The 52,318-nt window shown below is 38.4% G+C and carries 31 protein-coding genes; 11 read left to right on the top strand and 20 right to left on the bottom strand.

All coding sequences use genetic code 11. The features are described from left to right. Positions 1-1,278 precede the first annotated feature (1,278 nt). From ASG21_RS04605 to ruvA, 4 genes are all read right to left on the bottom strand, one after another. On the bottom strand, positions 1,279-1,572 hold the full coding sequence (locus tag ASG21_RS04605) for a VanZ family protein (protein ID WP_082482349.1): 294 nt from the start codon (positions 1,570-1,572) through the stop codon (positions 1,279-1,281). A 55-nt stretch (positions 1,573-1,627) separates the two neighbouring features. Beyond that, the gene (gene gcvH, locus ASG21_RS04600; RefSeq protein WP_056076528.1) at positions 1,628-2,005 is read right to left on the bottom strand and encodes a glycine cleavage system protein GcvH; all 378 of its coding nucleotides are present in this window, start codon (positions 2,003-2,005) and stop codon (positions 1,628-1,630) included. A 322-nt stretch (positions 2,006-2,327) separates the two neighbouring features. Continuing rightward, positions 2,328-9,278: a cell surface protein SprA gene (sprA, locus tag ASG21_RS04595; RefSeq protein ID WP_241773454.1), complete on the bottom strand. Its 6,951-nt coding sequence runs from the start codon at positions 9,276-9,278 to the stop codon at positions 2,328-2,330. A gap of 102 nt (positions 9,279-9,380) precedes the next feature. Next, the gene (ruvA, locus tag ASG21_RS04590; protein ID WP_056076524.1) at positions 9,381-9,965 is read right to left on the bottom strand and encodes a Holliday junction branch migration protein RuvA; all 585 of its coding nucleotides are present in this window, start codon (positions 9,963-9,965) and stop codon (positions 9,381-9,383) included. Positions 9,966-10,155: 190 nt separating this feature from the next. Here ruvA and ASG21_RS04585 point away from each other — a divergent pair, with 190 nt between their 5' ends. After that, entirely contained in the window at positions 10,156-10,677 is a 522-nt protein-coding gene (locus ASG21_RS04585; protein ID WP_056076562.1) for a 3'-5' exoribonuclease, read from the top strand. A gap of 85 nt (positions 10,678-10,762) precedes the next feature. On the opposite strand, the gene ASG21_RS04580 is transcribed toward ASG21_RS04585, so the two are convergent. From ASG21_RS04580 to ASG21_RS04570, 3 genes are all read right to left on the bottom strand, one after another. Further along, positions 10,763-13,051 (bottom strand): NADP-dependent malic enzyme, encoded by a 2,289-nt coding sequence (locus ASG21_RS04580; RefSeq protein WP_056076521.1) that lies wholly within the window; start codon positions 13,049-13,051, stop codon positions 10,763-10,765. A gap of 15 nt (positions 13,052-13,066) precedes the next feature. Further along, positions 13,067-13,918, bottom strand: a complete 852-nt coding sequence (locus ASG21_RS04575) for a BadF/BadG/BcrA/BcrD ATPase family protein (protein WP_056076519.1) — start codon at positions 13,916-13,918, stop codon at positions 13,067-13,069. A gap of 84 nt (positions 13,919-14,002) precedes the next feature. Further along, the gene (locus ASG21_RS04570; protein ID WP_056076517.1) at positions 14,003-14,266 is read right to left on the bottom strand and encodes a hypothetical protein; all 264 of its coding nucleotides are present in this window, start codon (positions 14,264-14,266) and stop codon (positions 14,003-14,005) included. Between the two features lie 233 nt (positions 14,267-14,499). Here ASG21_RS04570 and ASG21_RS04565 point away from each other — a divergent pair, with 233 nt between their 5' ends. From ASG21_RS04565 to ASG21_RS04520, 10 genes are all read left to right on the top strand, one after another. After that, positions 14,500-14,958: a GtrA family protein gene (locus tag ASG21_RS04565; RefSeq protein ID WP_056076516.1), complete on the top strand. Its 459-nt coding sequence runs from the start codon at positions 14,500-14,502 to the stop codon at positions 14,956-14,958. Between the two features lies 1 nt (position 14,959). Further along, positions 14,960-15,685, top strand: coding sequence for a lysophospholipid acyltransferase family protein (locus tag ASG21_RS04560; RefSeq protein ID WP_241773453.1), 726 nt, complete (start codon positions 14,960-14,962; stop codon positions 15,683-15,685). A gap of 40 nt (positions 15,686-15,725) precedes the next feature. Then, entirely contained in the window at positions 15,726-17,489 is a 1,764-nt protein-coding gene (locus ASG21_RS20555; RefSeq protein WP_056076514.1) for an MFS transporter, read from the top strand. Continuing rightward, a complete protein-coding gene (locus ASG21_RS04550) occupies positions 17,479-18,537 on the top strand; it encodes a DUF3810 domain-containing protein (protein WP_056076512.1) in 1,059 nt (352 codons plus the stop codon). Before ASG21_RS20555 ends, ASG21_RS04550 begins: the two co-directional genes overlap by 11 nt. A gap of 750 nt (positions 18,538-19,287) precedes the next feature. Next, positions 19,288-20,691 carry a glycoside hydrolase family 28 protein gene (locus ASG21_RS04545; protein WP_056076558.1) on the top strand — a complete coding sequence of 468 codons (1,404 nt, stop codon included), beginning with the start codon at positions 19,288-19,290 and terminating at the stop codon, positions 20,689-20,691. 1 nt (position 20,692) lies between these two features. Continuing rightward, the gene (locus ASG21_RS04540) at positions 20,693-24,301 is read left to right on the top strand and encodes a DUF4450 domain-containing protein (RefSeq protein WP_056076510.1); all 3,609 of its coding nucleotides are present in this window, start codon (positions 20,693-20,695) and stop codon (positions 24,299-24,301) included. Between the two features lie 269 nt (positions 24,302-24,570). Then, the gene (locus ASG21_RS04535) at positions 24,571-26,706 is read left to right on the top strand and encodes a hypothetical protein (protein ID WP_056076508.1); all 2,136 of its coding nucleotides are present in this window, start codon (positions 24,571-24,573) and stop codon (positions 26,704-26,706) included. A 344-nt stretch (positions 26,707-27,050) separates the two neighbouring features. After that, positions 27,051-28,097 (top strand): GntR family transcriptional regulator, encoded by a 1,047-nt coding sequence (locus tag ASG21_RS04530; protein ID WP_056076505.1) that lies wholly within the window; start codon positions 27,051-27,053, stop codon positions 28,095-28,097. A gap of 253 nt (positions 28,098-28,350) precedes the next feature. Then, positions 28,351-28,794: a nuclear transport factor 2 family protein gene (locus ASG21_RS04525; RefSeq protein ID WP_056076503.1), complete on the top strand. Its 444-nt coding sequence runs from the start codon at positions 28,351-28,353 to the stop codon at positions 28,792-28,794. Positions 28,795-28,825: 31 nt separating this feature from the next. Beyond that, positions 28,826-29,383, top strand: coding sequence for a hypothetical protein (locus ASG21_RS04520; protein WP_056076500.1), 558 nt, complete (start codon positions 28,826-28,828; stop codon positions 29,381-29,383). A gap of 14 nt (positions 29,384-29,397) precedes the next feature. Here ASG21_RS04520 and ASG21_RS04515 read toward each other — a convergent pair whose 3' ends face one another. From ASG21_RS04515 to ASG21_RS04455, 13 genes are all read right to left on the bottom strand, one after another. After that, complete coding sequence (locus tag ASG21_RS04515) at positions 29,398-30,801, bottom strand: glycoside hydrolase family 140 protein (RefSeq protein ID WP_056076497.1); 1,404 nt, start codon at positions 30,799-30,801, stop codon at positions 29,398-29,400. A gap of 585 nt (positions 30,802-31,386) precedes the next feature. After that, entirely contained in the window at positions 31,387-32,538 is a 1,152-nt protein-coding gene (locus tag ASG21_RS04510; RefSeq protein ID WP_056076494.1) for an alpha-hydroxy acid oxidase, read from the bottom strand. Positions 32,539-32,646: 108 nt separating this feature from the next. Further along, positions 32,647-34,032 carry an FGGY family carbohydrate kinase gene (locus tag ASG21_RS04505; RefSeq protein ID WP_056076491.1) on the bottom strand — a complete coding sequence of 462 codons (1,386 nt, stop codon included), beginning with the start codon at positions 34,030-34,032 and terminating at the stop codon, positions 32,647-32,649. 308 nt (positions 34,033-34,340) lie between these two features. Continuing rightward, positions 34,341-35,618, bottom strand: a complete 1,278-nt coding sequence (locus tag ASG21_RS04500) for a TIM barrel protein (protein WP_056076488.1) — start codon at positions 35,616-35,618, stop codon at positions 34,341-34,343. A gap of 185 nt (positions 35,619-35,803) precedes the next feature. Further along, the gene (locus tag ASG21_RS04495) at positions 35,804-37,906 is read right to left on the bottom strand and encodes a bifunctional rhamnulose-1-phosphate aldolase/short-chain dehydrogenase (protein ID WP_056076485.1); all 2,103 of its coding nucleotides are present in this window, start codon (positions 37,904-37,906) and stop codon (positions 35,804-35,806) included. A 487-nt stretch (positions 37,907-38,393) separates the two neighbouring features. Continuing rightward, complete coding sequence (locus ASG21_RS04490) at positions 38,394-40,460, bottom strand: RagB/SusD family nutrient uptake outer membrane protein (protein WP_056076484.1); 2,067 nt, start codon at positions 40,458-40,460, stop codon at positions 38,394-38,396. A gap of 19 nt (positions 40,461-40,479) precedes the next feature. Continuing rightward, positions 40,480-43,530, bottom strand: coding sequence for a SusC/RagA family TonB-linked outer membrane protein (locus ASG21_RS04485; RefSeq protein ID WP_056076481.1), 3,051 nt, complete (start codon positions 43,528-43,530; stop codon positions 40,480-40,482). Between the two features lie 358 nt (positions 43,531-43,888). Further along, on the bottom strand, positions 43,889-46,900 hold the full coding sequence (locus ASG21_RS04480) for a DUF4982 domain-containing protein (protein WP_056076479.1): 3,012 nt from the start codon (positions 46,898-46,900) through the stop codon (positions 43,889-43,891). A gap of 110 nt (positions 46,901-47,010) precedes the next feature. Next, positions 47,011-48,198: a mannonate dehydratase gene (gene uxuA, locus ASG21_RS04475; RefSeq protein ID WP_185113707.1), complete on the bottom strand. Its 1,188-nt coding sequence runs from the start codon at positions 48,196-48,198 to the stop codon at positions 47,011-47,013. 88 nt (positions 48,199-48,286) lie between these two features. After that, positions 48,287-48,601 carry an L-rhamnose mutarotase gene (gene rhaM / locus ASG21_RS04470; RefSeq protein ID WP_056076476.1) on the bottom strand — a complete coding sequence of 105 codons (315 nt, stop codon included), beginning with the start codon at positions 48,599-48,601 and terminating at the stop codon, positions 48,287-48,289. Continuing rightward, positions 48,601-49,689: an L-rhamnose/proton symporter RhaT gene (gene rhaT / locus ASG21_RS04465; protein WP_056076475.1), complete on the bottom strand. Its 1,089-nt coding sequence runs from the start codon at positions 49,687-49,689 to the stop codon at positions 48,601-48,603. Before rhaT ends, rhaM begins: the two co-directional genes overlap by 1 nt. A 675-nt stretch (positions 49,690-50,364) precedes the next feature. After that, the gene (locus tag ASG21_RS04460; RefSeq protein ID WP_056076471.1) at positions 50,365-51,525 is read right to left on the bottom strand and encodes a glycoside hydrolase family 88 protein; all 1,161 of its coding nucleotides are present in this window, start codon (positions 51,523-51,525) and stop codon (positions 50,365-50,367) included. A 16-nt stretch (positions 51,526-51,541) separates the two neighbouring features. After that, the gene (locus ASG21_RS04455) at positions 51,542-52,309 is read right to left on the bottom strand and encodes a rhamnogalacturonan acetylesterase (protein WP_056076468.1); all 768 of its coding nucleotides are present in this window, start codon (positions 52,307-52,309) and stop codon (positions 51,542-51,544) included. Between the last annotated feature and the right edge of the window lie 9 nt (positions 52,310-52,318).

Here is a 52,318-nt window from a genome sequence, read left to right as displayed (position 1 = left end):
AACTTTTATTCATATTTATTTAACATAATTAAGCAACAGACTGATTGTGTGGAGAGAAAATGTGTTGGAGGGTTGGAGGGTGCGGGGTGAGATTTGAAATTTGATGTTTGAGATTCGGGATGCGGGGTACCGGGTGAGGGGGTGCGGTATAGAAGGATTGCGAGTTGGGGAATGCGCGGCGCAAGTAAGGGATGCGAGGTGCGGGATATATGGGGTTGAATGCCGGATGGTGTGTTTTATGTATTATTTTTCCACAGCCTGGTTAGTGAATTGGGCTGGTTGAATATGTANTGGGAATTTTTGAGCATCATTGTTTATTTTGTAAGGCTTTTCGGTGAAAATGACTGCGCATTGTATGATCTGAAAAAATACAGAATGAGTTTTCACGTCGCTTTTGTGGATGTTTTTAAGATGGCACTCCTACGGAGTGCAAAGATTTGAAGAATGTGTTTTTGCTACACAGATTTTACTCCTCCGGAGTAAGGTGGAGTTTTTATTTTGAAAGGTGTGGCCAATTGCTGACATTACTTGAGTGGATTCTGATTGGATGAAAAGTGTTTTTGACTGAACAGGTGCGAGTTCGTTTTTAAATAGTATCGGTGGTACGTCCGCAGCAGCAGATGGGATGATTTGAAATTTGAAGTTTGAGATTTAGCTTCGCTCAGTTCGGCTTTGCCTTGTGTGAGGTTTGAGATTTGAGATTCGGAGTGCAGAGTTCGGATGTGGAATGTGGAATGTGGGTACGGGCGGGACGCCCGCACCAGCGGTGAGAGCATTGAGAGTTTTACTTTGATGGTTTCATACTCGATTCATAAAAGTTGATTTTTGTGTGGAAGTAACCACCCCCGTCTAAAATCTGCGATTTTGACATCCCCTCCAGAGGATGGGAATGGTTCAAAGGGTATTGGAAATAAGGGAAGTTTGGTTTTTTACTGCTGGCCGCACTGAAAATGTAGTGAGAATTGATGGTTGAAACTTTTGAATTGACGTTTTGGCTTTCCGATTATAGTTTTTGCTGCTTTCTTTAATGAGATTATTGTAGATTAATTGCTTTTGGTGATTGCTTATTACTCATTGCTCATTACTTATCAAAATTCAACAGTTCTTAAAAAGCGGAATCGTAACTAGCCCCGATGGAAACGGCATCCTTTTGTGATGAGGAACGAAGAGCAAAAGATATAGTGGACAGCGGGTTCCCGGCTCCTGAAAATTATTGTGGGAGGATTGGAGAGTGAGAGGGAGAGAAAGTAAGAGAGTGTTTTAGGTTTTTTGGGATTTTTAGAATTTTCCCACGATATATTTATATGTATAATATCCGATGAGGCAGCCGATGGTGTCTGCGACGATATCTAGAGTTTCCATGGAGCGGCCGAGGTGCATCTCTTCCTGGAAGATTTCTGTCAGGAAGGCGTAAATGAGGATGATCTGAATATAATAAGCAAATTTTATTTTGGGGAAGGATGCTATGAGCAGAAAGCCCAATGCCGCGAAGATACTTAAGTGTAAGACTTTGTCTATGCCATTAAACATAAACCAATATTCATGGTTTTCCTGGCCCGGCCTGAGGAGCATAAAAGTAAGAAATGCCCAATAAATGGGCAAAATCTTATTAAATATGTTTCTGTAATTATCCAATGACAGCCTGATATTCTTCTGCAGTTAGCAATTCTGACTGATCTGCTCCTTCTGCAAGCTCAAGTTTGATGATCCATCCGTTTCCGTATGGGTCTGTGTTGAGAAGTTCCGGCTGATCTTCCAATTCAGCATTGAATTCGATTACTTTTCCGGCGATTGGAAGGAAAAGGTCTGATACTGTTTTTACTGCTTCTACACTTCCGAAAACGGCTTGCCCCTCAAGTTCTTCGTCTACTGTGTCAACGTCTACGTAAACGATGTCGCCTAACTCGCCCTGTGCGAAATCTGTAATTCCGATTGTAGCAACGTTTCCTTCAATCCTGATCCATTCGTGATCTTTGGTGTACTTTAGTTCTGCAGGTGTATTCATTTTTAATTTTTTATAACGACAAATTTAATTTAAAATTGGTGAATGGTCAAAAGAAAATTTAATTTTTGTTGGGATGCGGGTCTGAGGTTTGAGATTTGAGATTTGAGATTTGAGGAAGGTAATGGTTTTTACATTGAGAACATTTTAGTTGATTGATAATTTGGAGTTTTTTTTTAAAAAGTTTTTGATACAACAAAGTTCAGATATAACGGAAGAATAGAAATCTTCATTCAGCCATAATGGATACGTGAAATCTTACCACTTTATGTTCAAAAAAAATCCCCTTCAAAAAAATGAAAGGGATGGTGCATTTAAATTATTTTTAGAAACCTCCTGCGTCACCGAATGTGAAGGTGGCTCTGAGACCTGCTCTCACCGTAGAAAGTGGGAAGGCTGTCGATATTTTATACCTTGAAGTCATCTGTTCGTAGAATACCATTAGGTTTAAGTTTTGTGAAACATTGTAGTCTGCAGATAATTTGATATTCATTAAACGCTGTCCGCCGGTTACCTGAGAATCATCCAAAAGAATATTCATAATGCTGGTGCGGCTGTCCCGAAGTGAAATATCTCCTCTGATATTTAAATCTGCTCCCTTATTGTTTCTGCCTCCTCCTCCGGCATTTCCTAATCTGAAGTTTCTGACGATATAACCGAGACGAACCACATACTCTGTATTTGCATCTTCAGTTATGGTGTGATTTACCAGACCAAGCAACAACATTCTGTTTCTGTTGTACTGAATTCCGAACTGCATATTGTTTCTCATCGTAACATCTATTCCTACAAGCGGTGCAAATGATTCTACATAACCTACCTGTGAGAAAGTAAACGGATTGATGCGGTCTCCATTGATGTCGAAACTTCCCGGATTATTAAAGTAATCAATACTCGACTGTACTCCAGTTGCAGTGTAGGTCGCATTGTAGCTGTGCAGAATATCAAACTTGGTAAACTGACCGCTTATTACCGGAATATTTTTTAAACCAGACCAGGTGATTCGCCAGTTCGGGAACGGAAGTCCGGATTTTCTTGCATTTCCGATGAGTTTTGGTGCTTTACCTTCCACCGCTGCACGGAATGCAGGTATTAAAACATAAGCATTTGCGATACTGTATCCTGCGGCATAACCATCTGCTCCGGGAGCTCCGCCAAGCTGCTGCGAAATTGCCTGAGCGTTTTGTCTGATCGCGGCATATATGGCAACATTATCTTTAAATGAAGTTTTCACAAGACTCACAGAATTGGAATAACTGATCATATCTGTTGCAAATGTAAGATTCGGGTTGGCATTTCCGAAGCTGTCTCTGTAATTGAAGCCTGTCTGAGAAAAATTTCTGTTGTAGGTCTGAATTACATTAAAATCTATTCTGAAATCGTTTACCGGCATCATCTGGAGATTTGCCCGGAGATCCCGTGTAGACATCCTGACGTAAGGATCAACCATGAGATCCGAGTCACTCACCCATCCGTTTTCTATCACCGTTCTTCTGATGTCTGCCTGAGAACCGAGAAGGAAACCTACCGTAGGACCTCCCAAAGTCTGCCCTACTCCGTACCAGTTTGGTGCAGAAATAAGACCCGGAAGTACAGTTCCGTTATTTTCGGAATAGGTAACATCCAACTGTTTGAAGGAGGTCAGGAGAAACGCTGCGCCTTGCAGTGCCGTCAATTTATTTTTATACTTATACTTTTTGTAGGCATATCTTTTCTTCTCCCATGCCTGCGTGTAGGCAGTGTTCAGAGAATCTGTCTCTCTCTTTCTTTTTCCTAAAGTCTCTGTAATTCTTTTAAAATAGCTGAACTGACCAAAGAAACGCGGAAGATCTGCTGTAGCGTTTGCCTGAATTACATTGGTATTTTGACCTATTGAACCTAAACTTCCGTCAGGGCTGGATAATAACGCTGTAGATCTTGCATTCCAGTTATAGGTGAAACCGTAGCCAACCTCAGCATCAATAAATTCTAAATACGGAAGATACTGGAACGGCAGTTTGTAGTTCAACTGAACTCTGTGATTGTACAATACAGGTCTACCTGCACGGAATACATTTCCGAAAATAGAAGAGTTGTCCATCGTGTTAACATCCACCTGATCATTTAAAGTTCTTGTAGCTGAATTGATTTCCAGTTTTAAAGATTTGGTAAAATTAAATCCTAAACCATACTGCCAACCGAAATAGAAGTTTCTGTTTTTAATAGCTGCAAAATCATTTCCAGGATTTCCAGCAAGGATTGCTTCAATATTTCTGAATTCAAGTTCGTTGTAATTTCTGTCGATCTCGGTTCTGAATGACAATCTGGTCGGAATTGGGTTAAAATTAAATTCTTTCACCCACTTCAGATATTTATACGATTTTGCAGTATCACTGATCAGTTTATTGAAAGGCTTAATCACCCATGGCTTAAACTGATAATTGTAATCTACATACCCTCTCAGATACTGTCTGTAGTTTTTCTTGGTGTAAATATCTCTGTAATGATCGTCGTTGTAAACGGCAGTCACCGAAATATTTTCTACATCATAGAATTTTGGTTTTCTGTCCGGATTTACTCTTTCCTTGTGCATGTTGACCACGCCCAAACTTCTCTGCTGAGTGTAAGTACGCGCTACTTTTTTAAGCTCTTCCTTATTGGCAGCTTTGCTGAATTCCACATCGGTATCCAGAGGATTGTACTTAGGATCTTCGATGGTTTGTGAGTAAGAATAGTTGACAGGAATTTTGATTCCGGTTTTTTCAGGTAAGAATTTATCTGCGTTAATAGCCGTGTTGATGCTGAATGCGGATTGTGTTGCCTGACTTCTTTCGGCAGGTTTGGAATCTATATTTCCGAAACCTACTGATGAATAGGATGCACTTGTATTAACGGTTGCAAAATCTCCGAGGTTGAAATTTAAGCTTGCATTTCCGGCATATCCTCCATCATTTTCAATTTCAGAAAGACGGATTTCGTTGACCCAAAGAACTCTACCTCTGTCTGAAATTCTTGCTCCATTGTTTCTTACCCCAATCATGATCGTCGTGATATTGCCTAAGCTGGGACGACCTTTGATATAGATTTTCTTGTTATCATCTCCAAACTGGGTATCTGCTCTTCTTTCGACAATACTACCCGGAAAATTGCGGTCTCTTCTGATTTTTGCATCCACAAAATCCTGAACATTAAAGTCCATTTCATTCTCGAAAGGCCAGATTTCCATTGGTGTAGTGGCTGTATTAGGCGTATATTTCAGAGACGATTCATATTCATAATAGTTATCTGAAGCATCGCTACCAAAACGGATATAAAATTTTACGTCCGGATCCAATTCTGAATCTCTGGGATCATCAAGGTTCTGTGCGTGAACAAAAAGTCTCAGCTTTTTGTACCTTCTCATATCGAGCGTGGTATTTTTGAAAACACCTCTCGCCTCGTTGCCCATATTTCTTACTTTCAAATATAGAGAAGATTCGTTCTGTCTCTGTGCACCTGCATTTCCGCTTAACACCTGTCTGTCGATTCCCGGAGGCAAAACATAAGGAGGTTGGTTTAGTGCATTTTCTTCAATGTTAACGCTTCCAACTTCAAAATTATCATTCAGCGTTGGAGTTCCTGTTGTACCTTCCGTAGGTGAGTCAACTACTGTACTTGCAATCTGATTAGGATATTTTCTCCAGTCTGATCTTACAAGATCCATAGTTCCGAATCTTAATGTTGAAACGTTGTCGAAGCCTGTAAGTAACATTCTTGCGAAACGCACATTATTTAAGATAGATGCATCTTTGTCTCCACCTGCATTTGTTTCATTATATTTATTAACCGGAACTCTGAAAAGATACCATTTCACATCATCGGTCTGACCGTTCTGGAAGGTAGCCTGAACCGTTTTAACATCAACAATATTATTCTGACCTAAAGTAAGACTCGCCTGATCAAGGTTTACAACATATTCGTTGTAGTTTTCATTTTGATCCAAATTGTAATCTCTGTTGATATCTTCCGCATCAGGAGTTTGAGATGCTACCTCAAGAGAATTGCTCTGTGAATTTCCTTCCGGACCTCTGAAATATTTGTAACGCTGAACCAGTGAAGATGCTAAATTTCCTGTAAATCTCGTAGAAAGATAAAATACAAAATCATCTACAGCAGGGTCAGCTAAGTTGGTCACCGGATTCACAAATGTATTCCCGAATCTTGCAGCTTCCTGATCTGAACTTAAACCGTCATATCCTAAATCCTGCGCAGTTCTGTCTGTACCTTCAGTAGAGAAAGCATACAGAATTGGAGGTTGTTTTGGCTGAATACCCCAGTTTGAATTGGTGGTAGTTGACGGTGCAGATGGTACCGGAAGGCCGTTTTCATACTGCATCAAACCATCTTTCAGAATATCTTCGGAAACGTTTCCTAACTGCAATAATAATTTCGGTGCACCGCCCGGCTGACTCAAAGGTCTGTTGTCGGCATAAGGATCCATCAACCAGAACTCCACATACTCAATATTTGAATTGATAAAGTTGGAAACGCTGATCGGACGCATAATCCCCGCCCATCTTTCCTGAGTTGTTTCTGTATTCGGGTTTACGTTGTAAGGTCCTTTTTCGTTTGGATAGTAAGAAACGTCAAATGTATTGGTAAATGTCTGCTCACCCGCTACGAAATCTCTGTTATTGAAAATTTCAGAAAACTGAACTCTTCTGGACGCGTGATTTGAAACTGACTGTGCAGTAATTCCCTCAGGAGCTCTTCCGCCCACACCCCAGAATCTCGGGTCAATGTTGTACCACGAAAGTAAGCCTCTTCCGTAACCATTCGTAATATCATTGTTTGCTCCGGCTCCGCTGAAAAGTGGGTTGTCCTGATTCTTTTCCGGTTTTGAAGCTAAACTCCATGCAGTAGGTTCCTTTAAAGAAATCTTTGAAGTTGTCTGTTCAAAATCGTCAATGTATGACTGATCATTTGTCCCTTTATTAATGCCCGGAATGAGGTAAGCGCCTTCCATTCTGAAATTCAGATTTGACGGAGCTTCAGTGTTGATTCCAGGGATTTTATCTGTAAGTCTTGTAAGGAATGGCAACTGGTTGTTGTACAACATATTAACACCTGCCATAGTGTTATTAACCGCTTCCTGACCGTAATTTACCTTCTGAGTTAAAGGTGATTCGGAATAATTGACAACAGTTCCGCCAAAAATAAAGTTTTCGCTTACTCTTCTTTCTAAATTTAAGCCTAAAAACCTCTTACGCTGTGTATTAAAAGTAAGTTGATTTTCAAGTGAAATATTGATGGCCTGCCCAGACTGTTTTACATTTTCATTGATGATCGTTACAGATCCCAACATGTAATCCACGGTGTAATCCACACCTTCTGTAAGCTGAACTCCGTTTGCGGAAACTTTTACAGAACCCTGAGGAACATTTACCGCTCCGAGAGAAATTCCCTGTCCCTGCGCACCTTTGTAACGTCCTTCTAAAGTGTACCGCTGAGCAAGGTTACTGGCACTTGCCACCTGCTTTTGCTGAGAATAAAGATCTGAAAATACATACTGCGGATCATTGCTGCCCAAAACCGTCTGCATGTAACTTCCGAAAGGCTGTGCTTTGGTGAAAATCAGTTTCCCGAACTCAGGTCTGACGGTAATTCCACTCACGAAATCGAAGAGTCCGTCACCAAAACTGCCTCCGCCATTCGACTGAAGGTCACCATTCAGGTTGAGTCTGTCCCAGTTTAATAATTTTAATAAATTGATATCTGCAACAGCTGTACCCGGAAGATAATTTACTTTACCTCCCGTTTTCGGATCACGGTAGAGCACATTTAAGATAAATCCGTCCGGATCAATCTGAGCTGCGTCTAAAGCATAGATGTTTTTCATCATCAATTGCCACATCGGCGATGTAGTTTTCACCGTAGTATTAGGCTTCAGTAATTTGGTAACCAATACCGGACTTTCTTCTGAAAATTCCCCAACTTTATAAACCTGATTGGTTCCATTGACAGTGTATGAATACGACACAGCCAGCAATTGCTGGTCATTGAGTCTCTGATTTAATGAAATATACCCTAACTGCGGATGAAATGAGTATTCAGAAGTTGTTAATCTTCTAGCTTTTCTGTTGTAAATAAACTGTTCGCCATCACTGTATGCTTCTGCTCCACCTGTAGAATTGGGAAGAACCTGACCATTTACAGTATTGTAAGTCTGATCAGGATTTCTAAGACCCGGCCCTAAAGAGGTTACCGCGCCGTAGATATTGTTTTGGGTATTATCAGGAAGCCCTGAAGGACCATCCCCCAAATCTCTGATTCCGACAATACTTTTCTGATAAGATAAATTTGAATTCCCCTGATCCAAAACCCAGACTTCCATTCTTGAAATGTTGATCCTTGAGTTGATCTGAGGATAATTCAGCAAAGCATTATCATAATTATTAAGGAAATAATGCCCGATGTAATAATGCTGATTGTCTTCGTAATCGATGGCATTTACTTTAAAAGTATTCATCACGCCACCGCCCTGTACAACAATGTTTCTGGCCTCACCCTGCTGCTGAGACATTACAACCGTTCCAAACGTTTTTCCAAGCTGAAATTCAGATTTTATCCCGAAAAGTGACTCTGAACCACGGATTAAACTCGTAGAAAGTGGCATGTTGACATTACCAAATTCTATTCTTTTTATGATTTTATCTTCGCCTCCGGCACTGGGTTTGTTTACATCATTTAAACCTTTGGTCTGAAGATCTTTCCATGTTCCTTTTGACTGCCAAACGAGATTCATTCTGTTTTCGAATGCAAAACCGCTTTGGGTATCGTAATTGGCTTTTAACTGAAGATTTTCACCCACCTTTCCAATCAAACCCAATTGGATTCTCTGGTCAATATCGAAGGTGAAACTTGTTCTGTTTTGAGGTAAAATTAAAGGATTATCAATTTTCTGGTACAGGCCTGCGAAGTCAAAAGAAGCATATCCCGAAGGAATAATTTCGATTTTATTGCTTCCGAACATCGCTTCGAAAAGTCTGTTGTTAATGGTTAAAGACGGAATTAAACCTAACCTTTCTGCCTCCGCTTTATCTTTACGGAACATCAGACTGTATCGGTTTGATTTGTCCCTGTAATACTCCTTTGCCTGCTGGGCGTCCATAAACTCTTTGTAGTCCTGGGGCGACATTGCAGTTGGCGGACCGGTAACCGTATTTCCTACCTTTGGATAGACGAAATACATTCCGGTTTTGATATCGTAATAGGCTGCGTAGTAGGTAGGATCTTCTACCTGCCAGTCTTTTTTTATGGTAAAACCGGTAGGTTCCTGCTGTGCAAAAGTGCTGCCTGAAACCAACAGTAAAATGAAGACCGAAAATATATTGAGAAAATTAATCTTTTTCACCAACCCTTAAATATTTTTTAAAATTTGCTTCACGAGTTCTTCCGTTGTGATGTCTGCATTCTGCTTGATCATGCGGTCTGCGATCTTCTCGCTCATCCTTTTCGGAATTCCCAAAACTTCTAATGCTGATAACGCATCTTCCTTGGTTTTATTATTCACAACAGCCGAAATCTCTTCGCCTTCAACCTTGAATTTCTGCACCTTATCTTTGAGATCTACAATGATTCTTTCCGCAGTTTTTGCACCGATACCTTTCGCTTTTTGAATCAGAGCACTGTTCGCAGACAAAATTGCTGTTGCGATTTCTTCAAGATTTAATGTTGATAAAAGTATAAGTGCGGAAACGGCTCCTACCCCATTCACGCTGATAAGAAGATTAAACATTTCCTTCTCTAAACGGGTATGAAAACCAAAGAGCAAATGAGCATCCTCACGGATAATCTGCTGAATAAAAAGAAAAGATTCTTTGTTGTGAACCAGTTTTTGGGAAGTCATTAAACTTATGCCAACATAGTATCCAACACCCTGTACATTGAGTACGGCATAGGTGGGACTAAGTTCCTGAACGGCTCCCTGTAAAGAAAATATCATTATCAATTTTTATAACTCCCAAATATAGTAAATTAAACTAAGTAATACTTTCATCTCTGAAAGGAATGATTTTATTTGTTTTCTTTATTAAATTTTTCATAGAGAATCTAAAAATTTTATGAATGTGAAAATTAATTCATTTCACAAATTCGGTCGCATTAATTACATTTGCGAAAAACTTTGCAGACAAATGAGTTATTTCGTTGTTGACGTCGAGGCAGATGGCCCAATTCCCGGCGATTTTTCTATGGTTTCCTTCGGAGCCGTTTTGGTTGATGAAAATCTCAATCGCACATTTTATGGTAAAATAAAACCAATTTCTGAACAGTATATTCCAGAAGTTCTTTCCATATCAGGATTTAGTCGTGAGGAAACTTTAAAATTTGATGACCCTTTTGAAACGATGCTGAAATTTGAAGAATGGATAGCAAAAAATTCTAAAGGAAAACCTATTTTTATAAGTGACAACAATGGATTTGACTGGATGTTTATCTGTTGGTATTTCCATCATTTTTTAAAAAGAAACCCTTTCGGATATTCGTCAAGAAGAATTTCTGATTTATATTGCGGAATTGTGAAAGACACATTTGCCCAATGGAAACATTTAAGAAAAACCGAACACACTCATAATCCTGTAGATGATGCTCGGGGAAATGCAGAAGTTCTTTTATACATGAAAAATGAGCTTGAACTTAAAATTGATTTAAGATGAAAAAAGGCGAACAGAATTCCACAAATTCCGTTCGCCTTTTTTATAACTTTTACTGATAGGATTTCATCCTATCTTTTGGAACTTTTTATTTTTTAGCTTCTCTTCTCTGCGCATCCAAAACTGCAACAGTAGCCAGATTCACAATCTCATCTACACTTGAACGCATCTGTAAAACGTGAACAGGCTGTTTTAATCCCATCAGAATTGGCCCAATAACCTGTGCCACCTTCATTCCTCTGATGATTTTATATGACAGGTTTGCTGACTCAAGATTTGGGAAAATAAATGTATTTGCTGGAGTTGTCCCTAATTTTGAGAAAGGATAATCACTCAGATGATCAGAATTCATTGCAAAATCCGGCTGAATTTCTCCGTCAACAATCATTTTCGGGAATTTCTCGTGAAGAATGCTTACCGCTTTTGCTACTTTTTTCGAAGTATCAGAAATCGCAGCAAAATTTTCAAAACCTAACATTGCAATTCTCGGTTCGATAGCGAAAGATTTCACGGTATGTTCTGCCATTTTAGCAATATTTACCAAATCTTCAGCTGTAGGATTCTGATTGATGGATGTATCAGCGAAGAAAATAGGTTTCTTTTCAGACAGAATCATCATCATTGCCGCTACTTTTTCGACTCCTTTTTCTTTTTCGATCACTTCTAAAACAGGTCTTAAAGTTGACACATAGTTTTTAGAAAAGCCAATAATCAAACCGTCTGTGTCTCCGTGTTTCAGCATCAAAGGACCAAAATAATCTCTCTGGCGGACGTATCTTTTTGCTTTGTACTCGTTCATCCCTTTTCTCTGACGGAGTTTCCAAAGTGTTTCTCTGTATTTCCTTCTGTTTTCCTTCTGGTCGTCGTCACTCGGGTCGATAATCGGAACATCAATGTTGATTCCGAAACGCTCCATCTGTTCTTTGACGTATTTTTTATCTCCTAAAAGACTTGGATAAGCGATTCCTTCTTCATATAAAATTTGAGCCGCTTTCAGAACATTGTATTCTTCAGCATTTCCCAAAGTGATTCTTTTAGGATTTGCTTTTGCGCGGTTCTGCATCATTCTTACCAACTTCTCATCTCTTCCCATTCTGTCGAGAAGCTGAGTTTCGTATTCGTCAAAATCAGTAATCGTTTTTCTGGCAATTCCACTGTCGATCGCAGCTTTGGCAACAGCACTAGAAACTTTGGTAATTAATCTGTTATCGAAAGGTTTAGGAATGAAATATTCTCTCCCAAACTGTAAATTCTGAACGTTATACGCTAAAATTACTGCCTCAGGAACGGGTTCTTTCGCCAAATCAGCAATCGCATGAACCGCAGCCAGTTTCATTTCTTCATTAATTCCTTTAGCCTGCACATCCAAAGCACCACGGAAAATATACGGGAAACCGAGAACGTTGTTTACCTGATTAGGATAATCGCTTCTACCCGTTGCCATGATCACGTCTTTTCTGGTAGAAAGTGCTAAATCATAAGCGATTTCTGGATCAGGATTGGATAATGCGAAAACAATCGGGTTTTCATTCATGCTCAACAACATTTCAGGAGTCATCACGTTTCCTTTAGACAAACCGATGAATACGTCTGAACCTTTACAGGCATCTTCCAAAGTTTCGATATCAGTCTGAGCAATAAAATCTAATTTTTCAGGAGTAAGATTTTCTCTTTTGTGATTGATAACGCCTTTGCTGTCGCACATCAACACGTTTTCTCTTTTTAAACCTAAAGAAATATATAGATTGGTACAGGCAACAGCAGCAGCTCCTGCTCCATTCACTACCATCTTTACCTCATCGATATTTTTGTTGGCAATCTGAAGCGAATTAATTAATGCCGCCGCAGAAATAATCGCCGTCCCGTGCTGATCGTCGTGCATCAACGGAATATCCAGTTCTTCCTTTAATTTCTGTTCGATATAAAATGCTTCAGGAGCTTTGATATCTTCAAGGTTGATTCCTCCGAAAGTCGGGGCGATACCTTTTACAATCTGGATAAATTTATCGGGATCTTTTTCGTCAATTTCAATATCAAAAACATTGATGTCAGCGAAAATTTTAAATAAAAGTCCCTTTCCTTCCATTACCGGTTTAGAAGCTTCAGCACCGATGTCGCCCAAACCAAGAACTGCTGTTCCGTTTGAAATTACGGCAACCAAATTACCTTTTCCTGTATAATCGTAAACCGTTTCAGGATTTTTTTCAATTTCAAGACAGGGAATTGCCACTCCCGGAGAATAAGCCAGCGACAAATCTCTCTGTGATGAGTGCGGTTTTGACGGGATAACTTCAATTTTTCCCTTTGGTTCAGCTTTATGGTAATCTAACGCGGCCTGATTGAAATTTTTCTCGTCGCGATGGGTTTTATTTGACATAAATTAATTTTTTGATTATAATATATATTGAATGTGGTAGCTGACCAGACTCTCAATAGGTTTCTGTACAACGTGTCCCACATTTAATCCGAGCTCTGCAGCTGCAGAACGCAAAATATCTTCGTAATAATAAGCGATAGAGCCGATGAAATTAATCTCGGCATTTTTGGATTCTTCATAAGGAAGAACCTGATAATCGAAGAAATTTTTCATCTCTTCCAAAACCATGGTCTGGAAGTAGGGATGATTTTTTCTTTCGACAACGAATTTGTTGAAATCTGCCAGATAGGCATTTGGCCTTGTCTTGTGATACATATTCTGCAATGCCTCATCAATCGTCAACCCATAAGTTCCTTTGAATTCTGAATGTAAATCCTGAGGAAGTTTCTGCATGAAGAATCTTCGTACCAGCTGTTTTCCGATGGCACTTCCGCTTCCTTCGTCGCCCATGAGGTAACCCAGTGAAGGAAGTTTAATATTTAAATTTTCTCCGTCGAAATAACATGAGTTTGAACCTGTACCCAAAATACAGACAATTGTCGGTTTACCGTTGTAAGCAGCGTACGCAGCAGCGTAAAGATCTTCTTTTACAACAATCTCTGCATTGGTAAAAACTTTACCGATTTCCTGCTCAATAGTCTCGCAGTTTTGGCGGACACCACAACCTGAACCGTAGAAAAAAATTCTTGTAATCGAATTTTTAACTGATATCAGACTGTGATTTTTCTCAATCTCAGGTACAATAAGTTCTTTGCTGATAAAATTGGGGTTGAAACCAATAGTTTCGGTCTTTAAGAAAACATTTTTGAAGTCATCCAGGATTACCCAATCAGATTTAGTAGAACCACTATCAACAATAGCAACCATATTTTACAATTTCATTTAAGAGTGCTAAAATATGAATTTATCTTGAAAGAGCGGGGTAAAGAGTAATGACTTTATTCACAAAAACTAGGATTGCACCTCATTCTGTGATGTATTATACTGATGTAACCAATCTTCGATTTCGTCTTCGAGATAAGTGGTCTGGAGGATCATGGCGTCTAAAAAATCGTCCGGTACTGCCTCACCTTCAGCATTTTCGAGATTCCAAAGCTCTTCCGACATATTTTCATACTCAGAGTACACTCTTTTGAACCGCGAGTTCTGTCTTTCCAGATCTGCAATTTTCTTTTGCTGAAGCTGAAATTTTCTGTATTTGTTTTGACGTTCCATACAAATATATTGGTGTTTGATGTGAATTTGGTTTAGTGAAATAAGCTGTAAACAAGCACTACAAGATAGAAAAAACTCCAATCTCAATAGATTGAATATTAATTTATTATCAGGTATCAATTCTTCAGTTCTGAAAATTAAATTTAGAAATAATTTTCAATGGAGAAAAAAAATTAACATCTTTTTTTAGTGTTTAACATATAGTTATAACTTTGCAGTAATTGATCAATTTGATGAAAGATATCCTAATAAGGCAGAAACAGGTACTTTTTTTTATTATTGCCGGAGGCCTGAGTGCCGTGGTAGAGATTGGAAGTTTTAAGATTTTCAGTTCGTACTTACCTCAGCTCATTGCAGAAGAGAAAAATTTCCACGGAATACATTTTCCTTTGAGCAATATTTTCTCCACTTCATGCGGTATTATCACCAATTACTTCCTCAGCATCTGGTTTGTTTTTGAGCGTGGAAAACATTCCAAGAAAAAAGAATTTGTCTATTTCATGGCGGTTTCTGTAGTTTCTACTTTATTCAGTTTACTATTTTTTCAGATTTTCTACAGTTTTATATTTAAAGATAACATAGATATTATCATTTATACATTGAGTCCTGAAATACTGAGTAAAATTTCGGCGATTCTTCTGGTTTCCATTTTAAATTACTCCGTAAAGAAAAAAGTAATATTTAATGGATAGAATTAAAATGATCCTCAACTACCTTTGGCGGGGCTGGCTGATTATTCTGGCGTTTGTACTCACCATCATCTTCGGAATTCCTGTGTACATATTATCTTATAAAAAGAAAACTTACAAGTACGCTTACAAATTTATCCGACTGTGGTGCTACGGAATTTTCTACGGAATGGGTCTCCGCTACGAACTTATCAATCTCACCGATAAAAAAATCGACAAAAACCAGCAGTATGTAGTGATTTCAAATCACACTTCGATTATGGATATTATGCTTCCCTGCATTTTGTTTCCCAATCATCCGCTGTGCTATGTCGGTAAAAAAGAGCTTGAAAAAATCCCCATTTTCGGAACCATTTACAGACGAATCTGTGTGATGGTAGACCGCAGCAGCGCGAGAAGCCGTGCCGATGTTTACAGAAGATGTGCCGAAAAAATGGAAGAAGGCAACAGCATTGTCATCTTTCCTGAAGGCGGTGTTCCCGATGATACTTCTGTTGTTTTGGATGAATTTAAAGACGGCGCATTTACACTTTCATCAAAACACAATTCACCGATTGCTGTATTTACTTTTATAGGTTTAAAGGAAATTTTTCCGTTTGACAATTCGAAGGGACATCCCGGAAAAGTAAAAGTATATTTTAATGATATCCTCAAGCCTACAGCATCTCCCAAAGAATTAAAATTGTCCGCTTTTGAGACAATAAAAAAAACACTTACAGAATACAGTTAATTGCATAAATAAATTATATTTGTGTAATTAAAAATTCAAAATGGATTCAAACCCACAACAGACCAAATGGTCTCAATTTCTATCACTCATTGTAGTGTTCTTCTTCTGGGGCTTTGTAGCCGCAAGTAATGATATCCTGATTCCGGTATTTAAAAAATGGTTTGTACTTTCACAGGTACAGAGTCAGTTGGTAGCATGGGCATTTTATGTAGCTTACTTTATAGGTTCAGTAGTTTTCTTTTTAATTTCAATAAAAAGCGATATCCTTCAGAAGTTCGGATACAAAAAAACGCTGGCAGTAGGTCTTGTGCTCTCTTCTTTAGGCGCATTTCTATTTGTACCGGCAGCGGCATCGGCCAATTTCTGGTTCTTCCTTACCGCTTTGTTTATCGTAGGACTTGGTTTTTCTGTTCAGCAGATTGTTGCCAATCCACTGGCTATTAAAATGGGAAGTCCTCAGACAGGAGCTCACCGTTTAACGCTTGCCGGAGGTATCAACTCTTTGGGAACGACCATCGGGCCAATCCTCGTAGGAATCGCCCTTTTCGGGATGGGGAATGATAAGGAAACCGCATCTGCCGATAAGAATCTTTCTAAAATCGAAATCGTAAAAAACGAGTACATTACGCACAGAGATGAGCTTGTAAAGAATATTGTATCGCTCAAACAGGATTCAAAAGATGATCCTGCCGTTGTGGCAAAAGCTGTAAATACTGTTCAGCAGAATGTAGATGCTTTAGATACTGAAATAAACCAACTGAATAATATCTCTACAGCAAGCGATCTGCAGGTTGATGAATTTTCAGATAAACTAGGGAAGATCAAAGAAAAGACTTCTGCGATCAGCTATCCTGTGGAGTTTGTAAAGGAAAATCTGAAACTGGTGAAAGGACCGTTTATCGTTTTGGGAATTGCCTTTATTCTTGTTGCAGTCTTCATGCTTTTCTCAAAAATTGAAGATCCTGCAAAAGAAGAGGAAGAAAATATTGAAGAAGGAAGCTCAAAATTCAGCATTTTAAATTACCCTCAGCTGTATCTGGGAATGCTTGCTATCTTTATTTATGTTGGCGTGGAGGTTTCAATTATCAGTAATCTACCTGCCCTGCTTCATACCAAAGAATTTGGTGGCGTTTTGGAACATAATATCGCTCCATTCGTTTCTCTGTATTGGGGAAGTCTGATGATTGGAAGATGGAACGGAAGTATTAACGTTTTCAATATGTCTAAAACTACGGTTAACATTCTGAAATTTGTAGTTCCTTTTGTTGCGTTTACAATCATTATTATTGCCAATACATTAAGTGGTAAAGATGTTTCTTCATTCTATATCTACGGATTCTGGATTGTTGCATTTATCCTGATGAGTTTCTTAGGCGGCAAAAATGCCGGAAAAACACTGATGATCTTCGGTATTGCAGGCGTTTTGATGATGCTGATCGGCTTAATTTATCCTGACAAAGAGATTGCAAAATACTTCTTTATCTCTGGCGGACTTTTCTGTTCCATCATGTGGCCATCTATTTTTGACCTTGCAATTGCAGGATTAGGCAAAAACACTGGTAAAGCTTCTTCTTTCCTTGTCATGATGATTTTGGGTGGAGGTATCATTCCTTTACTTCAGGGCTACATCTGTGACTTCGACAAAGTAAACAAAGACGGAATTTTCGGAATTACATGGACGCATTTCTCTTATGTAATTCCTGTTTTATGTTTCGTATACCTTGCATTCTACGGATTTATCACTCCGAAGATTCTGAGAAAACAAGGTATTGTAATGGGCGAATCTGAATCTCATGGACACTAAAAATGTTCCACTCATAAAAACAAAAAGATTTTGGGCAGGTATTTTACTTGCCCAATTTATTTTGTTTTACATCTTTTCAAAGTCTGAATGCTGGATCAGTTTCTTTGATAAATTATATGACGTTCAGAAGAATTTTCATATCAGAATTTTCAGCTGGATACCTTTTTCTGCAGGTGATCTGTTTTATATTCTTATTGGAATTTTTTTGCTAATTCAGATCATCAATATCTTCAGAAAAGACAGAAGGAAAAAAGCACTGTTTAGGATTTTAATATTCTTAAATACCATCTACTTTACTTATCAGATCTTTTGGGGAATGATGTATTTCCAGACCCCGGTCATTAAAAAATTAGCATCGCAGGACAAACCTGATGTAGAAAAAGCAAAACTTTTAGCTTTAAAATACCTGAAGAAGGCAGGCGAAACCCGAAAATCCGCTTCAGAGGATAAAAACGGAGTTTTTGTGATTAAAAACAGGGAAGGTTTAGTACAGGAAATCATCCGTCGTCAGAGCTTTTTGCCTAACCAAATTATTTCAAAGAATACACTTACACAGATTTCTGTGAAGGAAAGCCTTTTCAGCAACATAATGAGTTACACAGGAATCTCTGGCTATTACAATCCTTTTACAGCTGAAAGTCAGTTTAATTCAAATCTTCCTCATTCCATTATTCCATTTACAATTGCCCACGAAACTTCCCATCAGTTGGGTTTTGCCCGCGAGCAGGAGGCAAATTTTGTTGCTTACCTTACCGGCATCAACTCAGACAATCCCGAACTTCGCTACAGTGCTGAATATTTTACATTGAAAAGTCTGTTGAGATACATTTATACTGAAGACGAAATTTTTGCTGAAAATCTCATCAGGCATTATTCACCTGCAATGAAAAGAGACCGTGCGTACGAAAGAAATTTTATGATAAGCCATGAAGGCAGGCTGGAAGATTTTTTCGGATTCACCAATGATCTTTTTCTGAAAAGCAACCGTCAGGAAGGCTCAGTTACCTATTCTTACTTCGTCAATCTTCTTCTGAACTACGAAAAATAAAAAAAAGAACCGTATCAGGCGATACGATTCTAAAAACACAAATGATGAAAAAAAATTTATTACCTTGACTTGTTCCCTCATTCAAGGTGATGTAAAAGTACGACAATAATTTAATTTCCAAAATACCTGCCACTCTTTTTTACAAAATTTAGTACAAATTTAACAAATACCACATCGTAATATACAGATTTTCACAACAATAAGAATTAACTGTACGTTAATAAAACGCTAATTATATTGTCAAAATTACCTGAAATAGAGACACATTGCTTCATTAAGAAAAATTATTTACTGCTATAATTATCAATCATTTGAGTAAAAAAAAACATGGATTCTGTTAAAAAAAGTTAAAACGCTAAATTTGTCGATCTGACAAACACTTAAAATTACTTTCAAACTACGGTTAATACTGAGTTTTCTGAAATAAAAACTTTAAATTTTACTGAAAGAATTTTACCATTTAATTAAAAATATGATTTTCAATCTGAAATTAGGACTCGTTTTACATTTCTTAAATTTTCTGTTATTTTTAAAGAAAGCAAACCAAGATTGAAAAAACATGTTTTTTAAAGTACCTGAAAGCAAAAGCCATAAAACTTGCAAAATTCAAGTTGGTATAGTAAATATTTTACAGATTGATTTTGAAGAACCGACAGTGCAGGATAATTATTGATTCTAATAATATTAGTTTGCAAAATAAAGTTTTACAGAAAAGGAAATTTTTCCTTCCAACTAAATATGTTTGTCATTATGAAAAAATTCACGCTGATTCTCCTCGCATTTCTACTGTCAATACCGCTTTCCGCTCAATACAAACCGTGGACTTCCGCAAAGCAGCCTTTAAAAGAAATCAAAGCTTTAAAGAAGAAAATCAAAGCTCCAAAATTCAGAAAAGCAGACTATCTGATAACGGATTTCGGTGCAGTAGGTGACGGAAAAACAAAAAATACGGAAGCGTTCAAAAAAGCAATTGAAAAATGCAGTAATGAAGGTGGCGGAAGAGTTGTGGTTCCAAACGGCGTTTTCTTAACCGGTGCAATTTATCTTGAATCTAATGTGAATCTTCATTTGACCGATGGTTCAACGATTCTGTTCAGTCAGGACAGCAACGACTACCCTATCGTCTTCACGCGTTGGGAAGGAATGGAATGTATGAATTATTCATCTTTGATTTATGCGTATGAAGAAGAAAATATCGCCGTAACCGGAAAAGGAACTTTGGATGGAAATTCAGATTTAGACAACTGGTGGTTCTGGTGTGGTGCTACAAAATATGGCTACAATACATCGCGTCCGGGAAGACAAAACCCTGCGAGAGCGAAACTTCACGAATATATGGCTAACAGAACGCCTGCCAGAGAAAGAATTTTTGGTGACGGATGGTATTTAAGACCGAATTTCGTTCAGCCTTACAAGTCTAAAAACTTTTATATGGCGGATGTTTTGGTGAAAAATTCTCCAATGTGGAATCTGAATCCTGTTTTGTGTGAAAATGTTTTGATTGAAAGAGTAAAAGTGATCAGCCACGGACCGAACAACGACGGTTTCGACCCTGAAGCCTGTAAAAATGTATGGATTAAAGATTCTTATTTTGACACCGGAGACGACTGTATCGCCATCAAATCAGGTAGAGACGAGGACGGAAGAGACATCGGAAGACCTGCCGAAAACCACATCATCGAAAACTGCGAAATGAAAGACGGGCACGGCGGTGTTGTGATTGGAAGTGAAATTGCAGGCGGTGCCAAAAACATTTACGCCATCGGAAACGTGATGGACAGCAAGAATCTTGACCGAGCTTTAAGAATTAAAACCAGCTCAAGCCGTGGCGGAACGATAGAAAATGTATTTTTCTACAACACAAAAGTGGGCGCTTACAAAGAGGCTGCTGTACGTTTCAACATGCATTATGAAAAGCCGGGAAATCACATTCCGACCATCAGAAATATTTGGGTTGAGAATTTAACCGTTGACAAAGGCGGAAAATACGCCGTATTTTCTGATGCTTACGAATCTTCGCCAGTAACCGATTTCACAATGATTAATGCAAAAATGGTTGGCGTTCAGATTCCTTACAAAGTGGATTATCTGAAAAATGTGACTTTAAAAAATGTAACCGTTAACGGACAGCCATTAACCGAGTTAAAACCATAAAATGCGAAGAAAAACCATTTTCGCCGGACTTTTGGTTTTGTCGGCATTCTCACTCTCCTATTCCCAGTCGAAACATTGGCAGAATAATGAGCGTGAGCTGCATTACAAAGAAGACAAAGGCGATTTTTTATTGGTCAACGGAAAGTACAGATTCAACCGGGCTTTGTATGGTGATAACCGTGCATCGAGGGTTGAAGCGGGAGATTTGCCGGAATTCGCACTGTATCTTCCGGGAATGGGCGGGAATCTTCAGTTCGTTATTCAGAAAGGAAATTCGGTTAAGAAATTAATTCAGGCTGATAAAGTTGAAACACGTTACCGACCGGGAACGATGTTGTATGAAATCAAAGACCCAATTCTTGGAAACGGAATTTTAAAACTGACCGTTTTGGCACAGGCTAAAGAAGAAGGTTTGGTTTTAAAAATGGAAACTTTAAATATAGATTCTTCCACAAAAATCTATGCAGTTTACGGCGGTGCGAGCGGAACGACTTTCAGCAGAAACGGCGACATCGGCGCAGACCCGGAATCCGGATTTTATCTGTTGCCTGAATATTGTCTGAACAATCAGTTTCAACTCAATAAAAATCAGTTTCAGCTCAATTATTTAAATAAGAAAAAAGAAACTCAAATCGTTAGCGGTAGTTTCTCAAATGTTAATTCGCTTCAACTGACGGATGCAAGGACCTTAGAAAATCTCGAAAAGTTTTCTCAAAATAAAAATGAAGGTTCTCCGATTGTTTACGCTTCCTATTCTTCGCAAAAAAATCCGGTTTACATTCAAGTTGCAAAAGGAAAATCAGCGAAACCCCTTTTGGATGAAGATTTGAAAAACATCTTCAATGAAGCGGAAAAATCCCGTTTGACATTAACGAACAGAATTCAGCTAAAAACTCCGGATGCGGATTTAAATAACTTCGGAGCCAATTTAGCGGTTGCGGCAGACGGAATTTGGGAAAGTCCCACATTTCTTCACGGCGCCGTTGCCTGGAGAATGCGGTTGAATGCGTGGCGTGGCGCTTACACAGCCGATGCATTGAACTGGCACGACAGAGCGAAAGAACATTTTGAAAGTTATGCCAATTCGCAGGTTTTGAAACCCGATTTTGCACCCGTCGAAATGGACACGATGCGACATCTTGCACGTCACGAAGAAAAAATGGGAACTTCTGTTTTTTCCAGCGGATACATTTCCAGAAATCCGAATGACAACACAAAACCGCATCACTACGATATGAATCTGGTGTTTTTCGACCAGATGTTTTCACATTTTAACTACACCGGAGACAAAAATTTCCTGAAAAAAATGTGGCCGACAATGGTTCGTCATATGGATTGGGAAAAACGGAATTTCAAACGTGGTGATTTGTATGATGCGTATGCTGCGATTTGGGCAAGTGATGCGCTTCAATATTCGGGTGGAAAAGTAACGCATACTTCGGCTTATAATTACAGAGCCAACCGTGAAATGGCAAAACTGGCGAAAATAATTGGAGAAAATCCTCAACCTTATGAACAGGAAGCAGATGCGATTTTAAAAGCAATGAAAAACCAGCTTTGGATAAAAGACAAAGGTTATTTTGCTGAATTTAAAGATGCCTTGGGTAATCAAATCGTTCACGACAAACCGGGAATCTGGTCGGTTTATCACGTTTCCGATGCGTTTATTCTGAATGAATTTGAGGATTATCAAAATTTACAATACATCAATCATCATACACCAAAAATTCCGGTGACGGTAAAAGGTGCTCAAAATAAAGATTATTACACATTATCAACGACCAACTGGCAACCATACGACTGGTCGATTAATAATGTAGCTTTGGCGGAAAATTTACAGACCGCTCTGGCGTATTGGCAAGCCGGAAGAACAGAAGATGCCTATCAACTTTGGAAGGGAAATCTGGTGGAGTCGATGTATTACGGCATCAGTCCGGGAAATTTTGAGCAGCTTTCTCATTACGATGCCTTTCGAGGTGAATTGTACCGAGATTTTGCCGACCCGATTGGTGTGGCTTCGAGGACTTTGACGGAAGGACTTTTCGGGGTTTATCCTAATTTACTGGAGAATAAAATCAGCATCAAACCAGGTTTCCCGAAAGACTGGAATTCTGCTGAATTAAAACTTCCCGATTGGGATTATCAGTTTACCAGAACTTCTAAGAAAACCGAATATTTATTTAAATCAAAATATCAGAATCCGGTGGCACTGGAAATGCAGATTCCTGTGAATTATTCCAACATCAAATCGGTGAAAGTGAACGGTAAAAAAGTGGAATGGAATATTAAACCCAATTCGATTTCACAACCATTTGTTCAGTTTGAAACGCCGAAGGGAAAAGATTTTAAAATTGAAATCAATTATTCCGGAGAAGAACTGAAAAACGAACAAACCGATTACGTCAATTATATTTCCGAAAATCTTCAGTTGAATTTTGATTCAAAAAAGAAAATTAAAAATATCTACGACCCGCAAGGACTAATCAAAAATTCCCCTCCTCTGGAGGGGTGGATTCGACCGAAGGGAGAAGACGGGGTGGTTAACCACAAGTTTGAACTTAAGCAAGAAGAGAGAAAAGGAACTTTTTTCGTTCAGGTCGAGCAAAACGGAACAATCTGGTGGCAACCGGTGAATGTTGACATCCGTTTTCCTTTGGAGACCAAATGGGTGAATAAACAACTTCAGATTCAATCCAAATCTTCCAATCCAATTAATGGAAAGCTATTTATAAACGGTTTAACTAAAACTTTTTCGATTCAAAAAAATCAAAATACAAATATTGAAATTCCAACGAATGTTTTAAGCAAAGGAACCAATTCAATCGTGCTTGATTACAACGGAATTAAACAGAATATCGAAATCACAGATTGGGAAATTGAAAACAAAGGTCAATTCAATTCCATTTATTTGGCTTCAAAATACAATGAAAAAGTAACCGAAATTTTCAATCAGAAATACCTTTCACCAAGACTGGAAGTTCCGACTTTACAGCTTCCGTGGCAGGGAATTGGAAACTGGTGTTATCCTTTAATTACCGCTCAAATTGATGACAGCGGATTGATGAGCAAAAGAAAAAATGGTAAAGTTGAATTTCTCGGAGTTCCATTTTTAATTGATAAAACCGATAAAAATATCGCATTTGTCAGTCAGTGGGATAATTATTCAGATGCTCTTGAAATTCCAATTTCAGGGAAAGGAAAGAAAATCTATTTTCTGATGGCTGGAACTACCAATCCAATGCAGTCACAGATTGTGAATGGAAAAATTACAGTTCAGTATGCTGACGGTTCGACAACAGAATTAGAACTGAAAAATCCGACGAACTGGTGGCCGATTGAGCAGGATTTGTTTGATGATAATTTTGCATTTGAAATTCCGGATGATAAAATTCCGTATCGCGTGAAACTGAAAACGGGCGAATTGTACAAAGGCGGAACTTTAAGCAAATATTCGAGTATCAAAGGGTTTACAGACCGTCAGGTGGATGGTGGTTCTGCCACAATTCTGGATTTGCCGATTGATGCGAGTAAAGAATTAAAGTCGATAAAACTCACAGCCGTGAGCAATGATGTGGTGATTGGAATGATGAGTGCGACGGTTTTGAAATAGGAGAAAATGCCACGAATACACGAATTAAAATATGCTTAAGACTATAAAATTACTCCCTTTAGGGTTGGGGAAATAATTTTGATGAAATTGGATAAGCTTTAGAAAATCATAAAAATATTCGTGAATTCGTGGCAGACAAAATAGAAATATCAGCTCAAGACTTCGACAAGCTCAGTCTGACAGCACGGTATAACATTTAGGATTAGGATTGTCAGGCTGAGCCTGTCGAAGCCTAAGTTGCAAGTTTTTAAAATATTAATTAAGATAAAATGAAAAAAATTACAATATATCTAGGGATTTTCCTAATGGGATTTTCTTCAGTGAATGCCCAGAAAATCGACCGGAAAAAGGTCGTTCAGCGACATAATATTGTCAACACAAAAGCCGATACGCTTTCCACTTTTACGGTTGGAAACGGGAAATTTGCCTACACGGTTGACATCACCGGAATGCAGTCGTTTCCTGAATATTACAAGAACGGTGTTTCTCTCGGGACGCAGTCTGAATGGGGCTGGAACAGCTTTCCGAACAAAGAGAATTATAAATTTGAGGAAACTTTAAAGCCTTATGATTTCAATAATGACGGGCGAAAAGCTTTGTACAGCGTCCAAATCAAAGAACCGGAAAGAAATAAAGGTGCTGTGGAATATTTCCGTGTGAACCAACACCGTTTGCAGTTGGGAAATATCGGCATTGAACTGACGAAAAAAGACGGTCAGAAAGCGAAAATTTCAGACCTGACCAACGTCAATCAGAAGATTGATTTGTGGACGGGAATCATCACCAGCGAATTTTCTCTGGAAGGAACTCCGGTGAAAGTATGGACCGCTTCTTTCCAAAATTCAGATAAAATTGGGGTGAAAATTGAATCTGATTTGGTAGCTAAAGGCAAGCTTAAAGTTTTTGCCAAATATCCGCATCCGTCGGGACAGTTTTTGGATGACGCCGCATTTTATGGAAGAGAAAATGAACATACCACGAAAATTGTTTCTTCACAGTCGACGCAGGGTTTGATTCAGCATACATTGCAAAGCACGGATTATTATACTCAATTGAATTTTACGGAAGGAAAACTTCGTGAGGCAGGAAAACACTACTTCGTTTACGAACCTTCTTCGAAAAACAAAACCGTAGAATTAAGTGTAGAGTTTTCGGCTAAAAGTCCGAAATCTAACAGAACTTTATTCGCTGATGCTGAAAAAGAAAGTACTTCAGGTTGGAAAAACTTCTGGGAAAGCGGTGCTGCCGTTGATTTTGAAGGAAGTACAGACCCGAGAGCCAATGAGCTTGAACGAAGAGTTGTGCTATCAGAATATTTAACGAAAGTTCAGTGTGGTGGGAACAATCCGCCTCAGGAAACAGGTTTGACATTCAACAGCTGGTACGGAAAACCGCACACGGAAATGCATTGGTGGCACGGCGTTCACTTTGCTTTGTGGGGAAGGCCAGAGATTTTGGAAAAGCAATTGGATTATTATTTCAGGTCATTTGATAAAGCCAAAAAACTAGCAGAAAGACAGGGCTATAAAGGCGTTCGCTGGATTAAAATGTCGGACAATGAAGGCAATGAAAGTCCGTCTTCTGTTGCAGCCTTTCTAATTTGGGAACAGCCTCATTTGATTTATATGACGGAACTTTTGTACCGCAACAGCAAAGACAAAAAGGTTCTTGAAAAATATAAAGATTTGATTTTTGCAACGGCCGATTTTATGGCTGATTTTGCGACTTATGACAAAGAGAAAAACCGTTACAACTTAGGGAAAGGCGTTATTCCGGCACAGGAAGTTTTCCCAGCGAAAGATACGTATAACCCGACTTATGAAGTGGCGTATTGGGATTGGTCGCTGAAAATCGCTCAAGAATGGAAAGAAAGATTGGGTCAGCCGAGGGATAAAAAATGGGATGATGTGATTAATAAACTGGCTCCGCTTCCGGTTCAGGACGGCGTTTATTTATCGACCGAATCTGCAAAAGATTCATTCACATTTCCAAAATGGATGACCGACCACCCAGCCGTTTTAGGTGCCTTGGGAATGGTTCCAGAATCTCCGAAACTGGATAAGAAAATAATGAAAAACACGCTGGATATCGTTTGGGAAAGATGGAACTGGGAGCATACCTGGGGTTGGGATTTCCCGATGACAGCAATGAACGCAGCAAGATTGGGTCTTCCAAATAAAGCTTTGGATGCTTTGTTTATGAACATTCAAACCAATACCTATCTGAAAAACGGACATAACTTCCAGGATAAGCGTCTTAGAATTTATCTTCCAGGAAATGGCGGTGTTTTGACAACCGTTGCAATGATGTTGGAAGGTTGGGACAGCTCTACTGGACAATTTCCAGGTTTCCCGAAAGACGGAAGCTGGAAAATAAAAGCGGAAGGTTTTAAAAAGATGCCTTAAAAAATTTCACATTCATATAGTTTCTAAAGTCTGTTCCGAAAGGGGCAGGCTTTTTTTGTTGGAGAGTTGGAGGGTTAGAGAGTTGTAGGGTTGTAGGGTGGAAAATATTCGAAACTTTCAGGGTTTTGAAAATCTTGCAGGTGGAAATGGGAATTTTACATAATTTTAATCAGATGACTTTTAATTTTATAATCTACTGATAATTAACAGTTTTAGACTATCAGCATTATAAAAAACATTCATGAATCTGTTACTTCAAATTTTTGTATCTTGTTTTCAGCTATTAATCGCTTTTGATTTTAGCTGTTTTTTAACTGAATTGCATTTCCTATCTGTAAAAAATCATGGCCGAAACATTAGAAATCAACATCAATGAAAACTCCAGAGTTCCGAAATACAAACAGATTGTAGATTCTATTCTGAACGGAATTGATGGAGGGCAAATAAAAATCGGAGAAAAAATTCCGTCAATCAATGAACTCAGCGAATCCTGCTTTCTCTCCCGGGATACCGTGGAAAAGGCTTACAAAGAACTTCGCAAAAGACAAATCATTGAATCTGTAAAGGGTAAAGGTTATTATATTTCCCGCATCAACAAGAACGACATCATTAATATTTTCTTTTTGATCAACAAGCCGAGTACGTATAAAATGATGATTTATAATTATTTCGTCAATGCAATCGGTACCAAAGGCAATGTGGAGATGTACATCTATCACTGCGACGAAACGCTTTTCATCAATGCACTAAAGAAAAATCTTGGTGGCTTTGATTATTATGTCGTGATGCCTCACTTCCGTGATGAACAGTCGAAACATACGAGTTCTACACAGGAAGTTTTAGATATTATCGAACAGATCCCGAAGAACAAACTCTTACTTTTAGACAATACAAAACCTAATATTTCTGGGGATTACGGATCAATTTTCCAGGATTTTGAGCATGATATTTATGATGCGCTGAAGGAAGGTTTAGATAAAATTAAAAAGTACGAAAAGATTATTTTGGTCTATCCAGATAAGTCCATTCATCCCTACCCTTTCCGTATTGTTCGTGGTTTTGAGCAGTTTTGCCGGGATTTTAAACTCGACTATGAAATTCTGGATGAAATCTATCCCGACATGGAACTGCAGGACAAAGATATTTTCATCACTATCCGTGAGCGCGATTTGGTGAATCTGGTGAAACAGATCCGTCAGAAAAATTTAAAACTGGGTGAAGACATCGGAATTATTTCCTACAACGAAACCCCTTTGAAAGAATTGCTGGGAATTACCGTAATTACGACTGATTTTAAGGCAATGGGAGAATCTGCTGCGTATATGATTTTGAAGAATAAAAAAGAGCAGGTGAATAATGTTTTTAAATTTATTCAGAGAGAATCGCTGTAGATGATTGATGGTTGATATAAATTATAAATGAATGTCGATTTTTAATCATAACGCTAAGATCAGCAGTCATTTTGTCATTCCGTAGGAATCTCAACACATCAAAATAAAGCAGTTCAGGGTCCTACTGAATGACAAACAAACCGTTCAAAACTAAGTTATTACTACTAACGGAAATTATATATTATACTTTAAAAGAATAAGATTCTAATTATTATCGGAATAAATTTAAATCTTTAAAAAAATATTTAATTAAATGATCAAGAAATTAATTTTTGCCATGAGTTTTTTAGTGGCAATCACTGTTTTCGGACAGAAAAAGAATGATATCCAATCTGTAACAAATGCAGCTGAAAAACTGAGATCAGCGATGATCAGCGGTGAAAAACCAGCATTGCAATCTTTAATTGTACCGGAACTGACTTACGGACATTCGGGTGGTCATATTGATGATGCCAAAGAATTTGTTGAAAAACTGGTCAGCAAAAAATCAGATTTTCTAACGATTGATATTACGAACCAAAATATACAAATCGTCGGAAATACTGCGATTGTCCGTCATCATTTTTATGCGACGACTGCTGATTTGGGAAAGGAGCCGGGTGATGTGACTTTGGATATTTTATTGGTCTGGACAAAGGTGAAAAACGACTGGAAATTGCTGGCGAGACAGGCGGTGAAATCGGAGAAGAAAAAGTAAAGAAAGAACCAAGTTGTTTTAGTGAGATTTAATGAAAAATTACACAACAGAAAAATATAAAATTAGTATTTACTCTGACACAACTTTTAGCGAAGGCTCGGCTGACAATATTAATCAATATGATTTTGCTTATTTAGACGAATCTGAATATCACCCTACAACAGTTTTTGGAATTAAAATTTTTAATGAAAACAGACTTATCAAAAGCGCAGCAATTGGTTCCGCTGGTGGATCAACAGGTATTCATGAAACTTCGACAATAATTGAACCCGACAGAATAATCATCTGTTGCTCCGATACTGTTTTTTGTTTATCAATTCCTGAATTAAGTTTATTGTGGCAAACGAAAGCTGATCAAGCAACTTGTTTTGAAATTTTTAAATGCAAAGATGATTATATTATTCATGGTGAACTTGAAATTTCAAGACTTGACAAAAACGGAAAAATTGTTTGGCAACAAGCTGGCAAAGACGTCCTTACTACATTGGATAGCTACGACACTTTTGTAATTACTGATGAATATATTTTGGCTACCGATTGGGAAAACAGAAAATATAAATTTGATTTTAACGGACAAATCATCCTCTAAAAAAATTGCGGAGTTCACAAATAATTCTTCGAGGCATCCATCGCCACAAAAACAAAATCCTTAGCCTCTCCATTCTCTTTATCAGGAGTAATCTGGAAAATTTTATTTCCATTAGACTCGCCAAGGTATTGGTAAACGCCGGTTCTGGGATTGTACCACCAGCATTTTTTCCTCTTACCACTGATTTTCGACAAATCGATCTGCATATTTCTTCCGTTGTAATTGTAGACGAGCAGATAATCTGCTCCGCGGGTAGCAATAAGTCTTTCGTAGCGCTCGCCCACTTCGCCTTTGATAATACTTTGATCAGGAATTCTTTCAAAATAAGGAAATTTCAACATTAGATTTTTTAAATACTGCATCTGCACAAAACCTGCGTCATTGAGACAGTTGTACCACGCACGCTGAGCTCCGTATGCAGGCGATAAACCTGGTCTGTAAAACTGCATAATAGAATTATGGCCGTACGTATGCCCAAAAGAACCGGCAAACACCGACCAATACGCATATCTTCTTACATCGTGATCTTTCCATCGTGGTTCGCTGGCATCATGAAGTCCCTGTGGAATGTCTTCGTAGGAAGGTTCGCCATCGATGATAGGTTTTAAAGGTTTCATCGAAAGTGCTTTTTCGGCATATCTCCAGTTATCTTCTTCGGTATCGGCAATTTTTTTCGCTTCACCGTCGCCTTTCCGCTGTCTATATCTTCTGTGACCGCTTTGGAACATATTAAAATCCAACCAACCGGCACTGTTAAACCAATCTGCTGAACTCGTAGCACCGAAAGGATGGTAGGTCATCAAATGGTTTTTGTCAACGGACTTTATGCTGTTGGCCAAAGCTTGCCAGACTTCTGTTTTGATGTCGCCTTTCATATCGCCTCCGATAAACCAAATGATATTGGGCGAATCTTTATACCGCTCTGCTAAAAACTGTCCGTACTTTTTTGCCTGATCTACATCCATTTTTCCTGCTTTTACCAATCCGCCCCAGATGCAGACCATGCCGATGTAAATTCCATTTTTCTCGGCTGTTTTTACAATGTAATCCATGTGATCCCAATATCCATATACCCCTTTCTGATTGATGTTGCTGAAATCAAAACCGTCAGTATTTGAAGGTTGACCGTATTTGTTGTAAGCAGGAACGGCATTGATGGTTTGAACCTGAACGACATTGAATCCGTTTTTTGCACATTGACTCAGATAAAAATCTACTTCATCCCGATCGGTACGTTCCGGCAGAAGCCATCCGGTTTCTCCTAACCAGAAAAATGGTTTTCCGTTTTTGTGCTGCAAATATCTGTTGTTAGAGCTGACCTGCAGAGCTCCATTTGACCATGGTAATTCCTGTTTTTTGTTTTGAGAAAAGGTAAATACTGAAAAAATAATGAGGAGAAATATGAGGAATTTTTTCATGAGAGTAATTTGGTTTTTAAATGATTTTGTTTTTGATTATCTTTTGATTTCATAACTGGATTTTATCACTAAGACCACTAAGTATTTCACTATGAAGTCAAGGCTTGTGAACCTTGTGAAAATCTTTGTGTTCCTTGTGGTAAAAAATATGTACGCAATAATTTTTCAAACATTACACAAATTGTTTTAACGCAAAGATTATTTTTAATGTTGCATTTTTTTAAGAAAGCTAAGGCAAATAAATTTGCTTCGCAAAGCTTGAAAACATTCTTTGAATATTGATTAAAAATAGTATTATAAAACAAAAAATACAATTCACCGAACTGTATTTTTTTTGCTATGATTATTCAAAATATTTTATTTTAACGCAAAGTGCACAAAGAATTTTTAAATATTATCTGCTTTTAAGTTACACAAAGCCGTTTCACTTATACAAGCTCACTAAGCTTCTCATTCATTACAAAATAAGGACATCTTTTGATTTGAAAATTGATGGTTCCCATTCTGTAAAACTGTATTTAGATAAAAGATGTTTTAATGAAACTTAAAAACTTCCAGTTTCCATCACTCAGCTTCCCGCTCAAATTACTTCACCCTAAACTTCTGCAATTGCTCTGGCGTATCACAGCAAACCTGCTCCATCACCTGTCTGAACTGCATTTTAAGCATTTCAATAATATGATCGCCACCTTTGTTGCCTAAAGCTCCGACGGCATACATAAACGTTCTTCCCATAAAGGTAAATTCGGCGCCACAGCTCAAAGCACGGGCAACATCCGGACCGGTTCTTACGCCGCTGTCCATCATGATTTTAATCTGACCTTTGTATTTTTCGCTGATCTCTTTTACTACAGCAATAGTAGATTCTCCTGCATCAAGCTGCCTTCCACCATGATTGGAAATAATCATTCCGTCAAAACCTAAACGAACTGCTTCAGCTGCATCTTCATCAGAAGCAACGCCTTTGATGACCAATTTTCCTTTCCACTTATCGCGAATGGCTTTGATTCTGTCTGAATTTAATCTGCCGGAAAAAGTAGAGTTCATGAACTGTCCCAGTTGTTTCACATTCATGTTTTTGTCCATGTATTTTTCCATTGTTTTAAAACTCGGAACGCCATGTTTTAAAATTTCAAGGCACCATTCTGGTCTTGCTAAGGCTTGCGAAACGTTTCTGAAATTCAGTTGTGGAGGCATCGCCAAACCGTTTCTAATCTCTTTTGCCCGGTAACCGAACGTAGGAACATCGGACAAAACACATAAAACGTCATAGCCGGAAGCTTCACAACGGTCAAGAATATCGTCACGCAACCATTCTTCTCTTGGATGATAGAGTTGATACCATGCTTTTCCTTCCGTTAATTCAGCAATTCTTTCGATACTGCTGGTTGTTACCGTACTTAAAATGAACGGAATATTATGTTTAAAAGCTGCTTTAGCTAAAATTTCCGGAGCATTCGGCCACATCAAACCCTGCAGACCAACCGGAGAAATTCCGAACGGTGCGGAATATTTTACTCCGAACAGTTCCGTTTCCATATTGGCCTCCGTGTAGCTGTTGTTTAAATATTGTGGACGAAGGAGAACATCTCTCAATTCACTTGTATTTCTGTCGCGGTTGATATTTTCGTTACAGCCGCCATCAAGATATTCGAAAGCGAATCGGGGCATTTTCTTTTTTGCTTTTTCGATCAGCAATTCGAGGGAAGCGTAGTTGGTATCAAATGGAAAGGACATAGTTTGTTGTTAGATGTTGGATGTTGGGTGATGGATGTTTAATGTTGATATTAAAAACTAAATTACTTTTTAATTACCGGCATCTGACTTCCAGCTTCCAACAAAAATTTATAAATTAAGGATTAAAGGCTGAAGCACTTTCATCTGATAATGCTGCTGTAAAAAAGTTTCGTCTATTTTTTTGTTTGAAATCACCATTGATGCACCCAAAGCCGATCCCAGCGGAGAGTGTGTTGACATCACATTGTAATGTTGGAAATGGTGAGACATCAGTTTCATAAAGACATCATTGTCTGTGAAACCTCCGTCAATGTAAATATTTTTTATTTCTGAATTTCCGATGGCGTTTGTGATCGTATGAATCTGCAGATCCATTAATTCAATCATTAGTTGGTGGTAGGCTTCTTCAAAGGTTGCGAATGAATTTAAATCTGTTGCAGTAATCATTTTACGTTTTAAAATAATCCCTTCAAAACGGAAATAAATGTTTTTATTTTTCATCAGACGCAGGTACAGATCCTGATCAAACTGCACTTCTCTATGGAAACCATATTCTTTTCCATAGTATGCACACAGTTTCTCAACCTGAATTTTGTACTCATTCCCCATGAAAAAACGGGATGCTTTCACACGTTTTCCGTCAATTCGCATGTAGTTCAGACAATTGTTTTCGATATCTTCATCCGTTAAACTTTCATCGTTGAATGGATTTAAAGAAATACTCCACGTTCCTGTTGAAAGCAAGAGAAAAGGTTCTTTTTTACTTAAAATATAAGGTAACAGTGCGGAAGAACTGTCGTGAATTCCAACGCCGATTTTTATTTTTTTATTTCTGTAAGACGTGTTGATGCTTGCAGAAGTCGGAACGATTGGTCCCAATAATGCATCAATTCCCTCTTCATAAACCCAGTCGTGGTAATCTGCTTTGTCGTAATCCCAAAGGTTGGTATGACAGCCGATTGAGGTAAATTCCGAAACGCAAATTCCGGTGAATAAATATGATAAATACTGAGGTAAATGAAGACTGTAACGGATTTTTTTGAAAACTTCCGGATGTTTGTATTTTAACCAGAATAACTGCAGTCCTGAGTTCAGCATTCCGGTTTGTGGAGATGCAGTTTCGCGGGCAATTTTCAGTTTGCTACCATGTTTTTCGTAAAATAAATCAAGAATATCCTGATCCATCGGTTTGGTGTAATTGTACAGAGGCGTCAGAACATTTCCTTTCTGATCAAGGTGCACAAAACTTGCTCCGTAGGTGGAAAAATTGATGGCTTTTACTTCAAAATTTTCATCATCGAGAATAGCATTGAAGTTATCTTTGATCCAGTTTTGGAGTGCCGCAAGATCTTCTGTGGGATAACCATCTTCATCGGTGGTAAGGGGAAGTTCGGTGTATTCACGCACAACTTCTTTGTAATTTTTATCAAATAAAAAAAACTTTTTGTTGGTTTTTCCAATATCAAATACGATGGTTACCTTTTTTTTGGACATTCCTGAGATGAATTTAATGATTTATTATAAATGGGAATTAGTTTTTTCAAAATTTGATTTAGAATCAGTTTAAAAATTTTTTCTTTTAACGCAAAGAGCGCAAAGATTTTTTTAATTTTTCCTGCATATTTTTAGTTTGTCCCGAAGTTTCGGAATTCTACGTAGCAAGGAAACACGAATGTATAATTTTCAAAAACCATTAAAAAGTGTTTAGTGATTAAGCCTAAACACTTTTAACGGTAATAATTAAGGATATATAATTAAACTTTCGATTGCACCTGAAAGTAATTATCAAATTAAAACGGATCTTATAATCCGGTTGCTTTTGCCCAGCCTCTCTCAGAAATCAAGGTTTCTCTCACCTTTAAACTTCTGTAAGCAGCAATCGGGTCTAAAGCCGCGCCAGTCTGCAGTCTAGCCGCTTTCAACAATGGACGAACATCTGTTCTGTATGCATTCTGCAAAATATCCTGCGCCGCAACAACGTCATTATTAAGTTGTGCTTCTTTTAAGGCTTTCTGATCAACCAAAAGTGCCTGAGCATAAGCGATTAAGATGGCTTCCAAAGACTGTAATAAATCTTCCAGAGGATCTTTGATGTTGTGACTTGCGTCAATCATCCATGCCGGATAAGGATTATTTTTATTATTTTCCATTCCGTACACCAATTCATTGAAGATCAAGAATAAAGCATAAGGTTTGATAGAACCCACCGTCAAATCATCATCACCATATTTGCTGTCGTTGAAGTGGAAACCACCCAATTTACCTTTGTACATCAAGGTTGCAACAATCTGCTCGATATTCGTGTTTGGTAAATGATGACCGAGGTCAACCAATGTAAAAGCTCTTTCACCACAAGCGTTTGCCAGCATGAAAGAAGTTCCCCAATCCTGAATGGTTGTTGAGTAGAAATTGGGTTCGTAAGGTTTGTATTCGATGAACAGTTTCCAGTCTTCCGGCATTCCTGCGTAGATTTCTTTTAAGCTTTTTTCAGTGTTTGATAAAGCAGTCTGGAAGTTTAACTGTCCTGGAAAACTTGCTCCGTCAGCCAACCAAACGGTTAAGCTTTTTGAATCTAATTCTTTTCCGATTCTGATTACTTCTTTGTTGTGTTCAACAGCGTAAGCTCTTGAATCTTCGTTTACAGAATTTAAAGAACCGAATTTATATGAATGTTTTGCATCCGGCTGATCCTGAAATGTGTTTGAATTCATTGCATCAAAGATCAATCCGTGAGACGCCGCACTTTCTTTCAAAGCACTTACATCACTGGGAATATCCCATGGAATGTGTAGTGAAACGGCTCCAGCAGAATGAGTCAGTGCGTGAAGCAGTCCAACATCATCTAATTTCTGTTCTAAAACAGCAGGTTCGCCACCGTAAGAAAATCTTCCGAAACGGGTTCCGCCTGCGCCCAAAGCCCAGCTTGGAATTGCCACCTGAAAATCGGCGATTTTGTTAACGATTTCAGCAACGTCTGAACCTGATTTTGTTAATTTATCTGATAAATATGCGAAGTCTGAATTGAAATTTTCAACTTCGTTTTTGTTGTGTTGTTCAATGATATCTTTTCCTATAATCATATTTTAATTTTTTACCACAAAAGTCACAAAGCTTTTTTAATTTTAAAGCTAAAGTAATACTATTTAAAGTCCAAATAAGCAGGCTGTTTCTTTGTAAACAAATTTCCATCATTCTTTTTTGATCTTCTCAAAATTCGAATAATATCTCTAATAACTTTTGTGACTTTTGTGGTTAGATTTATTTATTATCTCGGGAAAGCATTCGCCATTCCGCCATCTACATTGATGATATTTCCTGTGGTTTTATCTAAAATTGCTACACAAGCGAAAACTCCGTTTGCAATGTCTTCAGGAAGGATAATTTCGTTTAATAAATTTCTTTTTGCGTAAAATGCAGGTAATTCTTCTACAGAAATTCCGTTGGCTTTTGCACGGCCTTCTGCCCATGAACCTTCCCAGATTTTGCTTCCAACGATTACGCCGTCAGGATTTACCACATTCACACGGATTTTATCTGCTGCCAATTCTGCTGCCAACAATCTTGTCATGTGTTGTTGCGCTGCCTTTGCAGTTCCGTAGGCTACGTTGTTTGGTCCGGCAACCAATCCGTTTTTACTGGCAATGCTTACGATGTCTCCACCTAAATTCTGCTTTTTCAAAACCTCAGCACCGCTTTTCGCCATTAAGAACTGACCTTTTACCAATACATTTTCCAGTAAATCCCAGTCTTTTGTAGTGGTGTCTTCCAAAGATTTAGAAATAGCCAAACCTGCAGAATGTACGATGATGTCTACTCCACCAAAAGCTAAGACAGCTTCTTTGAAAGCGTTCGCAATTGCCTCTTCGCTGGTCACATCACAAGTCACGGCTACAGCCTGATCTTTGCTGTATTTTGCAGTCACAGATTCTACTGCTTCCTGATTTAAATCTGTGTAAACAACAACTGCACCTTCCTGAACCATTTTGTCAGCAATGGCCTGCCCGATTCCGCCGCCTGCTCCAGTTACGATAGCAACCTTTCTTGACAATGGTTTTTCTTTAGGCATTCTCTGAAGCTTAGCTTCTTCCAATAACCAGTATTCTATGTCGAATGCTTCCTGTCTTGGTAGAGAAGTATATTCAGAAATAGCTTCTGCACCACGCATTACGTTGATTGCATTCACATAAAATTCGTTGGCAACACGGGTTGTCTGCTTATCTTTTGAGAAACTGAACATTCCAACTCCAGGATAAATGATGATCACCGGATTCGGGTCACGCATTGCAGGACTGTTTGGATGTTTACACGTTTCGTAATAGTCTTTGTATTCCTGTCTGTACTGTTCGAAAAGTGGATTTAATTTTTCTAAAATAGCTTTAGAATCGCTTAAATCTTCATTTTTATCTAAAGTCAACACTAAAGGCTGAATCTTTGTTCTTAAGAAGTGATCCGGACAAGAAGTTCCAAGCGGAGCCAGTCTTTCCAAATCATTACTGTTGATGTATTCCAAAACAACATCGCTGTCTGTGAAATGACCTACCATTCTGTTTTCAGAAGAGGCTAAACCTCTTAGCAAAGGCATGATCTGAGCAGCTTTGTTTTTACGTTCGTCAGCAGGAAGAGATTCTACTTTCTGTCCGCCAAAAACCTGTCCTTTTTCTTCGATTTTTTTAGCGATATACTCAGAAGCCATTTCGATTACTTCCAGACTGTTCATGTAAGATTCGTAAGAAGTTTCTCCCCATGTGAATAAACCGTGGCTACCTAAAACGATTCCTCTGATTCCAGGATTGTCGGCTAAACATTTTTCCAGCTGCAGACCTAAATCAAAACCAGGACGCTGCCATGGAACCCAGCCCATTGTATCTCCCCAGATTTCTTTGGTAATCGCTTCGCTGTCTTTAGCTGCAGCGACTGCAATTAGAGCATCCGGGTGAAGGTGGTCGATATGTTTAAATGGAAGTAAACCGTGAAGAGGCGTATCAATAGACGGAGCTTTGCTTTCAAGATCAAAAATACAGTGGTCGAATAAACCTACCATTCTGTCTTCGTCTGCCAGTCCTCCGTAAACATTTTTAAGATTTCTTAATCTTTCCGTATATAATCCGGCGATTCCTTTTCTTGTAAGTGTTCCGATGTCACCACCTGAACCTTTTACCCACATTACCTCAACTTCTTCGTTGGTTAATGGATCTTTTTCTATGGTTTTGCAACTTGTGTTACCACCACCATAATTGGTAATTCTAAGGTCTGCTCCTAATATGTTTGAACGGTATAAAAATAAAGCCACCTGGTCGTCGCCAAATGATGCCGCTTTTTCTTCATCCCATAAATAATCTACGTATTTAAATGTTTTTACGTTTTCCATTTGTTTTCTTTTTGTTTCTGAATTTTACCCAAATTTAGACTGTTATCTAATTTACAGCATCCCGTACTATACTGCTGAATGCTTGTTTTAGAAAATAATTAACATTTAATTTAAAAGCATTATAAATGTCAGTCAAAATCTTTTTGAGCGGTTGATAATTAATATTTTGTGATGATTTCTGTAAGAATTAAACAGTGAAGAAAAATTTAAGCGTTTTAAAAAAAATTCTGTGAGATTTAAGGTCATTTTTGTCGTTTTGTCACTAAGAAGAGACAGGTAATCGCTCTATGATCGGTATATGCTTCCCTTATGCCCGATGTATCATCATTAATAAATGAGAAAAACTGAAGCATGACATTCTGACAAAACTTTAAACAATTACTTAAAAGATGAATTTTTCTTAAAATAAAAAGCAGCCAAAGCGATAACTTGTTTATGGCGTAAGGCTGCTTTTAATTGCTTATTTAATACTGTTTAAATTAAACTTTTAGTATCCTGGCAACTGTGTAAGGTTCGGGTTATCAATCATCGGGTGACCTGCAGACTGATTTGCGAATGGCAACAATTCTGTTTTGTTCGGTACGAAACCGTAGAATAAGCCATCACCACCACCCTGAATCCAGTTTGGATAGGTTCCTCCATTTTCTGCTGAACCTGTAGGTTTTGTGTAGATGATGTTCCCAATTTGCAAGGTATTCACTGCTCCTGAACTGAATCCTACCGTTCTTCTGGCATTCGCATTAAATGTGCTTGTATACGCCTGGAACATGTTTGCCGGATACCAAAGATCGGTAGCTACTGTGGTCTGTCCGTTTGCAGTTGCAATATTTCTGAGCGCTGTCTGATAAGCTGCATAACCTGCTGAAGTTGTTGGAATTGCTGAAGCTGTAGCAATCTGTGCAGGATTTGTAAGGTCAATATAAGTGATCGCTAAGAAAGGATCTCCGTAAGCCTGAGCATCTTTACGATATTTATAAAGACGGATTGCCGGTGTATTGGCATAAGGACCTGTTTTGTCTGAAAGGTTTTTCATTGCCTGTCTCGTAGCCAGAATTTCGCTTTCGAGTTTATTCATTCTGATCAAATCTGTACGTAAAGTAAACTCGCCTGCAAATTCCCATTTACGCTCCTGAAGAAGTGCCTGATCATAAGCTGCCTGACCTGTTGGAATTGGCATTGAGCCGATACCTGCACGGTTTCTCACCTGTTGCAAAGCTGCGTTTCCTGCTGCCGTAGGACCATTGTTAAGATAGTTTTGAGTTTCTGCAAACATCAACAATACATCTGAGTACCTGATCAACGGGACATTCAGGTTACGTGAATCTGCTGCCTGGGGAGCCACACACCACGATATTCTGAACTTACCCGGCATGATACAGGAAAATGTAGTACCCACATCCACCCAAGTATCAGTGGCAGCACCTGCATTCAGGAAATAAATACTGTATGCGGTACATGAAACATCTCTACGTGTATCTCCTGCTGCAAAAGAAAGATAGTAGCTTGGCAACATAAACTGTAGTGCTTTACGTGATCCAAAGACACCACCACGGCTTCCAGGATGTGCATATACACCGAATCCCCCGTTAGTATTTGGACCGAACTGAGCAATCTGCCACATCACTTCCTGATTTAGGGTACTTAAATTTCTCTGGCAGAAATTAAACCATAAGCTTTCGAAACCACTTTTTCCTCCTGAAGCCTGCATCAATGAGTTCTGACCTCCATTGATTACAGCTAAACAGGCATCGTTTGCAATCTGATAAAGCTGCTGAACCCTGGCATTATCAGGACGGCGGGACATTGTTCCCGGTGTTGAAGTATTTAAAGGCCAACGAAGAGAATATCCACCTGCATACAGTGCGATTCTTGCTAAAAGAGCATTAGCAGCAGGTCTTGTTAATCTTTCAGTTGTAGGAAAACCAGCCTGTCCGAGAGTAGGCATTGTGGCAATAGACTCCTGAAGATCTGCGATGATGCGGTCATAAATTTCGTCACGTGAAGCACGTTTAGGGTATAAAGTGTTGGGATCGTTGGGATCCTGTTCTTCAAGAGGCGTCCAAACTGCCGGTACATCACCATATACTCTGATGAGATTATAGTAACAATATGCACGGATCGCTTTCGCTTCAGCAATTAAAGCATCACGTTTTGCACTCGGTTCCATTTTGCCTATTTTGCTGATAGCAATATTTGTTCTTTCAATCGACTGATACATTGTACCATAAATCCCGGTAAGGGTATTTGGGATAAATGCATCATACTGATAGTTTGCGATGTTGTATTTTGAATTGTTGGTAGAGCCATCTTCACTAGAGTGCGTTACAGTATCACCAGCACCTAACTGATAATACATTTCAGTAGGTACCAAACCGCGGTAGCATCCCTGTACAAACATATCTGCTGTGAGAAGACTTTCGAAAACAGTGTCGGTATCAACAGAATTATATGCAGGCTGCTCTAGGAAATCTTCGCTACATGAGTTGGTAATCTGTGTGGAAATCACCAAAGCAGGGATGATAACCAAACTTTTAATAAAAGTATATTTTTTCATGACTTTTTAATTTTAATAATTAGAACGTTAAATTTATTCCAAGAACATAGCTTCTTGATCTTGGATAAGCAGAACCGTCATACCCTGGTGTAACTGCTACGCCACTTGCAGCCGATACTTCCGGATCGAATCCTGAGTACCCTGTAATGGTAGCTAAGTTATTCAAAGTACAGTAAATACGTGCATTCGTTAACCCTACATGTTTAATAAATTCTCTGTCTAAACTGTATCCTAATGTCACCTGTGCAATTCTTAGATAAGAACCATCTTCCACATAGTAAGAAGAAGGATATGTAATGTTCTGAGAATTTACGGTACTTAAACTCCAGTTACGGGAAGCTTCATCAGGATTCAGCTCTTTCAACCGTGCTACATTATTGGTAATCTGGCCTGTGTTGGGATCAATAAGACGGTAGAAGTTGTTTGCAAATTCTGTAGGAATATTCTGATTTAAGGCGTAAGGGCTTAAACTGTGTTTTGTGGAATTGTAAATATCCCCACCAACACTGAATTTCATAAATATGCCAAGGTCAAAACCTTTGTATGAAAAGTTGTTTTGCATACCACCAAAGAAGTCTGGTGTACCATTTCCGATTTTCTGCATTTTTCTGGTGAACTGATCTCCCTTCTCATTATCTGCAGCAAATTTCATATCTCCCGGTTTTGCAGTTCCTGTAGCAGGTTTTACAACACCCGGCTTCAGAGTTCCGAACGTTCCGTCAGCATTTACTGTGAAATCATCGGTTGTATAGACTCCCTGATAAACATATCCGTACATGTCTCCCAATTGCTCTCCCACAGTGGCATAATAAGTAACCATACCCGTTCTGTTTCCACCGACACTGAATGTTCTGGTGTTTTGATTCTGCTCAAGGGAAAGTACTTTAGATTTGTTTGAAGAGATGTTAAAATCTGTTGACCATCTGAAACCTTCAGTTTTGAAGTTGATCGTGTTTAAAGTAAATTCCATCCCCTGATTGGTCATCGACCCGATGTTCTGATATTGTCTTGAATATCCCGAAGATACAGGAAGAAGACTGTGGAGAAGCATTCCGCTTACTTTATTGTCATATAATTCAGCTGTTAACCTTATTCTGTTGTTGAACATTGCCAAATCCATCCCTAAGTTGCTGTTCTGAGCTTCTTCCCAGATCAAATTGTTGTTTCCTAAGTTGGTTCCCGGAACATAAGCAGGATTTCCCGGTGTATTATTCATCGGATAATCTGTCTGCACTATATTGGTTACGAACAAATTACTGCCAATATCGTTATTTCCTGTAACCCCATATTCATATCTGAATTTTAAGTCGTTGATTACGTTGCCAATTTTGGAATCCTGCCAGAAATTTTCCTGAGAAACTCTCCATGCTGCTGCAAAAGATGGGAATAATCCCCATTTCTTGTTAGGTCCGAATTTAGAAGATCCGTCATAACGAAGTGTACCCGTTAACAAATACCTGTCATCATAGTTATAATTTACACGTCCGAAATAAGATAATAAACTGTTTGGAGTAGATCTGCCTGCCGATTTATCCTGTACAGTTGCATTATTGATATCATCTAATCCGAAATTCGGAACAGGGAATTTAATCAATCTCATGCTGTTGCTTTCAGATGCTGAATAAACCACTTCCTGACCAGCCAAAGCATTAATTTTGTGGTTCTCACCTAAAGTCGTGTTATAAGTAACGGTATTGGTAATCTGGTATCTGTAAGATTCACTGTTTCCGATACTACCGTTAATACCTGTATTTACCGGATCGGTAAGAAAGGCTCTTGAATTTTCATCTGAGAATGACTGAGATTTGCTGTTGCTGAACTGATACTGTCCCGCAGTTCTGAAGGTAAAGTTTTTGAGGAAATCAACTTCTAACCCAAGATTGGCAACAAATGCTCTTGAGCGACTGTTTTGAGTAGACGCTCTGGTTTCTACAAAAGGGTTTTCTGTATCATACCCTGAATCTAAACTTGTGTAATCAGGGAAAGTCTGTGTATTGAAGAGCTGATCATCAGTAAATAAAGTACCTCCAGTTATTGGCTGAAGAAGAATTTTTTTCATGCCGCTGTAAGCACCCCCACCATTTGTTGAATTAGACGTAAACATAGAACTGAAATCTACTCTCAAGCCTTTTTTCAATTCAGAATTAATGTTGGCTCTTAAGGAGTTTCTTGTTTCGCTGAAGTTCTGTAACAGACCGTCCTGCTTATTGTAGTTGTAACTTACAAAAGCCTGAGTTTTCTCGTTTCCTGTAGAGAAGTTAACGTTTTGGTTTTGAGTCATCCCCGTTCCCCCTAGCATTTTTTCCTGCCAGTCCAATGCTGCTGCATTGGCATAACGGTTTGAAATTCTATTGAATGCACCGGTATAAAATCCAGGTGTGTCTAATGCCAAACCATTATCATAAACGGCACTCCATGCAGTCATTTTATTCTGTAGCTGAGCAAATTCATACTGATATTTTACAAACTGCTCCGAATTACTCATCATATCAAGCCTTTTGGAAAGCATATCAAACATGATGAAGGAGTTGTAATTGATTACTGTTCTTCCTTTTTTACCGGTCTTTGTTTTAATAACAATAATACCGTTGGAACCACGGGCACCATAAATTGCAATAGCCGACGGACCCTTCAAAATATCAATACTTTCGATATCATTTGGGTTGATTACATTCAAAGCGTTATCAAGCTGGAAACCATCAACAATGTATAAAGGAGTTGTCCCCTGAGTAATTGATGCACCTCCACGAATAGTTACGTTGGCACCAGCACCGGGAGCGCCGCCTGCAGTAACGATATTCAGACCAGCTGCTCTACCCTGTAAAGCCTGTAGGGCATTCATTGCGGGAGTTGCTGCCAGTTCTTTCGCCGAAACTGAAGCTACAGAACCGGTAAGATCAGATTTTTTCACCTTTCCATATCCTATAACTACAACTTCCTCGATGTCTTTAGTATTGTCCTTTTGCACAGTATCGTTTACTGCCTGTTGTCCGAACATAAGACCTGATGCCAGCAAAAAGAGCGGCGCCATGAGTGGCTTAAAATTCTTGTGTTTAACTTTGATAGACATATATTAATTTTTATTTACATTGAATTATGCTTGAAAAGTACATTCTTACAAATGTTTTAGCATCCTGCCATATCCTGCATTATAAAATTCATAATTTTTCATAATAATTTATATATTATTCTATTAAAAAATGGATTTATTATTAATTTAATCATTAAATCGGAAGTATTATTTAAATTTGTAAAACTCATCACCCGACTGATATTTATCATGTTTTCTTCTGAACATTTTCAAATACTGGCACAAGACTTGATAAAAAAGGCAACCAAAAAATTTAGTCGCCTTTCAAAAAGCTAATTTGAACTCTACAATGACATTAACTGAATATGAAATTCATACTTAAAATTTACGTGGAAAATTAAATTTCTACTTTCTCGTAGAACTCAATTTCTACGATTCCAATGGAGCTTTTCTGTTTTTTTTCATCATTGATTTCTTTCTTTCCTGTAATTTCTACAACACTGCCAAACGCATCTTTTTCTGATGTTTTACCCACCAACTCTACTTTGACTGTTTTACCTTTTACAGGCTGCGATAGTGGGATTGAAAAATAGCCCAAACTTTTTGGTGTATTGCCTTGAAAGACTACTTTTTCATCAACTGATATTTTAATAGGATAACTTTTATTACGCCATGAAACCAATTTCATTTCAACTTCGCTAATAGCTGTTTCTTTCTTGAATGTATAAATTATAAAGGCGTTAGAAATGTCACCGTCACTGCTCCATTCACTCAGTTCGTTATCATCGAAACTCAATTTTGCTTTGTCTGAATTGCTTCCAGCTTCAGCATGTTCAATCTCAACCGATTTTCTTGAAACTTTAAATGAAGGATTCTCCGGTGTTTTTCCTCTTGATAAATTGGCAGGCAGAAAATCAGCACTGAAATATTTCGACAAACCGTCTTTTGCAGGATTATCAACAGATTTAAATTTAATTTCGTCTGAAACCAAACCTACTGCATTGGCCTTAAGTGAAATCTCGCCTTTTTGAAGTGTAGAACGGATTAAAACACGGTTGACACCTTGCTCAACAGGTAGTTTTTGAGAGAGAATATAATTATCTTTTCCTTTGGCAATACCTCCGCGCCACTCTGCCGGACCTTTTAATTCGAATGAAATTAAATGATCTGCCAACGGGCAACGATTTCCTTTTTCATCAACAACTTCTACCTCAATCAAAGCTAAATCTGAGGCATCCGCTTTAAAACCGTCTGCAGCATTCATTTTTTTTAATTTGATAGCGTATGGCTTTCCGGCAGTCTCTATTTTATCTCTACTCAACTCTTTATTCTGAATATCGTAACTCACCGCTTCAATCGTTCCCAGCAAGAATTTTACATTTTTAAAAGTAAACCAAAAACCATCTGTCTTCTCGCCAAAACCCTGTGATTTTCCGTTGATAAAAAGCTCAACTTTCTCACCACTTGAAACTGCAAAAATATCTTTCACGGTATTTTCAGGATAATTCCAGTGTCCCACCAAATGCGTACGGTAATTTTCGACATCTACCCAACCATCCCACATGACCTGATGGGCAAAAAAGCCGTCTTTCGGAAGGCGCATGGCATCTACTTCGCCGCTTCTTCTGTAATTTTCAACGCCACGGTAATGGGTATTGGTATCTGAAAAAATAATATTCACACCACCTGAGCTTACACGATTTCCCGTTCCGGGGCGAACCCGGTAATAGTCATACCATCTCGTCACCGTTTCTTTGGTAAATGTATCCTGATTTCTGTTGTAGACTTCAGCATCTTTGCGCGGTTCAACTTTGTTGGTAACTGTTGACCGGTAGACAGAATTTCCTTCTCCGTCTTTATGATAAGGATATGAATAGCTGTCCCAGTATTTTCTGAGGGCTTCATCTCTGCTGTACTCGGTTGCCCACATCGGAATTCGGGCCGATTTGTTGATGTAAAGCATTTCTCCACCATATTCAGCAGTTTTGCTGTCGAGCATTTCACGCGAACCAATGGCTCTTCCTCCGAAAGGATCGTACTGATCACGAATTGCTTTCATTTCTGCCATGTGCTCTTCTGAAATAGATTCGTTACCAGATTCATAAAAAACGATACTGGGATTATTTCTATTGTAGATAATAGCGTCCCGCATTAATGAAGTTCTCTGCTTCCAACGTCTGTCCTGTACATCTTTTTCTGCATCACCGGCGGGCATTGCCTGCATCAATCCTACACGGTCGCAGCTTTCTACATCCTGTTTCCATGGGGTAACGTGCATCCAGCGAACAAGGTTGGCATTGCTGTCGACCATCATTTTATTTGAAAAATCACTTAGCCATGCTGGAACCGACATTCCGACGGCAGGCCATTCGTTACTGGTACGCTGTGCATAACCTTTCATCTGAATCACCCGGTCATTGAGCCAAACCATTCCTTTATCAAACTTAGTTTTTCTGAAACCTGTTTTGGTCTTAACTCTGTCGACGAGTTTATTATCAACATATAGTTCAGTATAAACTGTATACAAATAACCGTATCCCCAGCTCCAGAATTCAATATTACTGAGTTGATCTTCTGCTGTAAGAATCTTTTTTTCTCCGGGTAAGATTTTAGTTTCAGTGCCTTTTACTGTTTTTACGGTTTTACCTTTCGGGTCTTTGATGACTGCTTCAAATCTGACATTTTTAACTTCTGAAAATTCATTTATAATTTCAGACTCTGCATGAATGACTGCCGATTTATTTTTAATATTAAAATCTTTTGCATAAATATAAGTTCCTACTGTTCCGAGATTTGAATATAACGGAAGCGTTTGGTAAACTTTTTCTTTAATATATAAATTGACATTTTTGGGAATACCTCCATAATTGGCATTGAAATTTTTATCATTCCACTGATATCTTTGTCCTGTGGCTTTTTCTTTATAATCCCAAGCATTATCAATCCTGGCAGTGAATATATTATCTTCATTTCCGAATTTTACCTGGTCAGAAATATCTAAACCAAATGCCATCACCCCATTTTCGTGACTTCCCACATGTTTGCCATTGATGAAAAATTCACCTGCAAAACGGATTCCTTCAAACTCCAGAAAAATCTTTTTTCCTTTGGCTTCTTTAGGCAGTTTGAAATGTTTTCTATATAAAACCACAGAGGTCGAAAGGCTGTCGATGGCTACCTTGAACGCCTCATCTTCGTTGAAAGCTCTGGGCAAGGTGATTTTTTTCCAGTCTGAGTCTTTTAAAGTAACTGATTCACCGTTTTTTACATCTCCGATATGCAAAAGCCACTGGCTGTTGAAATTGTATTTCTGAATCTCAGGATTGAATTTAATTTGAGCATCTAACTGCATGAATACAATCAAAACCAACAGGAATATGATTTTGAATCTGACTAAAAAATAATTCATATCGGAAGATTTTTATTATAATAACTGGATATTCTTTATTTATTCTAATGCTTAATTTAAGCAAAGGCAAACAGAGAATTTTAAGACATTGACGGACTGCGGACAATATTTTATCTGATATCAGAAAAGCTTCGCCGGATTCCTAATTCTAAACCGCGAAGTTCTGCCAGACCACGTAATCTGCCGATGGCACTGTATCCTGGATTTGATTTTTTTGTAAGATCATCCAACATCTGATGCCCGTGATCTGGTCTCATAGGAAGTTGAAAATCTGCTCTTTTATTTTGTATTCTTATCTTCTGTTCGGTCAGCAAAGCTTTCACAACGCTGTACATGTCGACATCACCATCCAGATGATCTGCTTCAAAAAAGTTGCCTGCCGCATCGCTTTTTGTTGCTCTCAGATGAACGAAATTAATTTTATCACCCAACCACTCAACCATTCCGGGGAGATCATTATCAGACCGCACGCCTAAAGATCCGGTACAGAAACATAATCCGTTGTAGATAGAATCTACGGTCTGAAGGATTTCAATAAGATCAGACTCTGTGCTTACAATTCTTGGTAAACCGAGAATCGGGAAAGGCGGATCGTCCGGATGAATTGCCATTTTGACTTCATTTTCAGCCGCTACGGGAATAATTTCTCTCAGGAATTCTTTCAAATTAATGCGCAATCCGGCTTCACCAATATCAGAATATTCATCAATTAAATCATTAAACTTATCCAGCTGATAACCTTCTTCAGCTCCCGGAAGACCGGCGATGATGTTGTTTGACAACCTGGTTTTTTCATCATCAGACATTTTACGGAATATTTCCTCAGCGTCAGTAAACTGTTGAGTTGTGTAACTCTTTGCTGCGTCTTTACGTTTTAAAATAAATAAATCAAAAGCTGCAAACTGAAGCTGATCAAAACGGAGCGCTTTGCTGCCATCGGGCATTTCAAATTCGAGGTCAGTGCGCGTCCAATCTAAGATTGGCATAAAATTATAGCAGACCGTTTTAATTCCACATTGTGCTAAATTTCGTAGCGACTGCTGATAGTTTTGAATATAAATTTTATATTGTCCTTTTCTTTTTTTGATGTCTTCATGTACGGGAACGCTTTCTACCACATCCCACGAGAGTCCGATGGCCTCTATGGTATTTTTTCTTTTCAGAATTTCTTCTACCGTCCAGATGTCACCGTTGGGAATATGATGAAGTGCAGTGACAACACCAGTTGCTCCGGCCATTTTAATGTATGAAAGCGGAACTGTATCGTGAGGACCAAACCATCTCCAGGTCTGCGTCATGCCCAGCTGTGAATTTTTGAAGTCCTCCATAAGTATCGAAGATATATTTTAGGAAATTATCATTCGTTTTTAAACAATAAGAATATATTTATTTTAAATAAAAAACCTCGGTTAAATCCGCGCTTTTCGGTGAATTGTCTTCATTGGTTTCCATTAAATCTTTCATGTAATCCCACCACTTCTGCATTATTGGCTGCAATGAAATGTTCTGATACCTAATTTCATCGTCATAATGCAGTACACCAAATAATATATTTGTTTCTTCATCCAAAAAAATTGAATAATTTGAAACTCCTGCATCTTTGAGCAAATTTTTAATTTCTGGCCATGTTTCTTCATGACGCTTTTTGTATTCAGCTTCAGCGCCTTTGTTGAGGAACATTTTAAATGCTTTCCTTGCCATTACCTTATTGAATTTCCGTATCCTACAATCAATATAGAAATAAACAGCACAAACATTCCCAGTGAAATGGTAGTGATTGTCTTTTTTGATACGCCTTTCCATTCCTTAATAATTACGCCCCAAAGATTCGCAATTAAAATAATGAATGCCATGTGTAAAATCCATGAGCTTGGGCCGTTCCCCATTTTGCTTTCTCCCATTCCGTAGAAGAAGAACTGTAAAAACCACATCGTTCCTGCCAACGCACAGAAAATGATATTTTTTACGACAGGAACACTCTTTTTGGTATAATCTGAATATGATTTATTTTTAAATGAAAGATAAAGACAACCGATCAGATTCGACAACATCCCGCCCCAAAGAACAACAACATACGTTACATTATTTTGAAAAAGAAATTCTCCCTGATTTGGATTTGCCAGTTTCCATGCTTCATTGGCAATATTCGCCATTGGTTTTCCAGCCTCCAGGCCGAAATTAAAACAGGCACTTAAAACTCCCGAAATGATTGCTACGATCAATCCTAAACCAAATTTGTATTCCGTTTTCACTTCCATTCCGTGAGGATCGATGGCATCGGTCTGAAGTTCTCTGTCTTTCATTACACCCGCTTTTCCGCTGATGATGATTCCGACAACGCAGACCAAAAGTCCTAAAAGAACCATTTTTCCCCACTCGCTGGAAAACATTAAACCGATATTGTCTTTTCCTGCTTCAGGATTAAATTCATAATAGATAGAAGGCAAAAGTGAACCGATTACCATCGTAAGCCCCAACATAATGCTGCTTCCCAATGCGACACCCAGATAACGAACTCCTAATCCATACATAAAACCACCAATTCCCCAAAGTGCCCCAAATAGAAATGTAAATCCTATAATAGCCGAACTTTCATTCTGAATGATTTCCCAAAAATCAGGAATCGTAAGAAATGCAGCCAACGGCGGAACGATAATCCAAGAGAAAGTTCCTCCAATCAACCAAAAAGTTTCCCATTGCCATCCTTTTACTTTTTTGTACGGCATATAAAAACTGCCCGAAGCAAAGCCTCCGAGGAAATGAAATAGTACTCCTAATAGTGCGTTCATAATTTTTCTGATTGATTGAATTTGAAAATTAGCAAGATGTAACCGATTGCGCGTCTTGTAGTGTCATGTATGATGATTTTGAAAAATAATAAAATTCACACGATTTACAAATTTTGGTTTAAGTTGTTGTTTTAATGAATTTTATCTATAATATTTTATTCTTAAAACTTTTAAAATTTGCCCTAAATATTGTGACATTCTGGAATTTAGATTAAAACTGAAAATTAATCAGAGCTCTTTTTATTGTTTAGAGTAAAAATCCATTTCAAAAATACGTTTGACTTCCAATTAATTTTTCATCCAAAAAACAAAAAACCTAACGGGTTTTGAAAACCCGTTAGGTTTGATCTATGGATGTTTGATGATGGGTGATTTCGTGTTAAAAAGATTAGTATTTTATTTTTAAAGACAGTTTTAGGGAAAGTTTAAAGCACGTTTGCAACATACAATCTACTTTAGGGGAAAGTTCATCACACGGGTGCGGCAAGGTTTCCCTCTTATGAGAAAGTTTATTCAATGCGTGCGATTAGGGTTTCTCATGATGAGAAAGTTTAAAGCACATGTGTACTGAACTTTCTCATAAAAAAACCTTCAAGGTTTTAGAAACCTTGAAGGTTTGAGCAGACTTATATTTTAAAGATCTGCAAAATCACCTTGATCTGCGCGAGCTAAAAACTACTTCAATTTATAAACTTCACTACCCGCAAGCAGGAAACATCCCAATCCGTAATCTTCAAAATCAGGAACTTTATCTACAGCTAAAGGTTGTCCATCTTTCGGCTCTTTTCCGGTTCCCTGAACCCAGCCTAAAAATCCGTTGGGCTGAACAGAATCTTTTACCATTGCGTTCCACGCTTTTACCAAAACAGGTAAATATGTACTTCTGTCGATTAATCCGTTATTCACACCGTACGCCATTCCGTAAACGAAAAGTGCAGTTCCTGTCGTTTCTTTTCCACCGAAATTGTTTGGATCATGTAAACTAACATTCCAGAAACCATCTTCCCTTTGGATAGGAATTAAGGCTGCTAACATATCTTTATAATCCTGCAGATATTCTTTATAATGAGGGTCAGATTTAGGCGTGTCTTGCAGCGTTTTTGCTAACGCTGCCACTACCCAGCCGTTTCCACGGCTCCAGTAACAATCTTCACCATTTGGCTCTTTGTAAGGCGGTACAAAATCCTTATCTCTCCACCAGATTTTATCTGCCTGATTGTACAAACCATTTCCGCCATGCTTGTATTTGGTGTAGGCATACATTTCGTAATTTCTGTCGAAATATTTTTGTTCGCCGGTAATTCTACCCAATTTAGTAAAGATTGGCATCGACATTTGAAGCGCATCAATCCACCACCAGTCATCTACTTTTTTAGTGGCAATCATGCTGTCCATCGCTGCTTTCACATTTTTAATTCTTTCAGGATGTTTTCTTCCGTCGATTTCGTAAAGGTCGAGGTAGGTTTGTCCGCAAGCCTGGTGATCGGCGTTTCGGGTGTATGTTCCACGCTGTAAATCCCATTTATGATTGTTTGCCCAAGACATTGCATAATCATAATATTCTTTCTTTGGATCTACAGAGTGAAGCGCCATCAAGCCCTCGTAGTATACCGCTCTAGTCCAGAGATTACTTGGCCAGACTTTCTTGCCAACGATGTCTTTTTTGGTATCCGGCCACTTGTCCATAAAGTATTGATTCGCTCTTCTTGAAACTTCCAAAACTTCTTTTTTGTTGGGAATTTCCACTTTGCTTGCAGAAGCATTCTTCTGTACCGAACAGGAAGTCAATCCTCCGATGATCAGTGCAAAAAAACCTGTTGTTAACAGTTTTTTCATAAGTATATATTTATTTTTATTTTCTTTTTAAATAATTCCTGAGTTCAAATTTCTCTAAATTCTCAATGCCTTTTGCTACCAGTTCTGCATTAAAAATTGCTCCAGCCTCATTAGTATGCGTATGGTCTTTTGGGAAGAAAGCTTTTACTTTTTCGGCTCCCATTTTTTCATATTTTTTGATGACCATTGTATTTAAATCTAAAAAATAAGCGCCGGTTTGTTGGGCAACTTCTTGTGACCAGATTGCGTACTGGTCTTTTTCAATTTTACCTTTCCCGTTAAATTTATTTCTCGGAATTGGCGAAACTATAATAGGAATTGCCCCTTTCGATTTCGCTTCATTCGCATACTTTCTCATGTAATGACCGTAAGTATAAACCGTTTCGTCCACTCTACGGATTGGGTTGTAGATATCTTTGGTTTCTTCTCCAATTCCTTTAATTGTTCCTCTGGCTCTCAGGGTATCTGCCAGTTCGCCACCATCATTATGACCAAACTGCATCAAAACATAATCTCCTTTTTTAATGGTTTTCATAATGGAATCCCACCGGCCTTCTGTGATAAAAGTTCTGCTGCTTCTGCCACCTTTCGCATGATTCTGAATCTCAATTTTTGTTGTATCCAAAAATAAATTCATAAAACTTCCCCAACCCCAAAGTGAGTCTGCACCTTTACCAGAACCATTCTGTACGGTCGAATCTCCTATGATGTAAAGAACAGGTTTATCCTGAAGTTTTTGAAATGACGCTCCGATAATTAAAATCAAAGCTAAGATTGACAGCATGAACTTTAT

The sequence above is a fragment of the Chryseobacterium sp. Leaf394 genome (genome assembly GCF_001424105.1).
Lineage (GTDB): Bacteria > Bacteroidota > Bacteroidia > Flavobacteriales > Weeksellaceae > Chryseobacterium.
The sequence above is the reverse complement of the archived record's forward strand: the minus strand, read 5'-3'. Positions and strand labels throughout refer to the sequence as shown.

Coding starts and splice junctions, on each gene's coding strand:
- ASG21_RS04575 (WP_056076519.1), bottom strand. CDS start 13,918: ATGGTTGCTATTGTTGATAGTGGTTCTACTAAATCTGATTGGGTAATC.
- rhaT (WP_056076475.1), bottom strand. CDS start 49,689: ATGAACGCACTATTAGGAGTACTATTTCATTTCCTCGGAGGCTTTGCT.
- ASG21_RS04480 (WP_056076479.1), bottom strand. CDS start 46,900: ATGAATTATTTTTTAGTCAGATTCAAAATCATATTCCTGTTGGTTTTG.
- ASG21_RS04485 (WP_056076481.1), bottom strand. CDS start 43,530: ATGTCTATCAAAGTTAAACACAAGAATTTTAAGCCACTCATGGCGCCG.
- ASG21_RS04585 (WP_056076562.1), top strand. CDS start 10,156: ATGAGTTATTTCGTTGTTGACGTCGAGGCAGATGGCCCAATTCCCGGC.
- ASG21_RS04525 (WP_056076503.1), top strand. CDS start 28,351: ATGATCAAGAAATTAATTTTTGCCATGAGTTTTTTAGTGGCAATCACT.
- ASG21_RS04520 (WP_056076500.1), top strand. CDS start 28,826: ATGAAAAATTACACAACAGAAAAATATAAAATTAGTATTTACTCTGAC.
- ASG21_RS04515 (WP_056076497.1), bottom strand. CDS start 30,801: ATGAAAAAATTCCTCATATTTCTCCTCATTATTTTTTCAGTATTTACC.
- ASG21_RS04510 (WP_056076494.1), bottom strand. CDS start 32,538: ATGTCCTTTCCATTTGATACCAACTACGCTTCCCTCGAATTGCTGATC.
- ruvA (WP_056076524.1), bottom strand. CDS start 9,965: ATGATATTTTCTTTACAGGGAGCCGTTCAGGAACTTAGTCCCACCTAT.
- ASG21_RS04505 (WP_056076491.1), bottom strand. CDS start 34,032: ATGTCCAAAAAAAAGGTAACCATCGTATTTGATATTGGAAAAACCAAC.
- ASG21_RS04550 (WP_056076512.1), top strand. CDS start 17,479: ATGGACACTAAAAATGTTCCACTCATAAAAACAAAAAGATTTTGGGCA.
- ASG21_RS04605 (WP_082482349.1), bottom strand. CDS start 1,572: ATGCTCCTCAGGCCGGGCCAGGAAAACCATGAATATTGGTTTATGTTT.
- ASG21_RS04490 (WP_056076484.1), bottom strand. CDS start 40,460: ATGAAAAAATATACTTTTATTAAAAGTTTGGTTATCATCCCTGCTTTG.
- rhaM (WP_056076476.1), bottom strand. CDS start 48,601: ATGGCAAGGAAAGCATTTAAAATGTTCCTCAACAAAGGCGCTGAAGCT.
- ASG21_RS04455 (WP_056076468.1), bottom strand. CDS start 52,309: ATGCTGTCAATCTTAGCTTTGATTTTAATTATCGGAGCGTCATTTCAA.
- ASG21_RS04545 (WP_056076558.1), top strand. CDS start 19,288: ATGAAAAAATTCACGCTGATTCTCCTCGCATTTCTACTGTCAATACCG.
- ASG21_RS04540 (WP_056076510.1), top strand. CDS start 20,693: ATGCGAAGAAAAACCATTTTCGCCGGACTTTTGGTTTTGTCGGCATTC.
- ASG21_RS04460 (WP_056076471.1), bottom strand. CDS start 51,525: ATGAAAAAACTGTTAACAACAGGTTTTTTTGCACTGATCATCGGAGGA.
- uxuA (WP_185113707.1), bottom strand. CDS start 48,198: ATGACGCAGACCTGGAGATGGTTTGGTCCTCACGATACAGTTCCGCTT.
- ASG21_RS04495 (WP_056076485.1), bottom strand. CDS start 37,906: ATGGAAAACGTAAAAACATTTAAATACGTAGATTATTTATGGGATGAA.
- ASG21_RS04500 (WP_056076488.1), bottom strand. CDS start 35,618: ATGATTATAGGAAAAGATATCATTGAACAACACAACAAAAACGAAGTT.
- ASG21_RS04570 (WP_056076517.1), bottom strand. CDS start 14,266: ATGGAACGTCAAAACAAATACAGAAAATTTCAGCTTCAGCAAAAGAAA.
- ASG21_RS04530 (WP_056076505.1), top strand. CDS start 27,051: ATGGCCGAAACATTAGAAATCAACATCAATGAAAACTCCAGAGTTCCG.
- ASG21_RS20555 (WP_056076514.1), top strand. CDS start 15,726: ATGGATTCAAACCCACAACAGACCAAATGGTCTCAATTTCTATCACTC.
- ASG21_RS04565 (WP_056076516.1), top strand. CDS start 14,500: ATGAAAGATATCCTAATAAGGCAGAAACAGGTACTTTTTTTTATTATT.
- ASG21_RS04535 (WP_056076508.1), top strand. CDS start 24,571: ATGAAAAAAATTACAATATATCTAGGGATTTTCCTAATGGGATTTTCT.
- ASG21_RS04580 (WP_056076521.1), bottom strand. CDS start 13,051: ATGTCAAATAAAACCCATCGCGACGAGAAAAATTTCAATCAGGCCGCG.
- gcvH (WP_056076528.1), bottom strand. CDS start 2,005: ATGAATACACCTGCAGAACTAAAGTACACCAAAGATCACGAATGGATC.